General features: G+C 44.9%; 51 protein-coding genes and 1 tRNA gene (1 of these 52 running past the window's edge). 30 read left to right on the plus strand and 22 right to left on the minus strand.

The window, feature by feature from the left end:
* Positions 1-78: 78 nt before the first annotated feature.
* Positions 79-154, plus strand: a tRNA-Asn gene (locus tag VRK_RS20075).
* Between the two features lie 67 nt (positions 155-221).
* Here VRK_RS20075 and djlA read toward each other — a convergent pair.
* On the minus strand, positions 222-1,076 hold the full coding sequence (gene djlA, locus VRK_RS20080) for a co-chaperone DjlA (protein ID WP_059123277.1): 855 nt from the start codon (positions 1,074-1,076) through the stop codon (positions 222-224).
* A gap of 146 nt (positions 1,077-1,222) precedes the next feature.
* Here djlA and lptD point away from each other — a divergent pair, with 146 nt between their 5' ends.
* From lptD to apaH, 6 genes are all read left to right on the plus strand, one after another.
* Positions 1,223-3,535: an LPS assembly protein LptD gene (lptD, locus tag VRK_RS20085; protein ID WP_059123278.1), complete on the plus strand. Its 2,313-nt coding sequence runs from the start codon at positions 1,223-1,225 to the stop codon at positions 3,533-3,535.
* A gap of 133 nt (positions 3,536-3,668) precedes the next feature.
* A complete protein-coding gene (gene surA, locus VRK_RS20090) occupies positions 3,669-4,961 on the plus strand; it encodes a peptidylprolyl isomerase SurA (RefSeq protein ID WP_059123279.1) in 1,293 nt (430 codons plus the stop codon).
* Entirely contained in the window at positions 4,951-5,943 is a 993-nt protein-coding gene (gene pdxA / locus VRK_RS20095; protein ID WP_059123280.1) for a 4-hydroxythreonine-4-phosphate dehydrogenase PdxA, read from the plus strand. Before surA ends, pdxA begins: the two co-directional genes overlap by 11 nt.
* 3 nt (positions 5,944-5,946) lie before the next feature.
* Positions 5,947-6,756 (plus strand): 16S rRNA (adenine(1518)-N(6)/adenine(1519)-N(6))-dimethyltransferase RsmA, encoded by an 810-nt coding sequence (rsmA, locus tag VRK_RS20100; protein ID WP_157372069.1) that lies wholly within the window; start codon positions 5,947-5,949, stop codon positions 6,754-6,756.
* Between the two features lie 51 nt (positions 6,757-6,807).
* The gene (apaG, locus tag VRK_RS20105) at positions 6,808-7,188 is read left to right on the plus strand and encodes a Co2+/Mg2+ efflux protein ApaG (RefSeq protein WP_059123281.1); all 381 of its coding nucleotides are present in this window, start codon (positions 6,808-6,810) and stop codon (positions 7,186-7,188) included.
* A gap of 61 nt (positions 7,189-7,249) precedes the next feature.
* A complete protein-coding gene (gene apaH / locus VRK_RS20110) occupies positions 7,250-8,071 on the plus strand; it encodes a bis(5'-nucleosyl)-tetraphosphatase (symmetrical) ApaH (protein WP_059123282.1) in 822 nt (273 codons plus the stop codon).
* 22 nt (positions 8,072-8,093) lie between these two features.
* Here apaH and folA read toward each other — a convergent pair whose 3' ends face one another.
* The 6 genes from folA to rplU all read right to left on the minus strand — a co-directional run bounded on the left by folA (position 8,094) and on the right by rplU (position 12,093).
* Positions 8,094-8,585, minus strand: a complete 492-nt coding sequence (gene folA / locus VRK_RS20115) for a type 3 dihydrofolate reductase (protein ID WP_059123283.1) — start codon at positions 8,583-8,585, stop codon at positions 8,094-8,096.
* Between the two features lie 63 nt (positions 8,586-8,648).
* Positions 8,649-9,119, minus strand: coding sequence for a threonine/serine exporter family protein (locus tag VRK_RS20120; RefSeq protein WP_443083494.1), 471 nt, complete (start codon positions 9,117-9,119; stop codon positions 8,649-8,651).
* 14 nt (positions 9,120-9,133) lie between these two features.
* Complete coding sequence (locus tag VRK_RS20125; RefSeq protein WP_059123285.1) at positions 9,134-9,895, minus strand: threonine/serine exporter family protein; 762 nt, start codon at positions 9,893-9,895, stop codon at positions 9,134-9,136.
* 135 nt (positions 9,896-10,030) lie between these two features.
* Positions 10,031-11,203 (minus strand): Obg family GTPase CgtA, encoded by a 1,173-nt coding sequence (gene cgtA / locus VRK_RS20130; protein ID WP_059123286.1) that lies wholly within the window; start codon positions 11,201-11,203, stop codon positions 10,031-10,033.
* Between the two features lie 304 nt (positions 11,204-11,507).
* Positions 11,508-11,765, minus strand: coding sequence for a 50S ribosomal protein L27 (rpmA, locus tag VRK_RS20135; protein ID WP_021019784.1), 258 nt, complete (start codon positions 11,763-11,765; stop codon positions 11,508-11,510).
* 16 nt (positions 11,766-11,781) lie between these two features.
* Positions 11,782-12,093 carry a 50S ribosomal protein L21 gene (gene rplU, locus VRK_RS20140; RefSeq protein WP_021019783.1) on the minus strand — a complete coding sequence of 104 codons (312 nt, stop codon included), beginning with the start codon at positions 12,091-12,093 and terminating at the stop codon, positions 11,782-11,784.
* Positions 12,094-12,363: 270 nt separating this feature from the next.
* Between rplU and ispB the strand changes: the two genes are divergently transcribed.
* On the plus strand, positions 12,364-13,335 hold the full coding sequence (gene ispB, locus VRK_RS20145) for an octaprenyl diphosphate synthase (protein WP_059123287.1): 972 nt from the start codon (positions 12,364-12,366) through the stop codon (positions 13,333-13,335).
* A gap of 68 nt (positions 13,336-13,403) precedes the next feature.
* Here ispB and mdh read toward each other — a convergent pair whose 3' ends face one another.
* Entirely contained in the window at positions 13,404-14,339 is a 936-nt protein-coding gene (mdh, locus tag VRK_RS20150) for a malate dehydrogenase (RefSeq protein WP_059123288.1), read from the minus strand.
* Between the two features lie 387 nt (positions 14,340-14,726).
* On the opposite strand from mdh, the gene argR reads away from it, so the two are divergent.
* From argR to VRK_RS20170, 4 genes are all read left to right on the plus strand, one after another.
* Complete coding sequence (argR, locus tag VRK_RS20155; protein WP_059123289.1) at positions 14,727-15,197, plus strand: transcriptional regulator ArgR; 471 nt, start codon at positions 14,727-14,729, stop codon at positions 15,195-15,197.
* Positions 15,198-15,535: 338 nt separating this feature from the next.
* Positions 15,536-16,507 (plus strand): TAXI family TRAP transporter solute-binding subunit, encoded by a 972-nt coding sequence (locus tag VRK_RS20160; RefSeq protein ID WP_059123290.1) that lies wholly within the window; start codon positions 15,536-15,538, stop codon positions 16,505-16,507.
* A 188-nt stretch (positions 16,508-16,695) separates the two neighbouring features.
* The gene (locus VRK_RS20165; protein ID WP_059123291.1) at positions 16,696-19,248 is read left to right on the plus strand and encodes a TRAP transporter permease; all 2,553 of its coding nucleotides are present in this window, start codon (positions 16,696-16,698) and stop codon (positions 19,246-19,248) included.
* 73 nt (positions 19,249-19,321) lie between these two features.
* Positions 19,322-19,762, plus strand: coding sequence for a universal stress protein (locus VRK_RS20170; protein ID WP_059123292.1), 441 nt, complete (start codon positions 19,322-19,324; stop codon positions 19,760-19,762).
* Positions 19,763-19,857: 95 nt separating this feature from the next.
* Here the strand turns inward: VRK_RS20170 and VRK_RS20175 are convergent, their stop codons facing one another.
* The 4 genes from VRK_RS20175 to VRK_RS20190 form a co-directional block, all read right to left on the minus strand.
* Positions 19,858-20,658 carry a glycosyl hydrolase 2 galactose-binding domain-containing protein gene (locus VRK_RS20175; RefSeq protein ID WP_059123293.1) on the minus strand — a complete coding sequence of 267 codons (801 nt, stop codon included), beginning with the start codon at positions 20,656-20,658 and terminating at the stop codon, positions 19,858-19,860.
* A gap of 148 nt (positions 20,659-20,806) precedes the next feature.
* Positions 20,807-21,997, minus strand: a complete 1,191-nt coding sequence (uxuA, locus tag VRK_RS20180) for a mannonate dehydratase (RefSeq protein WP_059123294.1) — start codon at positions 21,995-21,997, stop codon at positions 20,807-20,809.
* Positions 21,998-22,078: 81 nt separating this feature from the next.
* On the minus strand, positions 22,079-22,849 hold the full coding sequence (locus tag VRK_RS20185; RefSeq protein WP_157372071.1) for an FCD domain-containing protein: 771 nt from the start codon (positions 22,847-22,849) through the stop codon (positions 22,079-22,081).
* 123 nt (positions 22,850-22,972) lie between these two features.
* Positions 22,973-23,962, minus strand: coding sequence for a TRAP transporter substrate-binding protein (locus VRK_RS20190; protein ID WP_059123295.1), 990 nt, complete (start codon positions 23,960-23,962; stop codon positions 22,973-22,975).
* Between the two features lie 316 nt (positions 23,963-24,278).
* Here VRK_RS20190 and VRK_RS20195 point away from each other — a divergent pair, with 316 nt between their 5' ends.
* From VRK_RS20195 to VRK_RS20265, 15 genes are all read left to right on the plus strand, one after another.
* Positions 24,279-24,806, plus strand: a complete 528-nt coding sequence (locus tag VRK_RS20195) for a TRAP transporter small permease (RefSeq protein WP_059123296.1) — start codon at positions 24,279-24,281, stop codon at positions 24,804-24,806.
* Positions 24,807-24,816: 10 nt separating this feature from the next.
* Positions 24,817-26,118 (plus strand): TRAP transporter large permease, encoded by a 1,302-nt coding sequence (locus tag VRK_RS20200; RefSeq protein ID WP_059123297.1) that lies wholly within the window; start codon positions 24,817-24,819, stop codon positions 26,116-26,118.
* 54 nt (positions 26,119-26,172) lie between these two features.
* Entirely contained in the window at positions 26,173-28,551 is a 2,379-nt protein-coding gene (locus tag VRK_RS20205; protein WP_231735837.1) for a glycoside hydrolase family 31 protein, read from the plus strand.
* Between the two features lie 12 nt (positions 28,552-28,563).
* On the plus strand, positions 28,564-30,042 hold the full coding sequence (locus VRK_RS20210) for a mannitol dehydrogenase family protein (protein WP_059123299.1): 1,479 nt from the start codon (positions 28,564-28,566) through the stop codon (positions 30,040-30,042).
* Positions 30,039-31,451, plus strand: a complete 1,413-nt coding sequence (gene uxaC / locus VRK_RS20215; protein ID WP_059123300.1) for a glucuronate isomerase — start codon at positions 30,039-30,041, stop codon at positions 31,449-31,451. Before VRK_RS20210 ends, uxaC begins: the two co-directional genes overlap by 4 nt.
* A 3-nt stretch (positions 31,452-31,454) precedes the next feature.
* On the plus strand, positions 31,455-32,408 hold the full coding sequence (locus tag VRK_RS20220; protein ID WP_059123301.1) for a sugar kinase: 954 nt from the start codon (positions 31,455-31,457) through the stop codon (positions 32,406-32,408).
* Between the two features lie 12 nt (positions 32,409-32,420).
* Entirely contained in the window at positions 32,421-33,050 is a 630-nt protein-coding gene (locus VRK_RS20225) for a bifunctional 4-hydroxy-2-oxoglutarate aldolase/2-dehydro-3-deoxy-phosphogluconate aldolase (RefSeq protein ID WP_059123302.1), read from the plus strand.
* 826 nt (positions 33,051-33,876) lie between these two features.
* Positions 33,877-35,388 carry an asparagine synthase C-terminal domain-containing protein gene (locus VRK_RS20230; RefSeq protein ID WP_059123303.1) on the plus strand — a complete coding sequence of 504 codons (1,512 nt, stop codon included), beginning with the start codon at positions 33,877-33,879 and terminating at the stop codon, positions 35,386-35,388.
* A gap of 4 nt (positions 35,389-35,392) precedes the next feature.
* On the plus strand, positions 35,393-36,160 hold the full coding sequence (locus VRK_RS20235; RefSeq protein WP_059123362.1) for an enoyl-CoA hydratase/isomerase family protein: 768 nt from the start codon (positions 35,393-35,395) through the stop codon (positions 36,158-36,160).
* A 5-nt stretch (positions 36,161-36,165) separates the two neighbouring features.
* The gene (locus VRK_RS20240; RefSeq protein WP_059123304.1) at positions 36,166-36,999 is read left to right on the plus strand and encodes a TauD/TfdA dioxygenase family protein; all 834 of its coding nucleotides are present in this window, start codon (positions 36,166-36,168) and stop codon (positions 36,997-36,999) included.
* Between the two features lie 76 nt (positions 37,000-37,075).
* A complete protein-coding gene (locus tag VRK_RS20245) occupies positions 37,076-38,227 on the plus strand; it encodes a proline dehydrogenase family protein (protein WP_059123305.1) in 1,152 nt (383 codons plus the stop codon).
* A 2-nt stretch (positions 38,228-38,229) separates the two neighbouring features.
* Positions 38,230-38,502 (plus strand): 2Fe-2S iron-sulfur cluster-binding protein, encoded by a 273-nt coding sequence (locus tag VRK_RS20250; RefSeq protein WP_059123306.1) that lies wholly within the window; start codon positions 38,230-38,232, stop codon positions 38,500-38,502.
* Positions 38,502-39,341 (plus strand): formylglycine-generating enzyme family protein, encoded by an 840-nt coding sequence (locus tag VRK_RS20255; protein WP_059123307.1) that lies wholly within the window; start codon positions 38,502-38,504, stop codon positions 39,339-39,341. Before VRK_RS20250 ends, VRK_RS20255 begins: the two co-directional genes overlap by 1 nt.
* Complete coding sequence (locus VRK_RS20260; protein ID WP_082671489.1) at positions 39,325-40,305, plus strand: DMT family transporter; 981 nt, start codon at positions 39,325-39,327, stop codon at positions 40,303-40,305. The genes VRK_RS20255 and VRK_RS20260 overlap by 17 nt, the downstream gene beginning before the upstream one ends.
* A complete protein-coding gene (locus VRK_RS20265; RefSeq protein WP_059123309.1) occupies positions 40,302-40,826 on the plus strand; it encodes a carbapenem self-resistance protein CarG family protein in 525 nt (174 codons plus the stop codon). The genes VRK_RS20260 and VRK_RS20265 overlap by 4 nt, the downstream gene beginning before the upstream one ends.
* Positions 40,827-41,013: 187 nt before the next feature.
* On the opposite strand, the gene VRK_RS20270 is transcribed toward VRK_RS20265, so the two are convergent.
* Together VRK_RS20270 and VRK_RS20275 are read right to left on the minus strand one after the other, a co-directional pair.
* Positions 41,014-42,144 (minus strand): ROK family transcriptional regulator, encoded by a 1,131-nt coding sequence (locus VRK_RS20270; RefSeq protein ID WP_059123310.1) that lies wholly within the window; start codon positions 42,142-42,144, stop codon positions 41,014-41,016.
* Between the two features lie 43 nt (positions 42,145-42,187).
* Positions 42,188-43,063, minus strand: a complete 876-nt coding sequence (locus tag VRK_RS20275) for a glucosamine kinase nucleotide-binding domain-containing protein (RefSeq protein ID WP_157372073.1) — start codon at positions 43,061-43,063, stop codon at positions 42,188-42,190.
* A 310-nt stretch (positions 43,064-43,373) separates the two neighbouring features.
* Here VRK_RS20275 and VRK_RS20280 point away from each other — a divergent pair, with 310 nt between their 5' ends.
* Entirely contained in the window at positions 43,374-44,522 is a 1,149-nt protein-coding gene (locus tag VRK_RS20280) for a Gfo/Idh/MocA family protein (RefSeq protein WP_059123312.1), read from the plus strand.
* A gap of 85 nt (positions 44,523-44,607) precedes the next feature.
* Here VRK_RS20280 and VRK_RS20285 read toward each other — a convergent pair whose 3' ends face one another.
* From VRK_RS20285 to VRK_RS20300, 4 genes are all read right to left on the minus strand, one after another.
* Positions 44,608-45,963 carry a glycoside hydrolase family 28 protein gene (locus VRK_RS20285; protein ID WP_059123313.1) on the minus strand — a complete coding sequence of 452 codons (1,356 nt, stop codon included), beginning with the start codon at positions 45,961-45,963 and terminating at the stop codon, positions 44,608-44,610.
* 23 nt (positions 45,964-45,986) lie between these two features.
* Complete coding sequence (locus tag VRK_RS20290) at positions 45,987-46,805, minus strand: carbohydrate ABC transporter permease (RefSeq protein WP_059123314.1); 819 nt, start codon at positions 46,803-46,805, stop codon at positions 45,987-45,989.
* Positions 46,805-47,677 carry a carbohydrate ABC transporter permease gene (locus VRK_RS20295; protein WP_059123315.1) on the minus strand — a complete coding sequence of 291 codons (873 nt, stop codon included), beginning with the start codon at positions 47,675-47,677 and terminating at the stop codon, positions 46,805-46,807. The genes VRK_RS20290 and VRK_RS20295 overlap by 1 nt, the downstream gene beginning before the upstream one ends.
* Before the next feature lie 70 nt (positions 47,678-47,747).
* Positions 47,748-49,073, minus strand: a complete 1,326-nt coding sequence (locus VRK_RS20300; RefSeq protein WP_059123316.1) for an extracellular solute-binding protein — start codon at positions 49,071-49,073, stop codon at positions 47,748-47,750.
* Positions 49,074-49,585: 512 nt separating this feature from the next.
* Between VRK_RS20300 and VRK_RS20305 the strand changes: the two genes are divergently transcribed.
* Entirely contained in the window at positions 49,586-50,185 is a 600-nt protein-coding gene (locus VRK_RS20305; RefSeq protein ID WP_059123317.1) for a GNAT family N-acetyltransferase, read from the plus strand.
* Between the two features lie 18 nt (positions 50,186-50,203).
* Positions 50,204-51,298 (plus strand): ABC transporter ATP-binding protein, encoded by a 1,095-nt coding sequence (locus VRK_RS20310; RefSeq protein WP_059123318.1) that lies wholly within the window; start codon positions 50,204-50,206, stop codon positions 51,296-51,298.
* A 74-nt stretch (positions 51,299-51,372) separates the two neighbouring features.
* Here VRK_RS20310 and rraB read toward each other — a convergent pair whose 3' ends face one another.
* The 4 genes in view from rraB to VRK_RS20330 are tightly spaced (at most 37 nt apart) and all read right to left on the minus strand, a layout consistent with a single transcriptional unit that may run on beyond the window.
* Entirely contained in the window at positions 51,373-51,792 is a 420-nt protein-coding gene (rraB, locus tag VRK_RS20315) for a ribonuclease E inhibitor RraB (RefSeq protein WP_059123319.1), read from the minus strand.
* 37 nt (positions 51,793-51,829) lie between these two features.
* Positions 51,830-53,281 carry a metalloprotease TldD gene (gene tldD, locus VRK_RS20320; RefSeq protein WP_059123320.1) on the minus strand — a complete coding sequence of 484 codons (1,452 nt, stop codon included), beginning with the start codon at positions 53,279-53,281 and terminating at the stop codon, positions 51,830-51,832.
* On the minus strand, positions 53,278-54,111 hold the full coding sequence (locus tag VRK_RS20325) for a carbon-nitrogen hydrolase family protein (RefSeq protein ID WP_059123321.1): 834 nt from the start codon (positions 54,109-54,111) through the stop codon (positions 53,278-53,280). The genes tldD and VRK_RS20325 overlap by 4 nt, the downstream gene beginning before the upstream one ends.
* Positions 54,108-57,671: the 3' portion of a YhdP family protein gene (locus VRK_RS20330; protein WP_059123322.1), read on the minus strand. It continues 384 nt past the right edge of the window; 3,564 of the gene's 3,948 nt are visible here — the last part of the coding sequence; its start codon lies off the right edge, out of view — the gene reads right to left on this strand; its stop codon occupies positions 54,108-54,110. The genes VRK_RS20325 and VRK_RS20330 overlap by 4 nt, the downstream gene beginning before the upstream one ends.

Here is a 57,671-nt window from a genome sequence, read left to right on the forward strand (position 1 = left end):
GTAATCAGTAGGTCGCCAGTTCGATTCCGGCAGCCGGCACCATCAATTTGCATAGACGAGAACGTCTTAAAAGTTTATTCCCCCTTAGTTCAGTTGGTAGAACGGCGGACTGTTAATCCGTATGTCGCAGGTTCGAGTCCCGCAGGGGGAGCCACTTTCAAAAAAATCCACAGCATTTGCTGTGGATTTTTTGTTTGGTTCTGGTCTCAACCTGAATCAGCTTAAAAGCCTTTAGTTTTCTTAATTAACTCATAAGCCTGCTGAATTTCTTGAGATTTTTCTTTCGCCATAGTCATCATCTCCGGTGGCAGACCTTTCGCCATCAGTTTATCGGGATGATGTTCATTCATCAGTTTTCGGTATGCTCTTTTTACCGTTTTCGCATCAGCGGTTTCATCTACACCCAACACATGATAGGCATCATTCAGATGGTTCGCGCTATATGCTTGGCTGAAACTACCGCCCTGCCGATTGTCTTGATAGCGTTCTTGCCCGGAATGTTCATGGCGTTGAAAGCGAAAAGCCGCTTCTTGCATTCTCAATCGTTGTTCAAGCTGTGCTGCGGAGAATTCCAGCCCTCTGGCAATTTTATGCAGAATATCACGCTCACTCGGGTGGAGATCGCCATCAGCAAAGGCTGCAGAAATCTGTAATTCCAGAAAAAATTGAATTAAGTCACGTCGTCCGCCGGTTGAACGCATTACCTGTTCAAGCACGTCTTCCAAAGGAAAACCAGACTCTTTCCCTTCACGAAACGCTTCTTGTGCGGAGCGTTGCTGCGCGTCGTTGAGATTCATCCGATCCATCATGATCGTCGCTAAACGAATCTCTTCTTTCGTCACCTTGCCTTTGGCTTTGGCAACATGGCCCATCACAGAGAAAGCGGCGCGAAAGAACTCCTCCTGACGTTCCTCCTGAGATGCACCACCATTCCCCCCTACCGAGAATGGTGAATATTGATACTGTTTTCGGGCTTTATCAAACTGATGCCCAAGGAAAAGCCCGAAAATGGCCCCGATAGGACCACCCAGCAATAAACCAAAAAAAGTACCCAAAATTTTGCCGAAAATATGCATTATTGACTCTCATTCAATGAATTTTTTACGAGTTGCGCAGTCTACTAGTGCTGTATGATTGAATTTCCATTATGATTAGAGACATTTTTAGTTCAACTGATGCTGATCATCCGAATCAACTCAATTTAACAGGATAACACAACTAGATGTCAGACTTTCCTCGTTCGTTGCTAGCTGCTTCGATCTGTGCAGCACTTTTTATCCCATATAGTTATGCAGAAACAGCTCCGCAAAGCAATACGGTCACTATCGGTCAGTGCCGTGCCGGAGACATCGAACCAACCAACCAGAATGAGCAACCCATTAATGTTGAAGCGGATAAGCTCGAAGCAGTTAATGGCGATAAAGCGACATACGTTGGTAATGTTGTCGTCGTTCAGGGGAAAAAACGGATGACAGCCGATACCGTCACCCTGCATCAGAAAGATAACATTGTGGTCGCACAAGGGAATGTCAAGTTCGATGATGGTGAAGTTCAAGCAGTCTCTGAGCGAGCAACTAATAATCTCAATACCGACCAATTGACTCTGGAAAAGACCAATTATCACTTTCTCTGCCAGCCAGGGCGAGGAGATGCCGTTTATGTCGCCAAGACGGGTCAGGCGATGTATGAGATAGAAGATGGTTCGATCACATCCTGCCCTGACGGCGATAACGCTTGGCGTTTAAAAGCGTCCAGTATTTCGATTGATCAGAATGAAGAAACTGCAATATTTTACAATCCTCGTATGGAAGTACTGGGCGTCCCTCTACTCTATTTGCCACTACTGAGTGTGCCGATCGGAGACACGCGGAAAACCGGTTTTCTGTATCCGACATTTTCTTTCGGTTCAAAAGACGGATTTCAACTGAATGTTCCAATCTACTGGAACCTTGCCCCCAACTATGATTTGCAGACTGATCTGAAATACATGGAAAACCGGGGTACACAACTGAACAGCCATTTTCGCTATTTGAATGCCTTTGGAAGTGGCGATATCAACTATGAATATCTGCCGGATGATAAAAAATATCCGGAAAAAGACGACCGCTGGGGATTCCAACTCACGCACTACGGTGTTTATGATCAATCTTGGGCGCTAGCGATCAATTATGCTGAAGTCAGTGATATTGATTATTTTTCAGATCTGGGTTCAGAAATAGGAACCCGACAAGATGGTCAGTTAACCCAAGAAGCGAGTGTCAGTTACCGTTCGACCAACTGGGATCTCTCTCTGCTTACGCGAGATTTCCAGATTCTGACGGCGACGGGTAACCAACCGTACAAATTAATGCCTCAGGTTGCATTTAACTATTACGCACCAGAGCTGATGCGTTATCTTGATTTTGACTTGGTTAGCCATGTCTCAAGATTCGATACCGATGAAAATGGTGCCCCTTCGGCAACCCGCGTTCATATTGAACCGGGCATCAAGATTCCGTTCGGAGCCACTTGGGGTACCTGGACAACAGAGGCGCGATTACTTTCAACTTATTATCAACAAGATTTAAACGGGGTGGATGAATCAAAGGGCTATAAAGAAAATGTGTCCAGAGATATTCCTGAATTTCGCTCAAATATTGGCTTGATTCTGGAACGGGATACCGTCGTTTTAGATGGTTATACACAGACGCTGGAACCTCAGATGCAATATCTTTATATTCCCAAGAGAGATCAGAGTAACATAGCCCGTTACGATACGACCCTGTTACAGACCGACTACTATGGTCTGTTCCGGAGCCGTAAATACAGTGGTGTAGACTTTATCGCCCCGGCTAACCAAATTAGCTATGGGGCGGCCTCGCGCTTTTTCGACGACCAATATAAAGAACGCTTAAATATCGCTTTTGGGCAGATATTCTATTTGGATAAAGGTCTGAAAGATAACTTCAATCGTTCAACGACAGAAAATTCAGATTATTCAGCCTGGGCTGTAGAAATGGATTTCAACTATGACGACGCATTGTTTTATCATGGTGGTATCCAATATGACGTTGACACGTCTCGTGTACAATTGTCTAACAGTACTCTTGAGTATCGGCATGATAAAGGCTTTATCCAGACCAACTACCGTTATGTCACCCAAGAGTATATTGAGGATACCGTCGGTGACACACTGGACGTCAATTCTCTGACCAAAGATGGCATTTCACAACTCGGTGTCGTGGCACAATACAACCTCAGTCCGAAATGGCAAACTAAGGCGCTCTATTATTATGATCTCACCACAGACAACCCATTAGAATGGCAGACCAACCTGACCTATATGTCTGACTGCTGGTTTATCGGCCTGACGTACAGCCGGGAATTGGATAAATGGATACCGTCATTCCAACAATATCCTGATGCTGAAGCGAGATATGAAAACAACCTGAGTGTCAATATCGGTATTATTGGTCTGGGGACGAACATGACGCATAACAATGAATTAACGTCGAATGCAATTGGTTATGGACGCCCCTTCATGCTAAATAACTAATGATATATATCAAAAGCAATCGAGCGGGAAGCTGCCGAGCTCATGCGTTGTTTTTATATCGGTGTTTGTAAATCATTTATATTTTTTGAACCACAAGCGGCATATGCAATATGCCCAATCAATAGGATTTTCGATGAAACTGTGGCAATACTTTCTAATCACAATCATCAGCCTTTATAGTCTGAGCATTAGTGCAACTCCGGTCGAACTGGATCGTATGGCCGTAATTGTCAATGACAGTTCGATTTTAACCAGTGATATAGAAACGGAGATGAAGCTGTTTAAAGCGAATGCAGCGCATCATCATCAAACACTTCCGCCGGACGATGTCATCCGAGCACAGGTTGTCGATAAACTCATTTCAGACACCCTACAAAAGCAGGAAGCCGACCGTATCGGGGTAAAAATTGATGATAGTCGCTTAAATCAGGCGATTGAAGAGATTGCCAAACAAAATGACCAAACCGTACAGGAACTGAGAAAATCAATCGAACAGGCTGGCGTCAGCTACGGGACTTTCAGAGAAAAAATCCGTGATGAGATAGCCATCTCAGAAGCGCGTAATGCGCTCGTGCGCCGTAGAATTAATATTTTACCGGCAGAAGTAGACTCGCTGGCTGAGATCCTCAATCAAGAAACAGACACTTCCGTTCAGTACAAAATCAGCCATATTCAGCTCCGTATCGATAATGATAATGATAAATCTAAAATCGAAGCACTGGCAAAATCGTTAGTTCGCCGACTCGCCAAAGGCGAAAGTTTCAGAACATTGGCACTCACCTATTCAAAAGGTCCCAAAGCGCTGGAAGGCGGAGACTGGGGCTGGATGAGAAAAGAAGAAATGCCAACCATTTTCGCGGATCAAATCAAGATGCAAAGTAAAGGGACAATTATTGGCCCGTTCCGTAGTGGTGTCGGACTCCATATTTTGAAAATTGATGATGTGAAAGGGCTACAAACCGTGTCCGTCACTGAGGTCAATGCACGTCACATTCTGCTCAAAACCTCCATTATTTTAAGTGATGAAGGGGCCCAAAAAGAGCTGAACTCTTTTATTCAGAAGATTCATAACAAAGAAGCAACGTTTGGCGAACTTGCTGAACAGTACAGTCAAGATCCGGGGTCAGCATCACAGCAAGGTGAACTCGGCTATCAGTCACCGGATATTTATGTGCCGGAATTCAAACATCAGATTGAAACCCTGCCGGTAGGCCAAATCAGTAAGCCATTTAAAACCGTTCACGGCTGGCATATTGTCGAAGTCTTGGGACGCCGTCAGGTGGATAAGACTGATGCTGCGCAGAAAAACAAAGCCTATCGAATTCTGTTTAATCGCAAGTTTAATGAAGAATCCAGTACATGGATTCAAGAGCTAAAAGCGAGTGCTTTTATTGAACGACTCAAGGACGATTCGAATGACAATTAAACGTATTGTAATCACCGCAGGAGAACCGGCGGGAATTGGTCCGGATCTTGTGCTGGCACTCTCTCAGGAAGACTGGTCACATCAAATTGTGGTCTGTGCAGATAAATCCCTATTACAACAGCGGGCAGCCTTGCTGGGTCTCAATGTTGAACTTAATGATTATGATCCGACCCTGCCTCCTATGGTTCAGAAGGCTGGCTCACTGGTGGTAGAACATATCGCGCTGGCAACCCCGGTGACCGCAGGGCAGCTCGATGAAGCCAATAGTCACTATGTACTACGAACATTGGAACGAGCAACCGAAGGATGTCTGAGCGGTGAATTCGATGCAGTGGTCACCGGCCCGGTCCATAAAGGGGTGATTAATCGTTCCGGGGTCGCTTTCAGCGGGCATACTGAATTTTTTGCCGAGAAGTCAAATACACCACTGGTGGTGATGATGCTTGCGACAGAAGGACTCCGGGTTGCTTTGGTAACCACGCATATTCCACTCGCTTATGTTTCCAAAGCCGTCACGACCGAACGTCTCCAAAGCATTGTCCGTATCCTTCATCACGATCTGAAAGAGAAGTTTGCGATTGATGACCCACATATTTATGTGTGTGGACTGAATCCTCATGCCGGTGAAGATGGGTGCTTGGGCAATGAAGAGATAGAAACGATCACACCGGCGCTGAACTCGTTAAGAGATGAGGAAAATATGCACCTCACCGGGCCACTGCCGGCCGATACGATATTTCATGACAAGTATCTCGAACAAGCTGATACAATTTTAGGCATGTACCATGACCAGGTGCTTCCTGTACTAAAATATAAGGGATTCAGCCGCTCGGTCAATATCACGCTGGGGCTACCTTTTATCCGCACTTCGGTCGATCATGGCACAGCCTTGGATCTTGCCGGTACCGGAACTGCCGATACCGGCAGTTTGAAAACGGCTTTACAGCAAGCAATCGAATTAGTAAATAAGCAAACAAAGTAATTGATGATGATAAAAAATGATGTCCACTTAGGACACAAAGCCCGAAAACGCTTCGGTCAAAACTTCCTCAATGATCCTTATATCATTGATGGTATTGTTGCTGCAATTAACCCGAAGCCCGGACAAAATCTGGTTGAAATCGGCCCAGGTTTGGGAGCGTTGACAGAGCCAGTCGGAAAAGAAGTCGATAAACTCACCGTCGTCGAACTGGATCGTGATTTGGCCGAACGGCTGAGAAATCATCCTGACTTAAAAGACAAGCTCTCGATCTACGAAGCGGATGCGTTACGTTTTGATTTTAGCCAATTGGTACAATCTCAAAACAAACTGCGTGTATTTGGTAACCTGCCATATAATATCTCCACGCCCTTGATGTTCCACCTGTTTGAATTCCAAAATCAAATTCATGATATGCATTTCATGTTGCAAAAGGAGGTTGTCAACCGACTCGCAGCAGGACCCGGAACAAAAGCTTACGGACGCCTGACGGTGATGGCGCAGTACTACTGTAAGGTTATACCGGTACTGGAAGTGCCACCGGAGTCGTTTGTACCACCACCGAAAGTGGATTCAGCAGTCGTCCGACTTGTACCACATCAGGAGTTACCTTATCCTGCAACCAGTCTCAAATGGCTCGACAGAGTCTGTCGGGAAGGATTTAATCAGCGGCGTAAAACCGTACGTAACTGTTATAAGTCACTACTCGATGTTTCTGTCTTAGAAGAGCTAGGCATCAATCCGACTAACCGTCCGGAGAACCTATCCCTCAGTCAATTTGTCGCGATGGCAAACTGGCTGGACAGCAACAGCTAGCTGCATGATTGCCGCGGTATAAACCGCGGCACCGCTGAGTAAGGAGATTATATGGATATATCCAAACCATGCATTAAAGTGCAAGTTCATACCAAATATATCCCCGAACAATCACTCCCCGAACAAGACCGATATATTTTTGCGTATGTAATTACGGTGAAGAATCTCAGTCAGGAAACCGTGCAACTGATCGGACGCAGATGGTTAATCACAGATGCCAACGGGAAACAGATGTCCGTAGAAGGTGATGGTGTCGTCGGTGAACAACCCCATATTGCAGCCAATGACGAATATACCTATACCAGCGGAACCGCTCTCGAAACACCGGTTGGAGTCATGCAAGGACAGTACATTATGCATGACAGCGAAGGAAAAGAGTTTACGGCAGAAATAGACCCTTTTCGCCTCTATGTACCGCATATTCTAAACTGATCACCTAAACAAATTGATAAACGAATTGTTTTAATGCTTGCAACGAACAGGAGCGATTGAATTGGCAAATTATATTGTTGGCGATCTACAAGGATGTCTGGACGAACTCGAACTCCTCCTTTCCCAAGTTGACTTCAGCCCTCGACATGATCAACTGTGGGTTGCCGGTGATCTGGTTGCCAGAGGTCCTAAATCACTGGAAACGCTACGCTATATTAAAGCATTAGGTACATCCGCCAAGACTGTATTAGGCAATCATGATCTCCACTTGCTATCGATTGCGCTCGGCATTCATCCGCTGAAAAAGAAAGATCGGACCGATGCTATTTTTCAAGCGCCAGATAGAGACGAATTACTCGAATGGCTACGATGCCAGCCCCTCCTGCTAGAGCATCCTGAATTTGTCGTCTGCCATGCAGGCATTTCTCCCCAATGGGATCTGCCGACAGCACGGCAAGCCGCTCAGGAAATCGAGTTACTGCTCCAAAGTGAAAAGTGGCCATGGCTCATCGAGCATATGTATTCAAATATGCCCAATCAGTGGCATGATTCCCTGTCCGGTCTGGAACGCTATCGCTATATCATTAACGCCTTTACCCGAATGCGTTTCTGTACACCCAGCGGAGCACTGGATATGGATTGTAAGTTACCACCTTCAGCAGTCGATCCCACTCAACTACGCCCATGGTTTGATCTCCCTAGGGCGACGCCAATAGAGAAACGAATTATTTTCGGTCACTGGGCAGCGTTAGAAGGCTGTGTCAGAAAAGATGTCATCGGACTGGATACCGGTTGTGTTTGGGGCGGGACACTAACGATGATCCGCTGGGAAGATCAGCAACTGTTCAGCCAACCGGCACTGGTTAATTCTCAGGTGGGCTAGTCTCTACCTGAACCGACCTCGTTCACTCAGCCTGCTTTTGCTCCAGTATCACGAATGACATGTCATAGGCATTTTTTTCATCTTGTGGATACACTTCCCGATAAGTCTCATACCATTCAGTACCGATTTCAGGGAAGCAGGTATCCCCATCAATTTCAGCCTGGATATAGGTGAGATACAACCTTGAGGCCATCGGTAAACTCGACTGATAAACACTTCCCCCACCGATGATCATGACTTCATCAGCCTGAGCAGTCAGTGACAATGCACTTTCAAGAGAATCCACAACGTCAACCCCAGTCGCACAAAACTGCGGGTTGCGAGTGATGACGATGTTTTGCCGCCCGGGAAGCGCCTTACCAATCGACTCGAAAGTTTTTCTTCCCATGATGATGGGTTTGCCCAACGTGCAGCGTTTAAACCAGGCAAAATCTGCAGGTAAATGCCAAGGCATCTGATTTTCTTTACCAATCACCCGGTTATTCGCCATCGCTGCGATCATACTGATTATCATAGAAATACCGCCATCACATCAAAAATCAGCTGCTATTCTATCGAGATTCGTACTGCAAGCAATCTAAACGACAGGCTTTCGACGATAAAATAATAAGCCGGGAACCGCCAACCCAACCGCTAAGCCAGCAATAATAAACATCGCCTTCAGAAAATTTTCCATCAACACTGAAAATAGCTCCGGTGTAAAACCGAGATGATTAATTTCAACCATGGCAATCATGGCACGATAAGTAAAGACTCCGGGGACCATCGGAATTAATGCTGCGACGGTAAATACTTTCGGATGGGCCAAAAAACGATGAGACCAGTGAACACCAATCATACCAACCAGTGTTGCGGCAAAAAATGTTCCCCACTCTATCGGCATTCCATATTTCATTAACAAAAAACGACAGCCGTGACCAATTGCACCACCCAGCGCACAATATTTCAATGCCGGCACCGGAACGTTAAAGACCAGAGCAAAACCAACAGCTGGTATTGACGCAAAAAACATGTCGTTCAATAATCCCAGCAATAACGTCATCATCATATCTATATTCATCATTACCACCCCGAAACGCCCGTCACAAACATTGCTGCAATAATCCCTAAACAAGTTGAAAGCGTCAGAAGCGATGCAATCATGAACCGAGCGATCCCCGTATTGGCATATCCCTTCAACATGTCAGCAACCGAATTAATCAGCGGGAAGCCCGGTACAAGCATTAACACAGAGCAAGCCATGACTAAAGTCGGGTTATTTCCCCATTGATAACTGACGGCTTGTGCTGAAATCAAAGAGGTCACAAATGCCGTGGCGGCAAAATTAAGCAGCGGGTTGAAATGTCGGTGAGCAATTTCCTGTCTCACGAACATACCAACAGAAGAAGCAACGAAAGTGGCAGCAAAGATACTCCAGTCTCCACCAGCGAGACGACTAAATGCCGCACAAGATAATCCAATCATCACAAGCACCAACCAACGATTATATCGCTGTGGGGTGATCCGGTTTAGTTTTTGTTGCGCAAGCTGATAATCAACAATTCCTTTTTCCATCATGATACAAATACGCTGAATATCAGTCACAACTTTCATATTGATGCCACGATCCTGACATCGGCGTGCCGTCGTTATACAATGCGCATGATAAACCGTGGTCACCACCAGTGAATTTGCCGTCAGCGCAACTTCGACTTCATCCATGTCACTGGCAATCCCCATCCGTCTCATGATATCCGCGACTAAGGTGCTCTCTGCTCCATGAGCTAACAGCATCTGCCCCGCCTGAGCAATCAGACGAGAGACTGCTCTCTGTTTCGATGTCATGATTCCCTTCCCAACCTAATCCATTCGTCAATCGTATACGAAACTCAGAGTTTGCCCGAAAAAGATACGTTGGAAAATGATTTAGACAAAAAAAACCGCAATAAAAATCGCGGTTTAAAAAATTAGATACATTGATTAGTCTCGGACATAGATCACATGACCGTCATCATCATCATCGTCGTCCCAATCATCGTCATCCCATTCTTCTGTAATCACATCAGGACTATTCATTGCCGACTGATGATAGTCATCCCACATAAATTCGACTTTTTCTTCTTCAGTCCGTTCTGACGTTTCTTTTGGCAAAGATTCCATAAAGTCAGCCAGCTTCATACAAAGCTCACGCGTCCCCTGTTTATTGATGGCAGAAATCCGGAAATATTCATCTTCCCATTCAAGCTCATCCAATACAGACTGAATAATCTTGTCAGCTTCATCTTCAGGGAGCAGATCAACTTTGTTAAATACCAGCCAACGGGGCTTTTGTGACAACTTGTCATTGTATTGGCTCAATTCATCAACAATGATTCTGGCGTTTTCAGCCGGATCACTTTGATCAACCGGCAACAAATCGATCATATGTAACAATACACGACAGCGCTCAAGATGTTTCAGGAATCGAATCCCCAGCCCGGCACCATCGGCAGCGCCTTCGATCAACCCCGGAATATCAGCGACCACAAAGCTCTTTTCAGGAACAACACTGACGACGCCCAGACTTGGAATCAGCGTGGTAAACGGATAATCTGCCACTTTCGGTTTTGCCGCCGAAACAGCGCGAATAAATGTCGATTTTCCTGCGTTGGGTAAGCCCAACATGCCAACATCAGCCAACAATAGCAGTTCTAAACGAATTTCCCGGACTTCGCCTTTGGTTCCCATGGTCTTCTGTCTCGGTGCTCGATTGACTGAAGACTTGAAACGGGTATTGCCTAAACCATGCCAGCCGCCTTTGGCAACCATGAGCTTCTTGCCATCCTCAGCAACTTCCCCAATCACTTCATTGGTGTGGATATCGACTGCCCGAGTTCCCACAGGAACACGAAGAACTTTGTCTTTTCCACGTTTTCCCGTACAGTTGCCACCACGTCCATTCTCGCCACGTTCAGCGTCATAGAAGCGCTGAAAGCGGTAATCAATCAGTGTATTCAAGTTTTCATCCGCGAGAATATAAATATCCCCACCGTCACCACCGTCGCCACCATCAGGGCCGCCTTTCGTGACGAATTTTTCACGCCAGAAGCTGACAATACCGTTGCCACCATCACCCGCCTGAACCTTTACGACAGCTTCATCAACGAATTTCATCTTTCACTCCGCATTATTTGCGTTGCAACATTACCCGAATACCCTTGCTATAAACTTTAGCAGAACTCTAGGCAAATCATTCATAACATTCTTTAAGCGGATCGTCTCCGGATCAAAACAGACATAATATCCCTTCACCGAAGATCAGAACCGAAGTCGATCATTTTAAACTCTGATTTCACAATAGAATTCGGCATCTCATCAGTGCTGAAAACTAAACACGTGAAAACTAAACCGACAGACTTGAAATAAACAAAAAACCCCACCAAATGGCAGGGCTTTTAAATTCATCAGGAAACTAAAATTATTCAGCTTCGATACTAACGAACTTACGGTTTTTAGAACCTTTTACTTCAAATTTCACTTTACCGTCAGATAGAGCGAAAAGAGTATGGTCTTTACCGATACCTACGTTAGTCCCAGCATGGAACTTTGTTCCACGTTGGCGAACGATGATGTTACCTGCCAATACAGACTCACCACCAAAACGTTTTACACCCAGACGTTTACTTTCTGAATCGCGGCCGTTACGAGTAGAACCACCAGCTTTTTTGTGTGCCATTGTTAAACTCTCCTACTTAAGCGTTGATAGCAGTGATTTTCACTTCAGTGAACCACTGGCGATGACCTTGTTGCTTGCGAGAATGCTTACGACGACGGAACTTAACGATTTTTACTTTATCGCCACGACCGTGTTGTACAACTTCTGCAGTTACTTTTCCGCCATCAACAAGAGGCGCACCAACAGTGATTTCTTCACCGTTAGCAACCAGAAGAACTTTATCAAATTCAACAGTTGCGCCAGTTTCAACGTCTAATTTCTCTAAACGAAGTGTTTGACCTTCGCTTACTCGGTGTTGTTTACCACCAGACTGGAAAACAGCGTACATATTTTACTCCGCTCTTTCCGCACAGCCATCCTACTATTTGAGTAATTTTGGGTGTGCGCTAAACTAATCATCAATAGGGCGCAGATTCTACGCGAATGCCGTTTCTAAAACAAGCTCTATTTTTAAAAAATTGGCGAAAAGCAACTCATAGGGCAAAAGTCTCTCGAGCCTAGCATTATAGCATGTATTCATCCCTGTTTTTTAGTGTATTATGAACGGGTTCAAAGAACATTACTTCCTTACAAATATAGAACTTCAGCCGGATTTACAATGGATTTTAAAGCTATCCAAGCACTCACTGCCGATGACATGGCAAAAGTTAATGAGACAATTCTTGCCCAGCTCAATTCTGACGTTTCATTGATCAATCAGCTTGGTTTTTACCTCATCAATAGTGGCGGTAAACGTCTTCGTCCTCTGCTAGCCGTACTCTCTGCCCGTACTCTGGGATACACCGGTGACGCTCATACCAAAGCGGCTGCGTTTATTGAGTTTATACACACCGCAACATTACTTCACGACGATGTGGTCGATGAATCGGACATGCGACGGGGTAAAGCCACCGCCAATGCAACTTTTGGCAATGCTGCCAGTGTATTGGTCGGAGACTACATTTATACGCGTTCATTCCAAATGATGACGCAACTTGGCTCACTCCGGGTGCTGGAACTCATGAGTCACGCAGTGAATGTTATCGCTGAAGGCGAAGTCCAACAGTTGATCAACTGCAATGATCCGGATATCACCGAAGAAAACTACATGCAGGTGATCTACTCCAAAACCGCCCGTTTATTTGAAGCAGCGACTCAGATCGGTGCGATCCTCAGCGAGTCTGACGCTGATATAGAAAAAGCATTGCAAGATTATGGACGTTATCTGGGAACGGCATTTCAACTCATTGATGATTTGATGGACTACACATCAGATGGTGACGAAATGGGTAAAAATGTTGGTGATGATCTTGCAGAGGGCAAGCCCACGATCCCTCTCCTCCATGCGATGCGTATAGGAAATCCCAATCAGGTTCAGATCATTCGGGATGCGATCGAAAAATCAAACGGTATGGAACACCTTGAAACAATCCTTGAGATTCTGGAACAAACCGGCTCTCTCACTTACACCCAGCAGAAAGCTCAGGAAGAAGCAGACAAAGCAATTCAGGCGCTCAGTATTATTCCTGACAATGAATATAAAGAAGCGCTGATTTCATTGGCTCATCTCGCCGTTCACCGCACCAAATAGAGCTGTTCAACCATTGTAAAAAAAGCTGGCTAAGCCAGCTTTTTCATTCTGAACAATATGTCGAATCATTATGATGCGAAATCAACACCAAGCTGAATGTCGCCATTCAATGTATCCAACATTCCTTCCAGTGCTTTTTGTTCAAATGAATTCAATTCACCATAACTCAGCACTTCTTCAATGCCGTCTTTGCCTAATCTGACAGGTTGAGCGAAGAAAGGTGCAAGACCGCCATCGCTTTCAATATAAGCGCACTCGATAACATTGGCTTCACCCTGAAGCGCTTTCACAAGCGACAAACCAAAACGGCAAGCAGCCTGCCCCATCGATAATGTTGCACTACCACCACCGGCTTTTGCTTCAACCACTTCAGTCCCTGCGTTTTGAATACGATGCGTTAAAGCAGCAACTTCTTCATCAGAGAAAGTGACATCTTTGACCTGAGAAAGTAAAGGAAGAATAGTCACACCAGAATGCCCACCGATCACAGGCACGTTTACATCCAGCGGATTTTTTCCTTTTAATTCACTGACGAATGTTTCTGAACGGATCACATCCAGCGTCGTGATGCCGAACAATTTACGCTTATTATAAACACCCGCTTTTTTCAGCACTTCAGCAGCAATAGGAACTGTCGTATTAACAGGGTTAGTGATAATTCCGATACATGCTTCAGGGCAAACCACCGCAATTTTTTCAGCCAGCGATTTAACGATCCCGGCATTGACGTTAAACAGATCCGAACGATCCATCCCCGGCTTACGGGCAACCCCCGCAGAAATCAACACAACATCAGCACCTTCAAGGGCTGGGGTTGGATCTTCTCCTGAATAGCCATTGATTGAAACAGGGGTCGGGATGTGACTGAGATCTTTTGCCACACCTGGTGTCACAGGTGCGATATCGTAAAGGGCAAGATCAGAACCGGCAGGTAGATGATTCTTCAATAACAGAGCAAGGGCTTGACCGATACCGCCAGCGGCACCAATAACAGCGACTTTCATTTGTAATTCTCCTTGAGCGTTCTCTCGATATTTCTTTTGTAGGGTAGTTATGCAACTGGAAAAGCTATAGCAATTACAACTTGATTACAATTGACTCGCGCTAGCTTTGCGAAGTGACGCAAGAACCAGTATGAAGCATTCGCCTGAGCAAGCGTTCCCTACAATATTTTTACCAATTATACAATACGTTATGCTTTATATATCCATTTATACCAAATAACTTATAACTGATTCTCTACACTGAATTTTAAATCAGTTGGAGCATTGTGCATAACTATGCGAAAATATTCAAAGGATACATGAGGTCTCTATTCGCCTTGTGTAGTGATTTTGATAACCATAAGGCCAATGCCACCCGTCGGCGAAAAGGCCTTTGCTAAGTAAATTATGAAAAACGTAGATAAACAAGATCTGTTAGTCCGCTCATTTAAAGCGTTGCTCAAAGAAGAACGTTTCGGCTCTCAAAGCGATATTGTCGAAGCGCTGCGCAGCGAAGGATTTGAGAACATCAACCAATCCAAAGTCTCTAGGATGTTAACCAAGTTCGGTGCAGTCCGGACTCGCAATGCCAAAATGGAAATGGTGTACTGTCTTCCGGCTGAATTGGGAGTTCCTACCGTTTCAAGTTCTCTGCGGGAGCTGGTTCTTGATATCGATTATAACCCGGCGTTAGTGGTGATTCACACCGGTCCCGGAGCCGCACAACTCATTGCTCGCTTATTGGACTCGCTCGGTAAGTCAGAAGGAATTCTGGGGGTTGTCGCCGGAGACGATACCATTTTCATTACCCCGACCCGTCAAATTTCCGTTGAAGAGTTACACCGCTCTGTGTGCGAACTTTTTGAATATTTCGGATAATTTTTGCAGCATAAAACACTAGTGATAAAAAGAATAATATTCTGTTTATTGAAGTAGTTAACGTGACTTACATCACATCTTCAGCATCTCTAGTGTTTGATTTTACTCATATTTAACTTATTGATTCCACTCACCAATTCGATTCTCTTTTGCCAAATATTTCTCTGATATTTTTGTCATATGTGTAATTTTCATTAACAATATTTCAATTTTGTGCCAATTTTTTGATATTATCGGCCCACTTTTCGAGTCATTGTGAAAAGTTGCTGTTTCTTCAATAGGAACTCTCTTCAGTCTATATTCACTGAGAGACAACAAGCAAAAAGGAAGGAATATTCATGGTATTGAATAAAATTATGAAACTTAGCGCAATTGCAGCTGCTGCCATCGGTGCAAGCACTGCCGTCAATGCGCAAGAATTCATTACGATAGGAACAGGATCTGTCACTGGTGTATATTACCCAACTGGTGGTGCAATCTGTAAACTCGTGAATAAAGATCGCAAGGAACACGATATTCGTTGCTCCGTTGAATCAACTGGTGGATCCATTTATAACGTCAATACAATTCGCTCCGGCGAACTTGATTTTGGTATCGTCCAGTCTGATTGGCAGTATCACGGCTACAACGGGACCAGCAAATTCGCTGAGCAAGGCCCTTACAAAAAACTACGTGCAATGTTCTCTCTTCATACAGAACCATTTAACGTCATTGCCCGTACCGACGCCCATATCGATAATATCAAAGATTTAAAAGGCAAACGTGTCAACATCGGTAACCCCGGTTCCGGTGACCGGGCAACAATGCAAGTTGTCATGGATAGCATGGGGTGGACGAAAGATAGCTTTAAACTCACTTCTGAGTTGAAAGGTTCGGAACGTTCTCAAGCGTTGTGTGATAATAAAATCGATGCGTTTATCTATGTTGTCGGTCATCCGAATGGTTCCATCAAAGAAGCAACCACATCATGTGATGCGAAACTTGTGCCTGTAACCGGTCCGGAAATTGATAAGATCGTCTCAGAAAACCCTTACTATACTTATACCGATGTACCAGCCGGTATGTATCGGGGAACCGATCAGGATGTGAAAAGCTTCGGTGTTGCTGCAACACTGGTGACCAGTGCTGATGTCCCTGACAAAGTTGCTTATAACGTAGCCAAAGCTGTGTTTGAAAACTTTGATACCTTCAAGAGACTTCATCCGGCATTTGCTCACCTGAAAAAAGAAGACATGGTGAAAGCGGGAATTTCAATTCCGCTTCATCCGGGTGCAGTCAAATATTACAAAGAAGTTGGCTTGCTCAAATAAGAATCTCCTCAGGCTAACGCTCTGATAAATCATGAGGAGGCCGAACGCCTCCTCATTTTATATTTTGGTATTGCATGAATCACTCATTTTAATTTTCGCAATATCTTTTCTGACTTTCCGTTGGTGTGAAAGTCATGGTGTAACTTCATCATTAGACCATCAATAATTCAATAATAAGGATAACGTACATGACGCAGGCAAATGTGCAGGATATGGTGGCACAGGCAGATACAGGTGCCCGAAATCCTAAGGGCCTTGCAGGCCGGATTCTCTGGGTGGTTCCGGTCTGTTGGTCATTATTCCAACTTTGGTATGCTTCCCCGCTACCATTCATTTTTGATTTTGGCGTTCTCAACGACACACAGGCTCGTTCAATTCATTTGATGTTTGCAATCTTCCTTGCATTCACCGCATATCCGGCCATGAAGAACTCTTCCCGGGATCACATTCCCCTGATTGACTGGATACTGGCATTACTCGGCAGTTTCTCCGCTGCTTATATTTATCTGTTTTATGAAGCACTCGCAGGTCGTTCAGGGGCCCCGACAACCGTTGACGTTGTTGTCTCAGTAATCGGTATGGTGTTACTTCTTGAAGCCACACGCCGGGCTTTAGGTCCGCCGTTGATGATGGTGGCAATGGTATTTCTCGCATATACCTTTGCCGGACCGTATATGCCGGATGTAATTGCGCACAAAGGCGCAAGTTTAAATAAAGCGATGTCTCATCTCTGGCTCACCACCGAAGGGGTCTTCGGGGTTGCTTTGGGTGTTTCAACCTCATTTGTATTTTTGTTTGTGTTGTTCGGTGCGATGCTCGAAAGAGCCGGTGCCGGTGCTTACTTCATTAAAGTCGCTTTCTCGTTACTGGGACACATGCGGGGCGGCCCGGCCAAAGCTGCGGTTGTTGCTTCCGGATTATCCGGACTAGTCTCCGGCTCTTCGATTGCAAACGTCGTAACCACAGGAACATTTACCATCCCGTTGATGAAGCGTGTCGGTTTTCCCGGAACCAAAGCCGGAGCCGTAGAAGTTGCCGCATCAACCAATGGTCAGTTGACACCACCGATCATGGGTGCAGCCGCTTTCCTGATGGTCGAGTATGTCGGTATTTCTTATGTGGAAGTGATCAGAGCCGCTGCACTGCCTGCTATCATCTCTTATATCGCGCTGATTTATATTGTCCATCTCGAAGCCTGTAAAGCTGGCATGGAAGGACTGCCGCGGCGGAAAACCGTCACCCTGCTTCAGAGCGTGCTGTCTTTTACCGGCACAATTCTGGCGCTCGGTGCTATCAGTGCCATCGTCTATTACGGTATCGGCTGGACAAAAGCAGCCTTTGGTTCAGCAGCAACGCCTATCGTCACCTTGGTGCTACTCGCATCCTATGTCGGTTTGGTCAAAATATCCTCCCGCTATGCCGGGCAAACCATGGATATTGATGAGGACTTACGTGAAGTTCCGGATCCGGGTCCGACGCTGAAATCAGGTCTGCACTTCCTGCTGCCGATCGTGGTGCTGGTCTGGTGTTTGACCGTTGAACGTTTTTCTCCGGGGCTATCAGCATTCTGGGCAACCGTGTTTATGATCTTCATTCTGTTGACCCAACGCCCATTAATGGCGTTCATGAATCAATCCGGTGATATTGCTGCCCAAGCAAAAGTCGGCTTGAATGATTTCTTTGAAAGTCTGGCATCCGGCGCGCGTAATATGATTGGTATCGGTGTCGCGACGGCAGCCGCCGGAACAGTGGTCGGCGTGGTCACCTTGACGGGTATCGGGCTGGTGATGACCGACTTTGTCGAATTCATCTCCGGTGGCAGCGTAATCATGATGTTGATCTTTACCGCAGTGATCAGTCTGGTACTGGGGATGGGCCTGCCGACCACGGCAAACTATATTGTGGTCTCTACCCTCATGGCACCGGTCATCGTGACGCTCGGAGCACAACACGGTTTGATCATTCCTTTGATCGCGGTGCACCTGTTCGTGTTCTATTTCGGTATTCTGGCTGACGATACACCGCCGGTAGGGCTGGCTGCATTTGCCGCATCCGCGATTGCCAAGTCGGATCCGATCCGCACCGGTATTCAGGGCTTTACCTATGATATTCGGACCGCCATCTTACCGTTCATGTTTGTATTCAATACACAACTGTTACTGATTGGTATCGATACTTGGTGGCATTTAATGCTGACCATTTTCTCCGCCATTGTCGCAATGCTGCTGTTCTCTGCTGCAACTCAGGGATGGTGGTTTACCAAGAATAAGTGGTGGGAAACGGTGTTACTCCTTGCTCTGACCTTTACATTCTTCCGACCCGGGTTCTGGTGGGACATGATCTATCCTGAGCATCAACTGTATCCGGGAACTGATATCTATCAGGTCACGGAGAAGCTTCATCCCGGAGAAGCATTGGAGCTGGTTGTCTCTGGTGACAAAATGAATGGTGAACATGTGATGAAAACGGTTCGACTACCATTCGATGAGCGCGCCAAAACAGCCGAAGAGAGAGTCAGTTCGATGGGCTTGATGCTGACCCGGCAAGGACAAGATATGATGGTCGATATGGTCGAATTCGGTAGCCCGGCAGAAGCCTCCGGCATTGACTTTGACTGGAAAATTGACTCAATCATCGTCGAGTCTGAGCGACCAATGAAAGAGTGGGTATTTATTCCGGCATTATTCCTCACGTTATTATTGATCTGGAATCAAAAACGCCGCATAAGATCATCAAAATAGATGCCATATCAATATGCCTGACTCCGGTCAGGCATATAATGGCTCCGATTCTGGCTAGAGAGGTTATATACCCATGTACAAACATATTCTTGTACCTGTTGATTTAAATGAACAAGGCTTTGCCGATAAAGCGGTAGAAATCGCAGTCTGGCATGCAAAACATTCAAATGCCGAAATACATCTGCTCAATGTTTTGCCCGGTATTCACATGTCAATGGTTTCGACCTATTTTCCTAAAGATGCGGCCGCCAACATGAAAGCCGACGTCAAAGCGCAACTCAAAGCTTTTGCGGAGACGCATATTGATGAAGAAGTGGTCTATCACCTCCACATTGCCGAAGGAAAACCCTATAGCACCATTTTGGATTATGCCGAAAAACTGGGCAGTGACCTGATTATCATGCCAAGCCATAAACGTTCTAAAATTGATAAGGTGGTATTAGGCTCAGTCGCCAGTAAAGTCGTGCAGAACTCCCCGATTCATGTACTGGTTGTCAAACCTCAAGAGCTCTAATCTCAACCACGTGAAACAAGCGAATACCAAAAAGGTGCAGATTCATAAACTGCACCTTTTTTAATCGTCCGTTTGTTCAAACAGCAATGTTATCATCACAACGGAAAGTGAGTCACACATATCCCTTCACTCAGACCAATTTGACAACGTTCTTCCTGCCCGTCCAATTGAACGGTTAATATATATAAATCCTGAGGATCCGGATGCCCGGGCTCAAAATAGCGGGGCGCCTCAACCTGAAAGACAGCACTGGCCTGATCGCTTCTCATGTCGATGGGAATCTGATAACTCATCCCATCAAATTTAATCACCGCAGACACCAATCCGGGCTTTAGCATTTCAAAATAAATATGCACCAACAGTTCACAGCCACCACCGAGATGCCATACCTGTTCTGTCGTCAAATGGGTCAATCTGACATGGCGGATACACTGGAGATAAGGTTCTCGCCAGATACCGACGCGTGAATCATAATGACGAACGGGTTCTTTTCCCAGAAAGCAGAGTGGATGTTGATCGACTTCAATCAAGGGTTCATCATCAGGCTCGAGAAATAAAATCTCAAATCGGTTCCGACCGAGTTGAAGTAATGCTTTGATATCTTTGCGATAAACAGATGACAATCCGTCACAGTCAAACAAAGCAACGCCATTGAGGCGGACCTCCGCATGATGGTCGATCCCTTCTAAAACGAGATCAATCCCCGCATAACTCAGCAACTCATCATCCACTTCAATATCGTGCATGAGGTGCCATTCCTGTGCTGCAATCTCTGCTTCAGAAAGCGTGACAGGGAGAACCTCGCTCAGCGGTGCGGGAAAACAGATATCATCCTGAGGAACCGTGAGATCAGTCAGCGGAGAAAGCTGCCAATAACCTGCCAATGAGTATTTCATATGCCTCAACTTGTTCTGGATCAATTTTTACATTGTCCCAGAGTCACTGCCATTTTGAAAGAATCAAATCTCTGTCCATAAAAAAAGCCGCTCAACAGCGGCTAAATCAATCAACGGCAAAGAACGTTACGAGATACAAATCAATCATTTAGTTAATGGTGTAAAATGCCCGTTTTAAAGCAAGTTCAATCCCGCGAATCTCAGCCAACCCTTTCAAGCGGCCAATACAGGAATAGCCCGGATTGGTTTGTTTTTTCAGATCGTCAATCATCTGATGACCGTGATCCGGACGCATCGGAATGCGACGAACATCCCCTTGCATTTCACGTCGATGCTCTTCTTTCAGCAGTGCATTAATCACGTTGTACATATCCACATCGCCATCTAAATGCGCGGCTTCATGGAAACTCATCGGGTTGCTTTCTTCACGCAAGGTTGAACGCAAGTGCGTGAAGTAAATCCGGTCACCATAGGTTTCAATCATCCGCACCAGATCATTGTCTCCACGCACCCCGTAAGAGCCGGTACACATGGTGATACCATTCATCATACTTGGCACTGCGGTGGTCAGCGCTTCGATATCTTCAATGGTTGAGACGATCCGGGGGAGACCAAGAATCGGGCGAGGTGGATCATCCGGATGAACCGCCAATTTGAGACCGTACTGTTCACATGTGGGCATCAGTTCCTGAAGAAATAGCACCATATGTTCCCGCAGTTTTTCTTTGTCGATGCCCTGATAGGTATCAAGACGCGCCTGAAACTCTTCTAACGTATATCCTTCTTCTGCCCCCGGTAAGCCCGCAATGATATTGGCGGTTAATTTCTTAATTTGTGCCTGGGACATCTGTTCGAAACGGGCTTTCGCCTGAACTTGTTCTGCTTCGGTGTAATCGGCTGTCGCACCCGGCCGTTTGAGAATAAACAGTTCAAATGCTGCAAATTCAATCTGATCAAAGCGCAGTGCTTTTGAGCCGTCAGGGAGCTGATACTCCAGATCAGTACGTGTCCAGTCGAGTACCGGCATAAAGTTGTAACACACGGTATCAATGCCACATTCAGCGAGATTGATCAGTGACTGTTTGTAGTTTTCAATCCATTGAGCATACTGACCGGTGCGCGTCTTAATCTCTTCATGTACCGGCACACTTTCGACAACAGACCAATTAAACCCTTTCTGTTCCAACAGCGCTTTGCGCTTGAGGATCTCATCTTTGCGCCATACTTCACCGTTCGGAATATGATGCAATGCAGTTACAATTCCCGTGGCGCCTGCTTGTTTAATATCATCTAAAGATACAGGATCGCTTGGGCCATACCAACGCCAAGTTTGTTCCATAATTGTTTCCTAGTTATTCGTTTTCTAGTGATTTATTGTTGAGTCATGTTGTATGAATGCAACATGACTCTATCCAAAGAGTTAGCGAAACAGATAACCATCAAATAACGGGTCATCCATATCGGATAATTGAAACAGCGTCTGCTTTACATTTTCGATATGCTGCCACATCGCTTGTCTTGCACCGTCCGGATCACGCTTTTGTAATGCCAATAAGATTCGCTCATGATCCTCTAGCCATTGACAACGGTAGGTATTGCTCTTAATACGTGAATGCAGTTGTTGCCACATGGGACTGTCGTTTCGCCGCTCCCACAGGTCATGAATGATGTCACTCAGGACACTATTTTGAGAGGCTTCAGCAATCGTCAGGTGGAATAGCCGATCATATTCGTAATCATCGGTATCATTTTCCAGACTGACGCGCTCTTGATCCAAGTAGTATCGAAGACGAGAAATATCATTCTTGGTAACGTTCGATGCCGAAAAACTCGCAATCTGACTTTCCAGCACCTGTCGCGCTTGTAACAATTCAAACGGGCCGACATCGCTACTGCGATTTAACTCTGGTTCCTGCTCTTCTTGTAATGTGTCGGGCAGTTTAATGACATAAACCCCCGATCCTTTGCGGACTTCAACAAACCCTTGCAGTTCTAACATGATAATAGCTTCCCGAACGACGGAACGACTGACATCAAGTTCCTCTGCGATCTCTCGTTCAGGCGGCAGACGATCACCGAGACCAAATTCTCCGGACGCAATCCGTTTTTGTAATCCAAGGCCTATTTTTTGATAAAGACGCTGTGGATGTATCATATCAACACGAACACTCAAGTTTGTTTGAATACCCATAAGATCTCACTTAGTTCACTACCGTTAGTCTGGGGTACAGGTATTGTTGGATAAGGATGCAACGACATCGGGCTCTAAAGATTGGTTGACCAAGGTATATTGGTCAACCATTGATGACATTACTTAATTGGATGCCAACGCATCAATTTCTTTGACGTATTTTGCAATCGCTTGATTACTCAATGCTTCATCATGCATCGGTTTGACCGCATCGATAAACGGCTGCTTCTCAACTTTCACGAAAGAAACACCCATTGCTGTTTTCGCTTTTTCCTGCGCTTCGGCAATCATTTTGGTCCAGAGATCTTTGTGATACAACATCGACTCTTTCGCGGCTTTATGAATAGCAACTTGTTGATCTGGAGTGAGTTTATTCCAAGATTCTTCACTGATAACTAACACATCAGGAATCATGGTATGTTCATCCATGCTGAAGAATTTCGCCACTTCACCATGACGAGAGTTGGTTAAAGCCGTTTCATTGTTCTCGGCACCATCAACCACGCCTTGTTGCAGCGCGGTGTACAATTCACCATAAGCCAGAGGTGTCGGTGAACCGCCCATAAGTTTAATCATGTTGACTGCGGTAGGGCTGGGCTGAACACGAATTTTCATCCCTTTCAGATCAGCAGGTGATTTAATTGGTTTCTTGGCGTAGAAGCTACGCGCACCACCATCATAATAAGTTAAACCAATGAATCCCTTTCCTTTCGATGCATTTAAAATATCGTCACCGACCTGACCGGTCAGCACGCGGTAAAAGTGGTCGCGATCATGGAAAATATAAGGGATGTTAAATGCACCATAGGCCGGTTCAAAAGACTCCAGCTCACTCGCATTTGATTTGGCAATATCCAAAGCACCATTTTGCAGCAGTTCCATCGACTCACGTTGAGTTCCCAACTGGCCATTCGGATAGATGCGAATTTTCACCTCACCGTGCGTGTACTCTTTCACTTTTTCTGCCATATATTGCATCGACTTGTGAACCGGGTGATTTCTATCTTGGTTATGGCTCAGCTTTAGAATGGTGGTCGCAGATGCAGTAAAAGAAATTGAAGCAGCCGCCACACAAGCCATCAGGGTAGACAGCGTTTTTTTATTAAACCGCATAATGTTCTCCATTTTAGAGTGATGTTATTTTCATGCGTTATCTTTCAGATTATCGGATGAGTGATCCATGCCTTATTCATCTCATCTTTAGTAGGTCACCCTTAAGTTAGCTGCCAATGCAGACCAATTTCAATAAAAAATTTCACATTGGTTGACCAACTTCATAAAAAATGGCCACAACTGTTCAGACCAAATGTTAATGAGAGTTCGATCACAGGCTGTTTTTGTGTGACATGCTCTAATGCCAAGCGATTTTAAGGAAAATAATTTACCCCTACATGCTTATATAACAAAAATTGGTTTACCAGGAGTCATTATGGACAAGTTAATAGGCGTCATTAATCGAGGACTGTCGATGTTCTGCATCGGCTTATCCAGCGTCCTCGTTATTTGCGTCGTCTGGCAAGTTTTCTCTCGGTATGTGTTGAATACACCCAGTACAACGACAGACGAGCTCGCTCGCTTTCTTTTTATATGGGTCGGCCTGATGGGCGCGGCATATACATTGGGACAAAAACGCCATTTAGCCATTGAATTACTTGAACAAATTTTAGAGAAAAATCCAACTAAGCACAGCATTCTTCGGCTTGTCATTAATGCAATCAGTATCATTTTTGCCAGTGTAATCATGGTTTACGGTGGTGGAAAACTGATGCTGCATGTTCTGGAAACCGGTCAGATATCTCCGGCACTCAGTCTCGAAATGGGCTACGTTTACGCAGCAATTCCCCTCAGTGGGATCTTTATGTTGATTTATCTGTCAACTGACTTTTTGACCAACCTGAGAACCCTGATGTGCAGTAAGTCACATAAAGTGGATTCTGTGGCTAACCAATTAAAATAGGAACTGACTCATGGATTGGCAAATTATTATTGTTCTGTTTGGTACCTTCTTTATTTTCTTGGGATTAGGTGTACCAATTTCATTTGGTATTGCAATTTCATCACTGCTGACAGTCATGCTCTCGCTCCCTTTTGATGCAGCAATTGCGGTTATTTCGCAGAAACTGGCTTCCGGTCTGGATAGCTTCTCTCTGTTAGCGATTCCTTTCTTCATTCTCGCAGGGAATATCATGAATCAGGGCGGTATCGCCCTACGGCTGATTAACTTTGCCAAAGTACTGGGCGGCCAATTACCGGGCTCATTGGCGCACGTCAATGTACTGGCTAATATGATGTTCGGTTCAATTTCCGGCTCGGCCGTTGCATCCGCAGCAGCGGTCGGTGGCACCATGTCTCCGTTACAAAAGAAAGAAGGCTACGATCCGGCATATTCCGCAGCCGTCAACATTACCTCTTGTCCGACCGGATTACTGATTCCGCCCAGTAATACTTTTATCGTCTATTCATTAATTTCCGGCGGAACATCGATTGGCGCCTTGTTTCTCGCAGGTTACATCCCCGGCCTGATCATGGGCTTAGGTTTAATGGTTGTCGCGGCAATTATTGCGAAAAAACGCAACTATCCGGTCTCCGAAAAACCCAGTGGTCAAATCGTACTGCAAAGAACACTCGATGCGCTGCCAAGCCTTGGTCTGATTGTCATCATTATGGGCGGGATTATCGGTGGTATCTTTACCGCGACCGAAGCATCAGCCATTGCAGTGGTTTACACACTGATGCTGGCCGTGGTGTTCTATCGTGAAGTCACGATCAGACAAATTCCGGCGATTATTTTGGAGTCGGTGATCACCACCTCAATTGTACTGCTCTTGATCGGTGCCTCAATGGGGATGTCCTGGGCAATGGCTAATGCCGATATCCCTTACATGATCAGTGATGCACTGATGAATGTATCTGAAAATCCGATCGTCGTGCTGCTCATCATTAACCTGATTCTATTAATCGTCGGGGTCTTTATGGATATGACACCGGCCCTGTTGATTTTCACCCCGATCTTTTTGCCGATTGCGATGGATCTGGGGATGGATCCGGTTCACTTCGGAATCATGATGACATTTAACCTCTGTATCGGTATCTGTACGCCGCCGGTCGGTAGTGCACTGTTTATCGGTTGCTCGGTAGGTAAAGTGAAAATCGATAAAGTTATCAAGCCGTTACTGCCTTTCTATGCAGTCTTAGTGCTCGCGCTGATGCTGGTCACCTACATTCCGGAAATCAGCTTAGCACTGCCTCAAGCCTTCCTCGGCTATTAATCTCACTGGTATTCTTGGGGGCGTGCGATAAGGACGCCCCGGTGTAAGGACTAAATGATGAAAACATTAAAACATTGGCAATGGGATTCAGCTCAGGGTAACGAAATCATTCTTCGCTGCGATGCAAAACATACCCTGCATATCTTTGTTCTCGAACCCGATATCTTCCGCGTGCTAGTCAAGAAAAATGCAAGCTTGCGCCTCGACAGAACCTGGACCGTCTCCCCTGCCGCCGATGATATCGACTGGAACGGCCGGGCAAGAACATCGATGCAAGGCTATTCGCTGCCCGATTATCAGTTAAACCGCAGTGATGATGAAGTTGAAATCGCTACCGACCGCCTGAAACTGACCATCACACAACCCTTGCAATTCCACTGGCACTACCATGCTCAAGGGGAGTGGCAGCCCCTCGCCCATGATCGTAAAACCGGTGCGATTCAGCTCGCGACAAGCACCGAAGGGGTCGCCCACTTCATGCACCGGGGCGATAACGAGCATTACTTTGGCCTCGGAGAAAAGACCGGGAATCTCAACCGAGAAGGCCGCCGCTTTGAAATGCGTAACCTCGACGCGATGGGATACAACGCCAGCTCGACAGATCCACTTTATAAACACATCCCGTTTTACATTACCCGGACACCGCAGAATGTGAGTTACGGTTTGTTCTACGATAACCTCGCCAGCTGCTGGTTTGACTTGGGCAATGAACTCGACAACTATCACATCAAATATCGTAGCTATCGTGCTGAAGACGGCGATCTGGATTTTTACTTCATCCTTGGCCCGCAAGTCATTGATGTCACCCGCTCATTTGTCAAACTGACCGGCGGCACAATCTTCGGCCCGAAATGGAGTTTAGGCTACAGCGGTTCGACAATGCGTTATACCGACGAGCCTAATGCCCAAGAACTGCTCGAGAGCTTCGTCGATCAGTGCGCAGCCCATCAAATCCCATGCGACTCTTTCCAGCTCTCATCAGGCTATACCTCAATTGGCGATAAGCGTTACGTCTTTCACTGGAATCATGACAAAGTCCCCGACCCGACGGCCATGTCGGACTATTTCCACCAGCATGGCTTGAAGCTCGCAGCCAATATCAAGCCCTGTCTGCTGCATGATCACCCGATGTATCAGGAAGTCAAACAACAGGGGCTGTTTATTCAGGATTCAAAAAGCGATACTCCGGAAATTTCGGTCTTCTGGGATGCGGAGGGTTCTCACCTCGACTTTACCAATCCGAAAACCATCGACTGGTGGAAAAGCAACGTCACCGAACAGCTGCTTGAATACGGTATCGACGCAACATGGAACGACAACAATGAATATGAAATATGGGATCGTGAGGCGCGCTGTTACGGGTTCGGCAACGCCATCCCGGTTAGCTTAATCAGACCGTTACAACCCCTGTTGATGATGAAAGCGTCGTACCATGCCCAGCGAGAATTCGCACCGCAATTACGGCCTTACCTGATCTCCCGTTCCGGATGTCCCGGCATGAACCGATACGTCCAGACTTGGAGTGGTGACAACCGCACCAACTGGACGAGCCTGAAGTACAACATCAAAATGGGCTTGGGCATGAGCCTATCGGGTTTGTACAATATCGGCCATGATGTCGGTGGATTCTCCGGTGATAAACCCGATCCCGAACTCTTTGTCCGTTGGGTGCAAAATGGCGTGATGCACCCGCGTTTTACCATTCATTCATGGAATGACGACGGGACGGTCAATGAACCGTGGATGTACCCGGAAGTCACCCCGATTATTCGCAAAGCGATGGCACTGCGCTATCAGCTGATGCCTTATCTCTATGATGCGCTGTGGCTGGCTCACCATGAACATCAACCGATGCTTCGTCCGACCTTCCTCGATCATGAGCATGATGCCAACACTTGGGCGGAAAATGATGACTTTATGCTCGGTCAGTCGCTACTGGTGGCTTCAGTGGTTGAACCGAATCAACGTCAGCGTGAGGTTTATCTCCCGGATAACACCGTCGGATGGTATGACTTCTATACTCACCAATGGTTTAGTGCCGGTCAAACGATCACTGTACCGGCCGAGTTAGAGACGCTGCCGCTGCTGGTCAAAGCCGGCTGTGTACTGCCGCTCAACCCGGAAACCGGTGTCGCAAATACCCGGCATGACAACCAGCGGGTGCTACTGATTTTCCCGGCTCAGGGCACACATCATTTTTCGCAAACCATTTTTGACGATGACGGTGAGAGTTATGCCTATCAGAACGGTCAATATGCCGAGCTGTCTGTCGCTGTGACAACCGATGCCAAATCGGTTCAGGTCTCCGTCTCGAAAACGGGTGACTTCCAACCCGATTATGATTGCATCGAGATTCAACTCCCTATGACGGAAAACCGGCAGCTGATCGTCAACGGTCAGCCAACTGAGAACCATCATCGTATTTCAATCTGAGAAGAGAGCAACATGAAGACTATAGCGAATACACAACTCAATTCTGGCGTATCTTTACCAGAATATGATCGAAACCGTCTGGTGACGAGAATAGTTCACTTAGGATTCGGCGCATTCCACCGCGCACATCAGGCGCTCTTCACCCATGAAATGTTACAAAAAACCGCCAGTGACTGGGGAATCTGCGAAGTCAGTCTCTTCACCAGTGAAGACCTGATCACCGCACTGCGCCGTCAGGATCACTGCTACACCGTCGCAGAAAAAGGTGCAGAGGAAACGGTTGTCAAAGTGATTGGTGCCGTGACCGAGTCATGCCATCCGAAGTTGGACAGTATTGAAGCGGTACTGGAGAAAATGGCGGAACCGCAAGTGGCAATCGTCTCGATGACCATCACCGAAAAAGGGTATTGTGTCGATCCGGCGACAGGTCAGCTAGACCTGACTCACCCTCTGATTCAACAGGATTTACAAACACCGCACGCCCCCAAATCAGCGCTCGGTTATATCGTTGAGGCGCTGAAACGACGTTATGAACGAGGCTTACAGCCTTTTACGGTCATGTCATGCGATAACATCCAAGAAAACGGGCATGTGGCCAGAGCCGCGGTACTTGAATTCTCCCGCCAACTGGATCCGCAGCTTCACCGCTGGATCGAAACCCATGTTACGTTCCCTTGCACCATGGTTGATCGGATTGTACCGGCAGCAACGCTTGATACACTCGACGAAATTGCAACATTGTTGGGCTGCGACGATCCATGTGCGATTGCTTGTGAGCCCTTCAGTCAATGGGTGATTGAAGATAACTTCGCTGCCGGGCGTCCCGAATGGGATGTGGCGGGCGCAGAGTTTGTTGACGATGTCGTCCCCTATGAAGAGATGAAACTGAGAATGCTCAACGGGAGTCACTCGTTTCTCGCTTATCTCGGCTACCTCGGTGGCTATGAGCATATCTCTGACACGATGACGGATGCAGGCTATCGTCAGGCCGCTTTCGACATGATGCTCAAAGCGCAGGCTCCATCACTCAATATGCCGCAAGGAACCGACCTGACAGCCTATGCCACCCAACTGATTGAACGCTTCAGCAACCCAAGTCTCAAGCACCGCACCTGGCAAATTGCGATGGACGGCAGTCAAAAAATTCCACAACGGATGGGTCACAGCCTGAAATATCATCTGGCTCATGGCAGTGATTTTTCGTGGATTGCAACCGGGATTGCCGGCTGGATGCGTTATGTCTCAGGTGTTGATGAGCATGGCAATGAGATTGATGTGCGCGATCCGATGGCAAAGCAGCTCCGTGATATCTGTGATCAACACGGACTCAATGTATCGGTTGTGCCGGCATTACTTAGTGTGGAAGCGATTTTCTCTCGCGAACTGGGCCAGAACCCACAAGTCATTGAAGCTGTGAGTCACGCCTATCAATCGTTACTGGATCATGGTGCCCGCGCAACGGTCGCAGCACTGTCAGGAGGAACCCAATGAAGAACTTTATGGATGAAGACTTTTTGCTGAATACGGAAACTGCGCGTCGTCTCTATCACGAATACGCCTGTCATCAACCGATTTATGATTATCACTGCCATCTGAGTCCGGCAGAGGTCGCGAATAACCGTCAATTCGAAAATCTGACCCAAATCTGGCTCGCAGGAGATCACTACAAATGGCGGGCAATGCGCTCGGCAGGGGTGCCTGAACACCAGATCACCGGGAATGCCAGCGACTATGACAAATATCTCGCTTGGGCAAATACGGTGCCGCAAACATTAGGGAATCCTCTGTATCACTGGACGCATCTGGAACTGCGTCGTCCATTCGGCATCACCAATACCCTGTTGGGGCCGCAAACCGCGAATGCGGTCTGGGAACAGTGCAACGAACGATTGGCCATGCCAGACTATTCTGCCCGGGGGATCATGCAACAGATGAACGTTGCCATGGTCGGCACCACCGATGATCCGATCGATTCACTCGAACACCATCGAACCATTGCTCAGGATAATGATTTCGATATCGCGGTTCTGCCAAGCTGGCGTCCGGACAAAGTCTTCAAAATAGAACTCGATGGTTTCGCTGACTACATCCACAAGCTGGGGGAAGTCGCTGACATCAATATCGAATGCTTCAGTGATTTACTCAGCGCACTCGATCAGCGTCTGGCTCACTTCGATGCCCACGGCTGCCGTGCCGCAGACCACGGGATTGAGATTGTACGCTATGCGCCGATCCCGGATGAAAAAGCACTTGATACCCTGCTGAGACGTCGCTGCAATGGTGAAACGCTCTCTGAATTGGAATGCGCCCAGTTTTCAACCGCGGTGCAAGTCTGGCTCGGTCAGCGTTACGCCAAGCTTGGTTGGGTTATGCAACTCCATATTGGTGCACAACGGAACAATAACAGCCGTATGTTCGCCCAACTCGGTCCGGATTCGGGTTTCGATTCAATTGGTGATCGGCCGTTTGCTTTTGAACTGGCTCATCTCTTAGATGAAATGGATAAGACCGACGCCCTGCCCCGAACCATTTTGTATTGCCTCAATCCGAGAGACAACGAAATGATGGCGACCATGATTGGTAACTTCCAAGGTGGCGGGATTGCCGGAAAAATTCAGTTTGGATCAGGATGGTGGTTTAACGATCAAAAAGACGGAATGCAGCGTCAGATAGAGCAACTGTCACAGCTTGGCCTGCTCAGCCAGTTTGTCGGGATGCTGACCGACTCACGTAGCTTCCTCTCTTATACCCGTCACGAGTATTTCCGGCGGATTCTGTGCAATATGTTAGGAGGCTGGGTCGAAAATGGCGAAGTCCCCAATGACTTCTCGTTACTCGGTCCGATGGTTGAGAATATCTGTTTTGGTAATGCGCAACGCTATTTTGAAGTGAGGGATTAACGAATGAAACATATCGCCATTATCGGTGAGTGTATGATTGAGTTGAATGGCAAACCATTCGGTCCGATGCAACAAACATTTGGCGGTGATACCCTCAACGCAGCCGTTTATCTGTGCCGGGGTCGTACTGCCAATCAGGATCCGGCGAATATTCAGGTCTCCTATGTTACCGCGTTGGGAAGCGATCCACTCAGCCAGGGTATGATCTCACGTTGGCAACAGGAAGGGCTCGATACTGAATTGGTATTGCGTGATGAACACCGCTCTCCGGGGCTATATTTAATTCAACTCGACGATCAGGGAGAGCGGACATTTTTATACTGGCGTCATCAATCGGCAGCGCGTTATTTAATGCAACATCCCGATATTGACGGAATCAAAGCCGCTCTGAGCCATGTCGATATGGTTTTCCTCAGCGGCATTACCCTCGCAATTCTGCCGGAACAAGATCGAATGGATCTGCTCAACCTGCTGGCAAAACTGCGCCAACAAGGGGTTGAAATTGCATTTGACAGTAACTTCCGTCCGGCACTGTGGCCCGACGATCATCATGTCACCGTGAAAACGATCTACGAAGCCATGTATCGGCTTACCGACTTAGCCTTGGTCACATTTGATGACGAGCAACAATTGTGGGGAGATAATACACCGACACACACGCTCAACCGTTTGAAAACGCTGGGAGTAAAGCATTGTGTAGTCAAAACGGGGGCTGATGGATGTCTCGTTGAGGCTCACGGTTTGCCAGCTCAAACCGTCGCCACCACCCCGGTTGAACAGGTGGTCGATACGACCTCCGCCGGTGATTCATTCAATGGCGGATTTCTATCGGCCTACTTAGCCGGATACGATCTGGTTGAGGCGTGCCAGCGAGGCAACAAACTCGCGGGAACAGTGATTCAACATCGCGGCGCCATTATCGACAACATCTACACTCAAGCCGCTCTGATTTCTTAATAAGGAACAACCATGTCAGACATTAAACAGCAAATCAAAGCTATTAAAATTATTCCTGTGATTGCAATCGACAAAGCCGAGGACATCATTCCTCTGGGCAAAGTGCTGGCTGAAAACGGCCTGCCCGCAGCCGAAATCACCTTCCGATCAGATGCAGCTGCCGAAGCCATTCGTCTGCTGCGTGAATCACAGCCAGACATGCTAATCGGTGCTGGTACCGTACTCAACCGGGAGCAGGTTATCGCCGCCAAAGAAGCGGGAGCGACATTTATTGTCTCTCCCGGTTTTAATCCCAATACAGTCCTGGCCTGTCAGGAACTCGGCATTGAAATCATTCCGGGAATCAATAACCCGAGCGTGGTTGAAGCCGCACTGGAAATGGGAATCACCACCATGAAATTCTTCCCTGCGGAGCCATCGGGTGGGATCAACATGGTTAAGTCTTTGCTTGCACCGTATACCAATCTGGAGCTGATGCCGACCGGTGGTATCAAACCATCAAACATCAAAGATTACCTCGATATCCCTCGCGTGATAGCCTGTGGGGGAACATGGATGGTCGAAAAATCACTGATTGAAGCCGGAAACTGGGAAGAAGTCGCCCGCCTCACCCGCGAAGCGGTCGCCTTGATTCAGGCATAACACCTTACCGGATATCAACAAAAATATAAAAAGCCTTGCGACAACAAGGCTTTCCATGCCATTACCAACCACAACGAGTATGCTTCTTATTCATTGTCTGCTTTATCGCAGCATGAAGAGCCACTTCCCCCTTCGTCGTCATTTTCCCAACCGCCATCAATGATGCCGGACTTCTCAGTCAAATATCTTAATTTCTCAGCCTGAGTATCAGTTACTTCTGTATTCAGTGAGCACATTGTTGTGACGCTAAAAAACAGTGTCTACCCACCTTTAGAACCAAATTCTATTGCTATATACAATGATTCAACCATGAAACAACTGAGTAATAAAACGATTAAATAAATGAGCGATTAAATGATTACATAACTGACAAAATCAACAACTTAAATATTATTAAAAACACTTTCACACCATTACTTAATTAATAAATATGATTCATAACCATATAATGACCAAACAGAAAATTACATATAATGTAACAAAATAAATAATATCTTAACATTTAATTAGTGATTATTAATCATATATATACAATGATTAAAATATTAATTACATGCTATATAATTAAGAAAATCATCTGTCACTGAACAATTAATGCCATATTATTCATAGATATATATTAATCAAATGATAAATTGAAAAAAATATAGTAAAAATTCAATTTAGGTTGAAAAAATTAATTTATTTAAATTGTGTTAATAATTCATTAATAATGTGATCCAAATAGCGTTTATAAATTTACCAACATTGACAAAAAATTAAGGTTGTCTAGATTATCCAACTCAAAGGATTTATTTATGATTAATTCAACTCAACAGAGGTTTCCATGGAGACAGGATTTTCTTTAATAAAAAAAGCCAATAAAAATATAGAGAAAAAAATAGAAAACTCATTTAACTGTAATGTAATTTCCATCTCGGATGGAATATTATGTGTTGGAAAAAAAGAGAAATATAGTCAGTACAACGCGGGGGAAACCATCCATTTAATTGGTGATATACATAACTTAGATTTTATTCATGAACTTGTGTCAAACTTATGCTCAAATGCGAATAATGTAGAACCGGCACACATCATAATGATCATGATAAAGCAACTAGGCTTTCAATCACTGTCTTTATTGGAAGGCGATTTTTGTATTATTATGGAGAATGGTGATTCGACATACCAAGTCATAACCAACCCATTTGGAATGAATCCTGTCAGTATTATTTCATCTTACGATAAGCATTCATTATGGATTACAAATAACTTGAAAGTATTTGCCAGTGTTGAAGGTGATAAAGCTATTCATTTCAAAAGCCCGAGCCTGGTGTGTGTCGATGGTCCAAGAGAAAATAATTACTCTCCGATCCATAATGCAATTAAACTAAGACCTGCCAGTATTAATGAAATATCTTTTGACCGTAAAGGGTACTTTTATAATCAAACGTCAGACCTACTCTTTTGTAGCAACGGTTGCGAGACCAATTTTGATGAAGATCCTCTTCTTCAAATCATTGATAAATACATCAAAGCACCGATCAGTGATTCGTACAAAAAGTATGACAAAGTCGGCATCCCTCTCTCTGGTGGGCTTGATTCCAGTCTCATTACGCTATTGGCAAGTGAGCAGTTTGATAATATTTACACCTATTCAATAGGCACTGAGTCTTTCAATGAATTTCCATATGCAGAGATCGTTTCAGAGTGCCTGCATACCACTCACGAAAATAAAATATTAGATGAGAAAGATATTATCAATGGTGTCATTGAATCGATTTATTACAATGAAATTTTTGATGGGCTCTCTGCAGAAATTCAATCTGGTTTATTTAATGTCTACAAAATGGCAAATAAAAACTCAGAACTGCTACTGACTGGTTATGGTTCAGATTTATTGTTTGGTGGCGTCATCAACCCGAGTAGTCAGCATGACCCAAACCACGAATTGAGCCAATTAGTTTATCGAACTCAATGGACTTCAGAGTTTTCAACGCTTGGACCTCGCGAACTTGGATTTGATATCAGACACCCGTTCTGGACAAGAAGACTCATTTCATTATGTGAAAATATGAATCACAAATTAAAAATCAGAGACAATGAAAATAAATACATTCTTAGAAAATATGTTGATTCATTCAAAAAACTACCTGATGAAATTGTCTGGCGTAAAAAAATCGGTATCCATGAAGGCTCAGCCGTTGATCAATCATTTGCCAATACACTTGGTGTGAAAGTTGATAATTATTACGAGAAGAATTTATTTACATACAAGATGTATCAATCATTGATATTAGGTCGCATTAATATTCATGATTACAACTTAAATGAAATTAAAAAAATTATTACGGAGTAATATCATGACAATTAAAATTTCTGATATTAATACTATCAGAATTATTACACTCAATCATAAAAGTATTCATAATCCATTTAGTGAAGAACTTGAAGATGCCGTGAAAGCGGCTTTGATTGAAGCGGATCACGATACCAATATCAGTGCCATCGTCGTTCATGGTGGTGAGAATCGCTCTTTTAGTGCCGGGGGCGATTTTAATGAAGTCCGCAACCTCAAAGGCGGGATAGAAGTTGATCGATGGATCGATAGAGTCATTGACTTATATCAGACTGTACTCAACGTCAGAAAGCCAACCGTTGCGGCAATCGACGGTTATGCGATTGGGATGGGTTTTCAATTCGCCATGATGTTTGATGTCCGGATCATATCATCCACCGGAAAATTCATTATGCCTGAATTAAAACACGGGATTGGATGTTCTTTAGGCGCTCAAATACTATCGCATTGCATTGGCTATAACGCAATGAAGTCAATTGTTTACGGTTGTGATGAACTGGATGCACCGCAAGCGATTCAACTTTATCTCACCGATGCAATGACACAACCCGATCAACTTTTGGCAACTGCGATTAACGAAGCACAGAAATTGGCGGCCTACCCGACACCGTCTTTCCAATCGACGAAAAAAGTGATGAATCATAAGTATTTTGAGCTTTTAGAAACCGCAAGAAAAGAATCTAAAGAAGTTCACCGGCTTTCGTTTAGTGCCGGAGATGCCCAAAAACATTTTAACCGAGTATTAAAAACAACGTCAGAAATAGGAGTATAAAACCAATGGATTACGAACCAATCATGAGTACCAGCTTTGGTGCCAGAATGACTGAGGAAAACTTCAGACAATCAACACCTGAAGAAATTAAACAGCTCTTAAGAGAGAAAGGGTTCTTGGTTGTTCAAGACATTAAACTTGATGCAAATGACTTCCGAGATTTTTATACCACTTATGGTGAAATAGTTGAGTATTCTGAAGAGCGAATCGGTGTCGGATTTGGTTATGTCGATACACTCAAGCTCGATGGTGAAAAAGGAAAAATTGTTACCGGCCGTGGGCAATTACCACTCCATGCGGATGGTGGATTATTACTCACTGCTGTGGACCATGTTTTTCTTTATTCCAACACCATCGAAAACATGAAATTCAGAGGTGCGACAACCGTTGTCGATCATGTCCTTGCAAACCAAGAAATGCCGGGGCACCTGAAAGATATCCTGGAAAATGAGACATTCCAAGCGCGTGTTTTAGAAAAAGGTTATTACTCTGATGTTTCTCCGGAAGGTTGGTTCGATGTACCGGTCTTTACCGACTTAGGCTGGATTAAAAAAATGCTGATCTATTTTCCATTCCATGAGGGTCAGCCAGCTAGTTGGGAATCCAGAATCGTTGGTTTTTCACAGGAAGAGAATGACAAATTCTTCAAAGAACTTGAATCGTTCTACAAGCAAGACCGATATTATTATAAGCATTATTGGAAAAGTAATGAACTTCTCATTATGGATAACCGCAGAGTTATTCACGAAAGAGAAGAATTCCAGGATGACAATATAGTTAGACGTCTATATCGTGGCCAAACATCTGAAGTTAAAGAGTTAGCTGAATTATCCGCTTAATATAATAGAGGCAAGTAATGTGTCATGATTACTTGCCTTACTTTTATCATAATGGATATCCTATGGAGAGGAATCAATGTATTCTCGGCACTCGAATTTAGAGTTGATTTTTAAATATTTATCATCTGTTATTTTATCTAATAAATATATTGGCATGTTATTTGTGAAATTATTCAAATGGTTAATCACTAAAGGTGTACGATCAAAGTTTCACAACATTATATATAAAATATATTTTGGTGGAGAGAATATCAATGAAGCCATTCACACATCAGATAAACTCAGCCGAGATGGAACCGCTAGTTTGCTTGACTATGCTGTCGAAGGTGTTAATCACTCATCGGGATTTCAGGCCGCACTCGATAATACTATCAGCTTGATCAAACTATCGAGTCACAAAAAGCATATTCCATTTGTGGTTATTAAGCCCTCTTCCATTGGTTCAAGCCTGATTTATCAGAAGATATCTCATCGTCAATGCCTTTCGCCAAATGAAATAAATGACTGGAACCAAATTAAGCAACGTTATGAGGATATATTTCAAATTGCGTCTCAGCATCATGTAAAAGTGATGGTCGATGCGGAGCAGTCTTGGATTCAACCCGCGGTTGATGAGCTTGTCATCCAATGTATGAAGAAATATAACACCAACCAAACCGTGATTTACTTAACTATCCAATGCTATCTCAAAGATAAACTGGCATTTCTCAAGCATTGCTATCAAGAATCGATTCAACATCATTTCACAGCGGGCATTAAACTGGTTCGGGGTGCCTACTTGGAAGATGAGCGAAAACATTGTTCAGACATGTCTGAATTTCCTATTTTCTCGACGAAGGAAGAAACTGACAATAATTATTCATCTGCTATTGAATTTATTGCAACCAACATTAATTATTTCTCTCCTTTCTTTGCGACGCATAATAATGAAAGTGTTGATAAAATCGTTCAATACCCTGTGCTATCCCATGCTTGGTCCGGTCAACTTTATGGACTTTCTGATCATTTAACCAATCGTCTGAAACAATATGGATTTAAAACGAGTAAATATGTTCCCTATGGACCAATGGAAAGCTCACTTCCCTATCTACTAAGACGAATTGAAGAAAACTCAATCTCTACAAAATCTTTCCTTGAAGAACAAGACACGATTAGAAAAGAGATCAAAAATAGATTATTTCATCGAAAATCACCTTCAAAACTAGATCAATTAGATAATAAGAGATAAAAATGAAAAATAATAAATGTATCATCAATGAAAAAATAATTGAGTTCCCGCTTGATAAAGAAAACCCTATATTAGACACTGCATTGAACTTTGGCATAGACTTACACTATAATTGCCGGGCCGGATTTTGTGGCCGCTGTAAAGTATTATTAAATAAAGGTCAGGTCAACATGGATCACTCCGGCGGTATTTCGCGAACAGAAATAAAAGAACGCTATATTTTAGCTTGCTGTTCAACCCCCCTGACTCCAATTGAAATTGAGGTTATTAATTGATGCGTCATTTCTTATTTTTATGTATTTTATTGATCAATTTTTCTGTTTTTTCATCCACTGATAATATACCTAAATTAAAAGAATCACTTGTGCAAGCAGGAGACTATTACGTCGGTGACGTTTTTGGTCAACAGCCGTATGAAAAACACACAAATGTGACGATAAAGTCTTTCTACATCATGCAAACAGAAGTAACCCGATCATTGTTTGATCAAGTCAAAAACTGGGCAATTCAAAATAATTTAGTTCAGGGTAATATCATTAGAAACACTAATAAAGAAGAATCAAATATAGCCGCTGCGAATATATCATGGTGGGATGCTATTATTTTTTCAAATATGATCAGCCGTTATTTCAACCTATCCCCTTACTATTTAGATAAGTCAAACAATCCTATTTTTGAACGTCCCGAAGATGGGATTGTTACAGTGGATGACTCGGCTTCCGGTTATCGCCTTCCCAGTATTTTTGAATGGCAAATTGCAGCTCGCGGAGGGCAAGAAGCATTAAAAAACCAGACATATGGCACACTGTTTGCCGGCTCAGATCAACAAGATACGGTAGGGTGGTTTCCAACGGATGATTTATCACAACAAGAAATTCCTTATGTTGTCGGACAGAAACAACCCAATGAACTCAATCTGTTTGATATGTCCGGTAATGTTGCAGAATGGACAGGTGAAGTCTTTAATCTGGATGGCAACAATGTCCTTTACTATTACTGTGGGGGGAGCTTTATTATCAGCGACAACTCACTGGCAAATTGCGATATCCATTCCCGTCATCATAAAAGACCAGACTTAGGGTTTCGGTTAGTAAGATATGCCTCCCAGCCTTAAATATTCCCACAACAAACACGATGAGAAATCTATTTTGAATCATGCCTACAAATATTATATTGGCGTACTGATTGCTGTCATCCTATGGGGAAGCAATTTTGTGGTGATAAAAATCGCACTACAACAGGTGGACACATTAGCGCTACTCTCGATTCGTTTTGTGTTGAGTACGATGATTCTCGGCGGGATCTGCCTTTTTAGACAGCCCCGAATGACCACCCCGCTGTCAGTGAGGAACTACATTTTTCTGTTTTTCCTTGGGATACTCGGAATTGCAGGGTTTAATCTGGGACTTTTTTACGGGCTCAACGATACATCACCGATCCATGCATCACTCATTGTGTCTCTTTCACCGCTGATGACTTTATTGATTGCCAGTCGGTTTAATATCGAGCGAGTCAATTTATCTCACGTCATTGCTCTTTTACTCTGTATGATTGGCGTTTTTCTGGTGATAGGTTCACCATTGCATGATAGTCAATTTATGATTAAAGGTGATTTAATCATTTTTGTCGGCACACTTTCTTGGAGTGTCTATACCATTTTTTCAACGAAGATAAAATCTCAAATAGAACCACTTCAGTTAACATTCATTCTGATGTTCTTTGGCTCAATTTGTATTGTCTTACTGAGCTCATTTCATCTGAATTTATTCAGTGCCTTGACAGAAATAAACACTCAGGCTTGGGGGCTCATACTATATATGGCGATATTTACAACCTGCATTCCTCACCTCTTGTGGGTCCACTCCGTGAGAAAAATCGGACCGACAGAGTCCTCATTATTCTTTAATTTAATTCCGGTTTTTGCCACTATCTTCGCTATGTTTACCGGTTTCATCCCTGATCAATACCAGATCATCGGGATTATCATCTCATTTACCGGCTTGGCTATCCCTAACTTATACAGTTACATTATGAATCGTACTCATTTGGTAACCAAAAAAGAGGCAGTCAACAAATGAAGTATTTATACTTAATTGTGCTGCTCTTACACCCTTTTTATGCTTACCCTGCAGCCACCTTTTTCGAGTTAAACAGTGGATTAAATCATTTAGATTTAAACTCAGATGGCATCCTTGATGCTGTTTTTTATTCGAGGTTTGATAACAACACATCCCATCCTGACCCGACGCTCTCGGTTTATATCAAGGATAGTGATGCAACGTACTCTATTGTGCCTACACCGGCAGGTGATCGATTTACACTCTTTGGCATTAATGTTTCTGTTTCAAATATTCTGGTGCGGAGTTTTGGATTCATCAAAACATCAAAGCAGGTATATCTGGTCGTTGCAGTGAAATCTGGTGACTCGCCCCATTTAAAACAGTTCTTCAAATTCAAACTCTATCAAATTGAAAAAAATCTGGAACACCCGGGCATCCCACTATATGGCTGGACCCAAGTCGGGGAAAAAATAAGCAAAAATAAATACATGTCAGCAGATGTAGCGATCCGCGAGTGTCCCAAAACATGTTTTGAATAGCCTGACCTGACCACAAAAAAACCTTGCTGCGAAGCAAGGTTCTCATTGGAAGTTTCTGCTAAACCGAACGATGATTCATCATTTTCTGATTAAAAGGAAAAAATCGGAAAAGGTGTCCATTGCCAGCCTATAAGATTCTCACTTTTGAGTAATATGAAACCCCTAGGACAACGACAAATCAGTGCGTCTATTTTTCATTATCTATCTCACTAGCCAACATATCCAACAATCGATTCACCGCAAAACCGGCGGCACCTTGTGCCCACATCCGTGATTCAGTGAGAAAATGAAGCGGCGTCACTTGAGGCGTGACACGCAATCGGTATTTTTGAAAGCTCTGAAGAACTTGATCAAATAAAATGCGCGATACCGTTTGAGGTTCTGTGGTCAGATAAACAATATCAGGGTCAAAGGCAATGGATAAATTAGCCAAAGACACACCAAGGTGATGTCCTGCATTCGTCAGAGTCTCAATCGCCATCGGGCTCGGGTTAAGCTCTAACTCCTGTAAAGTACGTGGCGGATTTTGCTTATCAATATCCGGGTCATGATGCAACAAATACTGCAAAATTGCCCGCGACGATGCCACGCTTTCTAATTCTCGTTCGGAACCATCGCCCAACAACCCATTCCCGATTTCACCGGCATTTCCATGACGACCGCGATATAACTGGCGATTAATAATAATCCCCGCACCGATCCCTTGACCAAAAGTAGCAATAATTGCTGATGAGGACTGCCCAATTTGGCCAAATACGACCGAAGCCAGTGCTAATGCATTGGCATCATTTTCAATAAATACCGGAATCGAAAAACGCTCAGCCAACTGAGAAGCAATATCGACATTATTCCAGTCAAGCAAAAATGAACGTAAACAGCGGCCAGAATCAGGATCAACAACCCCTGATATTGCAAGGCCAATGGCACCGATATTTCTATGTGACGCAGTAGATTTCATAAACTTAGCTAACGCGTCACCAAGCTGCTTTGGTGTTAACTTACCGGTTGAAATCTGTTGCTCACCAATCAAAGTACCGGCCAAGTCAGTCATCACAATAAGATTACGCTCTGTATTAAGCTGAACGCCAATCACACATGTGAAATCAGGGTTAATCCCCAACAGCGTTTTCGGTCTTCCCATTGAGACCTTACGTAATCCTAACTCACGAATAATACCTTTGTTCAACAGCTTATTCGTCGCTTGGGAAACAGCTGACATACTCAGTGTACTCCGCACCTTTAAGTCAGATTGGCTAATGGAAGCATGTTCAACAATCAAACGGAGTAAACGGGTCGTGATGGACGGTGGTGTCGGCATAATTCAACTCAAAATTATCGATTAGTTACGGAGCGTTCGTGCATTATATGGATTCACAGGACAAACGCGACAATATCAATGCGCCATCAAGCGCATCACCTTTGGCATCGATTAGAACAGCCTGATTACGAGCTGATAGCCATGGCACAATCGGCTTAGCCAGCCCACCCATCAAAGTCGCTCCGTTCTCACCTTGATGTGTTAAATAGTCCAGCATTTGATCTATTTCACTTGCGGTTTGCCGCACCAGTTGTGTTGCGACCGCATCGCCAAGTTCAGCGTAGTGAAAAATTACAGGCGCAAACTGGCCCCAATCGGCAGGCGTCGCGTTGGTTGACCAAGTCAGCATCTGTTCTGGCGAGTTGTCAAATTGACTCATGATTTCTCGGGTTAGGGCTGTCGGCTCAATTAAATGCTCATGAGCTTGTAGTGCATACCGAACCGCCCGGCGTCCTAAAATCGCACCGGAGCCTTGGTCTGCAAGGCTAAACCCCCACCCTCCGACTCGACTAAATTGCCTGCCATCCCATCTCACACCTTGGCTGCCTGTGCCTGTGATTAGCACGGCACCGCTCTCACCTAAGTGACCGCCGATACAAGCAATTTCCGCATCAGACACGACCTTCACATGTGCAAAACCTTGAAGTGCCTTATGAGCACACTGACGGTAGGACTCGACGTTGGCTCCCGCTAAGCCGAGCACCACACTAGTACAAGCAGAAGATTCAAAAGGCAAATTGGCCTGTAAGTAAACATCAGCGATCAGACGGCTTACGGTTTCGAGTGCTTTATCAAATGCAGAATAAATATTGGCTGCCCCCGCTGCACATTCAGCGAGAATCTCACCATCGACATTCATTAAACGAGCTCGACATTTAGTGCCGCCACCATCCACACCAATAAAATATTGACAATCCAAATTGTGTTTCCCCTTGATACATGGTTGAAATGGGTCACCTGCCATTTGTAACCTTTAGCCAAAATAGAGAAAAATAACACCAATATCAACAAAAAAGATTTCATATAAAAAAACTAAAAAAATAAATAAATAAATAATATATTGATTTATATAAATATATTAAAAATCACAGCAAAAACATTTTATTAAAAATCTTTATTTACTTTTTTTTGTGAAGTAAATAGGATAGATTAAATAACGCTCATCTATTGAACAATTTGTCTTGCCAGAACCGAGCTTGGCTCATCACGTAACTGGTCAGGGAGGAAAAATGAAAGTAGGGATAATTGGATTGGGGCATCGCCTTTCTCACGTTCTTAGAGACATGAGCAAAGCAGACCCAGACTTTTCAATCGCAGGTTATGTTGACCCCGTGCCAGCCGGACTACCAAATTTACACCAATTTGGCATAGAACCCGGCCAGTCTTATGAAAACCTTGAAGCAATGCTCAGTGCCGGAGGCTTTGATTTGCTGATGGTAGGTACACCCAATTTTATGCATCTTGAGCATATTCGTGCTGGTTTACATGCTGGTTATACGGTATTTACGGAAAAGCCGGTCGTCATCGATCAGAAACAAAGTATTGAGCTAGCCAAACTGGTAAAGGAGTACGGTGAAGATAAAATCATCGTGGGGCTGGTACTACGCTATTCACCGCTATATCAGGATTTAATCAGCGCTAAGAAACAAGGTACACTGGGCGAAATCACTTCGATTGAAGCGACCGAACATATTCCTCCCCACCATGGTGCCTTTTTCATGCGAGACTGGCGCAGAATGGAGAAATACGCCGGACCTTATATTTTAGAAAAATGCTGCCATGACATCGACCTTTACCAAGGGCTCGTTGGTGAGCGCCCGGTACGCGTTGCCAGCTTCGGCGGTAGAAAATCATTTACGCCCGAACATGCGCCGACAGGAGCCGTGACCACCGATTCCGAGATGTATCACACCAAGCCCAGCGGCTGGAATAGCACTAACGCCGTGTTTGATAGCGATGCTGATATCATTGACTACCAAAATGCCATCATTGAATATCAAGGCGGTGCCACACTATCGTTTCATGCGAACTTAAATGTCCCTGATGAGTTCCGTCGTTTTTGCGTAATCGGTACCGACGGGATGGCGGAAGGTGATTTTGTCCGTAACTTTTTTAAAGTCCACGATGCCCGAACCACCAACTGTTTAACCGACAAGCAGTACGAAGGCACCGCTTATGATGGTCACTACGGCTCAGATGAATTAATGGCACAAGAAGTCGTTAATCACATGCTTCATGGTACACCGCTCAAAGTTTCTGTTGTGGATGCTCTGGAAGCGGGCTTAACGGCTATCATGATCGACCAGGCAAGAAAAAACAAAACCGTCATCGATATGACGGAATGTTGGGCTGAATTCGATAAAGCACTTGGACGCTAACGACTTACAGTTGGCATTAGCAAAAACCATGTTCAAAATGAAGCCGCAGCATTGAGCTGCGGCTTTTGTTTTATCTACACTGACCTTATATTTGGACGTCCCCCTCCAAATCATGAACAAAGACGATTTTTTCCGGATTCCAACTTGCACCTTCTTGCTGAGTAAAACAGCAAGACTCTAACCTGATCTCCGTCTTACTGATGTTATGAGCAAACACGGCTGGTAATCCATTTGGGTAGTGCCAAACTCCCCAAGGACGAGTCTGTCCTTCTAATATGGTATAGGCATTGTCCATCCCTGAATTGTCACTTTGATGAGGGTTACATGGCGGACGAACGTCATAAGTACCACGATCAGGGTGATGATGCCCAAGTTGCTCTTGGCAGACGTTAAACAAACGAATGTCTTTAACCAACCCTGCCTGCTCGGCATGGAAGTTAATCGCACCTTCTGAACGAATTGTAATATTAGACATAGCAACATGTTCAATGACACCACAAGGGCGATCAGCCTGCCGTCTTTTGGCGGTGATATAGATAGAGTCAGCTTTCCCCCAATGACATGGCGCTGTAAACTTGGTTTCAATTGAAATATTGTCAAAGCTAATATTGCGAATCGCCCCGCCATCACGAGAAACCAACGCTAAGCCTCGATTTGAGTCACTGATAATGCAGTTGCTAAATTTGATATTGTTGAAATCATTGAAACTTTCGGTGCCTATTTTCAACGCAGAACTATGCGAGTGAATCAGGCAATTTTCGACTAAAATATTTTCGCATGCCTGATCCATTCGAGCAGCTTTACGACTGGTTTTAAGGCATACGCCGTCATCGGCAGTGTGCAACTGACAACCACTGACGATAAAATGGCGGCAACCATCTAAATCAATCGCATCGGTATTGGTGTATTTAAAGCTATTTTTCACCTTCACATGACCAATCCGTCCGTACTCACATGAGACCATATGCAATGTCCACATTGGCGAATCAACAATGCTGATATCCTCGATCACTACATCGCTACACTCTTCAAAAATAACCGTACGAGGCCGTTCGGCATGTGGCTTACGATAACCAAGTTCATCCGCTATTGCAGCGTTATAAGCCGGTGCGTTACCATTGATCTTCCCTTGCCCCAAGAGCCCGACATTTTGCTTGCCTTTGGCAAAGATAAAACCGTAGTAACTCCCTTCCGCGACGACTTCACTCGCCCCCGCAGCAAAGTCGCTATAATTGGGAGAAGCAATTAACTCGGCCCCAGCACTTAAATACAGTGACACATTGTTTTCTAAGCAAATACTGCCACTTAAATAGCGACCCGGAGGCACATACAAGATACCGCCGCCTTGTGCACTCACCGTTGCAATAGCCCGGCGAAATACGTCAGTATTCAGGTTATGCCCATCGGCAATTGGGTGAAAATCTTTAAGATTGGTATACATGATAATTCTCTTTGCTTCCTAGATTATTTCACCGCACCCTCAGTGACACCACTAATGAATTTTCTCTGGAATATCAAAAATATAACAATAAGCGGAAGAATAACGATCATGGCACCGGCCATCAGAACAGGGATGTTGATGGTATTCCTGTTCTGGAAAAACATCATCCCAATCGGTAGTGTTCGTAATTCTTCCTTATTGACTAACACCAACGGGATGAGGAACTCATTCCAAGTCCAGATAAATAGCAACAGTCCTAACGTTAATAAGGTCGGACGAATAGCCGGCAACAAAATTTTCCACAAAATAGTAAATCGTGGCGTGTTATCCATAACTGAAGCTTCAATGAGCTCTTTCGGTACTTGAGTAAACGCAGTCGCTATCATCAAAGTACTAAACGGAATTGAAAGTGCGATCTGAGGCAAAATAAGTGCTAAATGGGTATTTATCAGTCCGAGCCAGTGCATTTCATGATACAGCGGAATCATAAATGCCTCAGAAGGCAAGACCATGCCAAGTGCAAGCAACAAAGCAAGAAAAGGCTTCCCGGGCAACTTCAAAAACGCGAATGCAAACCCCGATAAAGTACCAAGCGCCATACTGGCAATCACAACCGGAAATACGATCAAAAGCGAGTTCACAAAATATGTTTTAAAGTGTCCTTCCTGCCATGCAGACACATAATTGTGAAAGCTAAAATGCTCTGGAAGAGAGAAAAAACCTTGCAACATTTCCGATTGAGACTTAAACGATGCCGATAGCACCAATAAAAACGGTGCGATGGTCAAAATGGCAAAAAACCATAGTAACATGCGAGATAACATGGGGTTATTCGAGGTCATTAATGTCGCTCCCTAAGCACAAAATGCAGAAATCCATTTACCGCAAATACAATCGCCATACTGACCAAGGCAACGGCAGAAGCATAACCAAAGTGGTGCAAATCAAAACCCTGCTGGTACATATACATATTCGTAATTAAAGTTGATGTTCCCGGACCACCTTGGGTCATCACATAGATCAGATCAAACGCTTTCAAACTGGCAATAACGGTAAGAATCAAGGCAACACGGACTTCTGGCAGCAATGCCGGCAAAGTAATACGAATGAATTTTTTCCAGTGCGTTGAACCATCCAGTTCTGATGCTTCGTGAATTGACGGATCCATCCGTTGGATGCCCGACATAAAAAGAACTAAACAAAAACCAAAGAAATACCAAACCGCAACAAAGCCAGTCGCCGGAAGGGCCCAATCAAAATCCCCGAGCCAAGCTTTGGCCATTGACGGCATACCAATATATCTGAAAAATTGATCAATCGGCCCAAATGCCGGGTTATAGAGCCAGCGCCAAACCACACCCAGCACTGCCATCGGCATAATATAAGGCATGAAAAACAAAATTCTCATCATGGTGAGCTCTTTTTTATTTTTCAATTCATTGAGAAAACTACACAGTATCAGCCCTAAGCCTATCGGTATAACGGTATAAAACCCCATCAGTTTGACGTTGTTACCGATCGCTATCCAAAATTTCGGATCATTGAAAATCCCGATGAAATTTTGCAGACCGACATACACGGGATGGCTACCGCCATCCCATTCTGTCACGCTAACCCCCAGTGAGGTCATCAGTGGAAATAAAAGAAAAACGCAGTAAATAAACAATGAAGGTAATATATAGAGCGCATTTCTTGTAATAGAACGGTTGAGCATGGTCACAATCCCTGTACGACAAGAGCTGGCCCGTAAGCGCCATGCGCTTACGGCCTCACTGAGATAAAAACTATTGGCGAAGAGACTTCATATAGCTTTGGTAATTTTCATCCAGATGATTCGACAGTTGCTGCGGGGTAATTCTGTCCGCCATTAACATCTGTACATTTTCATTAAGCGTAGCCAGCATACTTGGCGTAGACCAGTCAACATAGTGACCCAGTGCATTATCCTTGTTCACTTGGACCCAAGCCGTATAAATATCACCAAGTAATTGATTATCTGCTGGTAAAACGACTTTATCCGCTTGAGCCGCTGGGAGGAAACCGTGGCTTAACCAATTCGCTGCCACTTCGCTTGAAACAAGATAATCGATAAACTTCGCAGCAGCTTGTTGCGCCTGTTCGGTGTTAGCGGTAGAGGTAATTGAAAAAGGTAAATCCGTGCCACCGACCATTAAAGGTTTATCGACGCCGTCAAATTTAGGCATGCCAATAAAATGGATATCTTTGTTCGCTTTAAATTGACCGGAGTACCAAGTACCACTGATGAAGAATGCCGCTTGACCATTTTGAAATAACGTTGCTGCGTCATCCTTACCAATCCCTTGGAAACCCGGGAAAAAGTAACCTTTTTTATGCCAGCTTTGCATCAACTCAGCGGCATGTTCAAGCGCTGCATTTTTAAAAGTACCGCCTTTGCCGTAAATAAGCTTATCCAGAGACTCACGTTTGCTGGCATCAATCTGGCTTTCCCAGATAGCACTTAACATTTGTTGCCCAGCGTTACCATCAAGTAACCCAAGCATGATTGGAGCGATACCTTTTGCTTTGAGTTTAGCCATATCCGCTTCAAATTCAGCCATCGTTTTTGGCACGGTAAGGCCGGCTTGATCAAGCAAAGCTTTGTTATAATACAAACCTATCATTTCGCCCAGACAGGCAACGCCATACAATTCGCCGTCACCAAACTGGCCGCTTTTCGACCAGCGATTACGTTTTAAAATCGATTCAGGGAAGCTGGCTGTCCAGTGGTAAGTTTTGTCAAGATCGTCCATCGGTACTAACAAATTTTGCTTGACCAGAGCGCCCATATCGCCAACCCCTTGGTTAACCTGAGCAACCTGAGGACCATCACCAGAAGTCAGTGCGAGTTTTAGCGGAATACGCATATCTGCAAAAGAGTGGATCGAACGTTCAACTGTTATGTCTGGATTCTGCTTGCTAAAGGTTTTAATCGCGTCTTGAATCACAGCCGATTGACTGGGGTAGTTATATATATCCCATGTATCCACAGTCGTTTTGGCTTGAGTCGAAAACGCCAAGCCTGACATAACAATTGGGGTGATTAGCGCACATATGTTCTTACGGTTAAAAAAGGGGAATTTACGATCCATGTGGAATCTCCAATAACACAACTCATCATTTCACTAGACGAACCAAGCCTCACTTCCTGTACAAGTTTTCGCCTAACCCACGAATAGACTTACTTCTTTTTATAAACAAAGTAAAGTTTTATTTCAAAAATGTTAACAAAATTGTTGTCACGTCAAACTATCAATCAACCAAGTGAATGTTCGATTTATAGCACCTGCTCCGCATCGCCATTCCCCCCGATACCCGACAAAAGCGCACCACCTTTAAATATACATATAACCCATTGTTAATTGAAACTTTTTGTAATATTCAAAAGAAATAAGTTCGGTTTCATATCAGAGTTCAACGCTTAAAATCATATCGCTTCCCAGAGAATTTTTCATTTGAAATACCCGTTTGAAAATGAACAAAATTTCACCACAATGCACTTTACATATCCGTAATTAAATCTTGCTTAATGCTTTTATTTATTATTTACTGAGAATTAAGTTGATTGATATTCACTCGAAAAGTACAGAAAAGGAGTTCTGTAATGTCTACCCGCTGTTTTATTCGTCAGGCTCGCGTAGAAGATGAAGAAGCCCTTTATCAAATTTGTCTTAAAACCGCTAAGGCAGGTAATGATGCCAGTGATGTCTATAGCGACCCTCACTACCCCGGTCAACTATATGTGGTGCCTTATGCCCGTTTTGAACCTGAATTAGCATTTGTCCTAATCTGTAATGAACAAGTGGTCGGCTACGCTGTTGCGACTTCAAATACTCGGCAATTTGAACAGACTCTGGAAAATAAGTGGTGGCCGGTCCTGCGTCGGGCATACGCGAATCGCGAAGAGCAAAAGCCATTTGACAATAAGGTACTGAATCAGATTCGTCATCCTCATGTTGCCGCCCAAGAGCTCGTATCAAAATGGCCTGCCCACCTGCACATTAACTTACTTCCTCAAGTACAAAGCGGCGGATGGGGAAGTAAACTCATCAGTGCTGTGGTTGATGCCCTGCAGAAAAAGCAAGCCCCCGGAGTTCATTTAGGTGTGAGCCTACAAAACGAAAAAGTGTGTGAATTTTATAAAAAACAAGGATTTACTCATATCATTCGCAGTAACGCGATCTATATGGGCCGCGAACTGTAATGCATAGGAAGGCAGAAAATGGCAAAGCTTGAACTTATCGGCATTAGAAAAAGCTGGGATAATCAGGAAGTCATACACGGCGTTGACTTAAAAATCAAAGATGGCGAATTTATTGTATTTGTCGGCCCGTCAGGATGCGGAAAATCAACCTTATTACGCATGATATCCGGACTAGAAAACATCAGCGAAGGCTCTCTAGTGATTGGTCGCAAAGAAATGACGAATACCCCGGCGGCGAATAGAGGCATTGCAATGGTATTTCAGTCATACGCACTATATCCCAATATGTCAGTCCGTAATAACCTCGCTTATCCGCTTGAAATGGCCAAAGTACCTAAAGCAGAAATTGAACAAAAAGTTGCTGAAGTGGCAAAAACGCTGCATCTTGAACCAATGCTTGACCGGCTCCCCAAAGCTCTTTCCGGAGGTCAAAGACAGCGTGTGGCGATTGGCCGAGCCATCATCCGCGAACCTGACATCTTCTTATTTGACGAGCCACTCTCTAACCTTGACGCAGAACTACGTCTCCAAATGCGGATTGAGATAGCCAAACTGCATGAATCTCTGGGGACAACCATGATCTATGTGACTCATGATCAGCTTGAAGCGATGACGTTAGCTGATCGCATTGTCGTGCTTCGTGATGGAAAAATCGAACAAGTTGGCTCACCACTTGAGATCTACCATAACCCGAACAATATATTTGTCGCCGGATTTATTGGCTCACCCAAAATAAACTTACTTCCGGCAGAAGTGGTCAACGCCTACCAAGGCCAAATACAAGTTCGCGTCCCTGCTCTTGGGCTTGATCACCTTATTTTTAGTCTGGAAACACCCGTGAACGAAGGCCAGAAAATTTCGATTGGTTTCCGACCAGAACACATTATTGACGACATCAATGATGGCGCAGATAGTCAAGTATTTAAGGTGCCTGTGGCCTATAGCGAGCATCTTGGACATACCAATTATCTTTACCTTAATGTGGGCGAAGAAGATATGTTTGTCGTTGAATCACGCCAAACCGAAGCTATCCCCAATCATAGGCTAGTCGCGTTTGCTGTAGATCCGCAAAAGGCACTGCTATTTGATGAAAACGGTTTACGGCTTCGCTAATGTCTCAGCGGGTAATCACAATACATAAAAAAACCAGCGATCACTCGCTGGCTTTCCATTCTTATTCGTCTTTCTTATTCATCATCTTCTTCATCGTCGTCAGGATAAAGGGCATCTTCCCCTTCGTAATACGTCCCCCAACCATCATAGATAATGTCAAATTTCTCCGCCAGATGGATTAATTTTTCAGCCTGCTCATCAATGGCTTCAGCATTCAGGGCTGACTGCATCGTTGCATCACAACAAAACAGCATTTGCCCGTCTTCTTCATCTTCAACTTCTTCGGCTTCCAACACCTCAAAGCCCATTTTAAACGCTTCAACAGCGGCTTTTTCAAGCTGCTCAAATGTCTCCGCAAACAGGTGATGTTCTATCTCATACAGCGCTTCGGGGTCACTGCCATCTTCGAGGAGTGCCGCAATAATTTCTCGGGTATCTTCTTTCTGTAGTTCGATCAACGACTCAACAGAAACATAATCGTCTTCATGGGACATGTTCATACTCCAGCTTGATATTGAAAAATATTGATGATTAATCCGTCCCACCAACAGTAATTGCATCGAGTTTGAGAGTTGGCTGTCCGACACCGACCGGTAAACTTTGTCCGGATTTACCACACACGCCAACCCCTTTATCAATTTGTAAATCATTGCCGACCATCGAGACTTGTTGCATCGCTTCAATCCCGGAACCGATCAATGTTGCCCCTTTGATGGGGCGTGTGATTTTGCCGTTTTCGATCAAATAGGCTTCAGATGCCGAAAACACAAACTTTCCAGAGGTAATATCCACCTGTCCCCCACCAAAGTTTGGTGCATACACGCCTTTCTCAACCGTTGAAATAATTTCTTCCGGTGTATGCTGACCGGGAAGCATATAGGTATTGGTCATCCGTGGCATCGGCAGATGAGCATAAGACTCCCGGCGACCATTGCCGGTCGGTGCCATTCCCATCAGGCGAGCATTGAGCTTATCTTGCATATAGCCTTTCAGCACGCCATTTTCGATCAGGACATTATACTGCCCCTGAACCCCTTCATCATCAATATTCAATGATCCGCGGCGATCTTTTAATGTGCCGTCATCGACGATGGTACAAAGATCCGAGGTGACCTTCTGCCCGATCTTACCGGAAAATACTGACGATCCTTTGCGGTTAAAATCGCCTTCAAGCCCATGACCGACAGCTTCATGTAATAACACGCCCGGCCAACCGGCCCCGAGAACCACCGGCATCGTTCCCGCTGGTGCAGCAATGGCTTCTAAATTGACTAATGCTTGTCGAATCGCTTCATCAGCAAATTCATAGGCGACGGCCATACCGTCACGCTCAGTCAGAAAGTAGTCATAACCGACCCGGCCACCGCCTCCGGCACTGCCTTTTTCACGCCGATCGCCTTTTTGTGCCAATACACTGATTGACAGTCTGACTAACGGGCGGGTATCGCCGGCATATGTACCATCAGTGGCAGCAATCAAAACTTGCTCATAGACGCCACTCAGGCTGATCGACACTTCCTGAATCAACGGTTCTTTGGTACGGATATACGCATCCAATGCTTTCAGCAATTCAGTCTTCTGTTGCTTTTGCCAGCTATCAAGCGGATTATCCATGCCATAATAATCCTGAGTATTTCTGCGGGAAAATGGCCGGATCCGCTGTTGACCGCTTTGGCCTTGCTGAGCGATCCCTCTCGCTGCTGTCGCACTCTGCTGTAAAGCGTCTTCAGTGAGCTGATCCGAATATGCAAACCCGGTTTTTTCACCACTGACCGCCCGGACACCAACGCCCCGATCAATATTGAAAGAGCCGTCTTTAATCAACCCATCTTCCAGAACCAGCGATTCATGCCAACTGGACTGAAAATACAGATCCGCATAATCGATCTGCCGGGCCATCATATTCGACAACGTTTGCTCAATAAATTGTTCAGAAAGCCCGGTCGGATGAAGCAGTGCTTTTTCTATATGTTCAATTGTCATAATTCGCTCTTCTGTTCCAAAAACTGATTGCTAAATCTTGTATGAGATAATACCGGCATTGAGGTTCTTACCTGAGCTAACAAATCAAGATCAATATCAGCGACGAGTGTCGCTGCGGTTTGCGCCAGACTTGCCACGATCTCTCCCCAAGGGTTGATGACCATCGAATGTCCCCAAGTCTCCCGACCTCCCTCATGAACACCACCCTGATTGACAGCAACCACCCAACACTGGGTTTCAATCGCTCGGGCTCTCAGGAGTATCTCCCAGTGAGCCCGTCCGGTCACAGCGGTAAACGCGGCCGGAACCAAGATAATCTGGGCACCTTGCTGGCGTAACATGGAGTAGAGATGAGGGAAACGTACATCATAACAAATCGAAAGCCCCAACTCACCAAACGGTGTTGACGCTAACCGAACTTCGGAGCCGGAAAGGAAGATATCCGACTCGCGGTAATGTCGGTGTCCATCCGCAACATCAACGTCAAACATATGCAGCTTATCATAAGATGTGACAAGCTGACCGTCAGAGGAATAAACCAGCAAAGTGGTTGTCACGCCCTGTGGCGTTTTCACCGGGAAACTACCGATGACAAGCCAGACTGAAAACGCTTTTGCAATTCGGCAAAAAGCATCCTGCAAAGGGCCTGTGCCCAAAACTTCGGCATGACGATGATAGTCTTGTTTGGAACCGAAAACGATGGCATTTTCCGGTGTAACAATCCACTCAGCACCCTGAGCAGATAACGCTTCAACCTGTGACTCAATCCATCGAAGATTGTGCTCCGGATCAGGCCCGGATGTCATCTGAATTAAACCGACTCGGCTCATTGGGTCGCTCCTTGTTTGTGTTGCTGTGCTTCTTCGCGTAATTTTTCCGGTAGTTTGAATTCACCTTTACTCCGGGAGATCTCTTTCACGACAGGATTATCAATCGGCCCTTTCACTTCATAATTGACTTCCGTGAATACCTCAACCACCGGGGAGATTACCGTTGTGATAGCCAACACATAGAGTCCTGTCACCGGGTTGACGGCAAAAGCACTGAGGACGGGTATTCCAGACGTCATATCCGGCACAAAATGAACTTCCGCATCAATGTTATTGGCATTCAGATCAACGATACCTTTAATGGTCATATTGCCGGCTAAGGCATCCATCTCAATATTATTGGTCACGAACACACCCTGTGATATTTCTCCGCTTCCTTTAATTGAGTTAAACGCCATTCCCTGATCAAAAACATCACTGAAATCGAGCTGCATTTTACGAATAATGGAATCTAAACTAAACAATCCCAGAAAACGTGCCGCACCACTGACATCGGAGATACTGCCTTTACCAAGTTTTGAGCTGACCGAACCTTTGAGCGTATCGACCTGAGCAGCCCATGGCGCACCATCCCATGCCATCTGCGTCTTGATCGAGAATGGTGCATTCTGAATCCCCGAAGTGATTCCGAAACGCTCCATCAGATCACTATTGTTATCACCTTTCAAATCCATGTTTAGCACAGTATGGGACTGTTTCCCATCCAGTGTCCACTGACCATTGACATGAATTTCATTACTCCCGCTGACGATATCAATATTCTTCCATGACAGCTCTTTCCCCTGTCGCTGGAAATCCATGTTCAAACGACCGACTTTATATCCCTGAAACCAAAAGTCTTGGATCACCAATGTCAGGTTTGGCATCAACTGATGAAACTGACGATCAAAATTGGTAATGCGGCGCTCATTCTGACGAGACTCATCAATAAATAACGAATCGTGCTCTTTCCGCTTTTCCAACGCGGGGATATAGAGATGAAGTTGATCCAAAGCCACACTCAAATCATAAGGGGCAATATAATTGGCTTTCCCTTGAACTTCTTGACTCTGGACATTCATCCGCCAGCCAAAACTTTTATGTCGGGCAAGAAAATCCACATCGTGCCATTCCAATGTCGCCAGCGTCAGATCTTTCACTTGCATTTCGATATGATCCGGTATCGGCAACTGTGGCATTGACATCGCTTGATTGGCACTGCTTTTCGGTGCACCGGAGGGGGCCTCTTCTTTGGTCAGCAATGCAATCCATTGATCGAGATCGAAATGATTCAGGCGGATTGTGGCTGAATGTCCGACAATCGGACTCACTTTAAAGCTCCCGTTACCAAAAATCAGGTTAGTTGCCGTGAGCACCGGTTCGGATTGTGTTACATCGATTTCCGTCTGATACTTGGCATGAGGTACCTGAATCCGGGCACTGATCGTTTCCTGATTGCCAGAAATCTGTAATACGGCTTTCCCTTGTTCCTGAACCTTTTTATTTAATGGATAAGGATATTGACTGGCAATCGCTTGCAAATCTGTGTCTAGGTTTGCCTGATAAGAGAAACCGATATCATTGAGCTGAATATCAACGCCCATTTCCCACGGTGCATGGCCGGAGAGTGGTGCAATCCATTTTTGACCGACATAAGATGCCAAAGGCGTGACTTCCCAATCGCCGACCGTATCAATATGAACATTGTATCCTTTGCTGCCGCTTTCTCCTTGAAAACTCCATGAGACCGGTTGACCTAACATTTCCCCCTGCAACGCTGACGCAGTAACGACATCATTGTCAAAACGAATCCGACCGGACACTTTACGTAAATCAAGTGAGGGGGACTGAATATCAACTCGATTGTTCTTTAGGTCTGCCCATCCCCACGCTCTCGGCTCTCGGTGGCTTTCAAAAGGAATATTAAGCTGAAACTCAGACTGGATCTTGCCGTTCACCTGTACGGTTGTTAATGCGGCACCGACCGAATTAACCAACGGGGTCGATGTCATAAAATCACGTAATGCGTTCCCTTGAGCTTCCGCTTTCGCTTCAATTTCAATATGTCCCGAATCGATCAAAACCGGAATCCGTCCGGTAATGCGTAACGCATTCACATCCATCAGATGCGCCTGTTTCGAATCCAGATACATTGATTCATTCTGAAACAGCAGATTCACTTGTAAATCAGTTAAAGGTGGCCATGCAGTATCATAACTGAACCGGGCATTTTTTAACCCGACCCAAGCCTGAAAAATACCGTCATGACGCTGATAAGGAAAATCGTTCAGACGCCCGTACCACAGTATCTTCGCAGTCTTTACTTCCCCCCCCTGAATCGCAGTTGACAAATAATCTGTCAATTCATCTCCTAATGCACGGACCGGCAAATAACGCCATGTTTCTCCGGCCTGAAAGAGATCGACTTCAGTATACAGTGACAGTAACGGACTCTGATCATGGAAAAAATCCAGTTTAAATTGACCGACGGTCTGTAAATCAGGCGTGCGTACGGCCACATGATCTGACCATAATGACCAACCGTCAGCAGTAGACTGCCAGACTAAATTGACCTGACCTTTTTGGATAATCAGCGGTGCCTGAAATACATCACCGTAAGGAAGAGTGTCATCATCCAGATTGGCCCGAATCACTGCTTTATCGGTATTGCCACGGATGCTCGCCTGAAGATGGTGAACTTCCGGCAACAAAGACCACTGCTGAATTGCCCCTTCGGACAGTTGCGCAGAATATTGTCGGATACCCTGCATGTCACCGGCTAAGCGAATATCATGTAATGTGCCTTGTGGTTTCAGTTGTACCAACATGCCTTGCAGTTGCTTGGACAAAGGCATCCGTTTGATCAGCGGCACTAATGAACCAATGTTGATCTCACCGATATTCATCAGCCAGTGATCAGGCTGCCATTTCATCAAAAAGTTGAGTTCCGGCCACTGCGTCTCATCCGTTTGTAATACCACCGACTGAGCTTGAATCACCATGCCGTCTTGCTTCGGAATCAGTCGAAAAGTCCCTTCCTGCATATGCAAACGGTGCTGTTTACCCGGAGCTGAGTCTGAATGTTTATTGGATAGATCCGACCAGAACAGATCGGAAGGACGGACCTGTACATAACCATCTTTCGGGGTATTGTGTTCGAGCGTCAACCAGCCATTGAAACTAACCTGGCCACTATGAATGCCGGTCTCTTTTTTCAGATACTGAGTCAGCCACGGACCAATGCTAATATTGTCCGAACTGACATAAAACTGGCCGGAAATATCATGGAATGAGTCAAAATCCTCAAAGTCTGCACGAACAGAAAGAGAGTTAATACCGGTATTGGTGACACTCACCACGCCTTGGGCCTGATGGCGGTGGCCGTTGTTCTGCCATTTCAGTCTGGCAATTTCCAGTTGCCGGATATCACCAGAAATCGAGCGATAACGAATGGTCGAGTTCAGAATCGAAAAATCATCGAGCTGACGCAGAAAAATATTATCCAGATGACGAATGGTTTCCAGCTGTATTTTTTCTTGCTCGTCCCGGTCACGGGAGTCATTAAGCGACTGTTGTTGAAA

This window comes from Vibrio sp. MEBiC08052 (genome assembly GCF_001506075.1).
In the GTDB taxonomy this organism is placed as follows: domain Bacteria; phylum Pseudomonadota; class Gammaproteobacteria; order Enterobacterales; family Vibrionaceae; genus Vibrio.

Coding starts and splice junctions, on each gene's coding strand:
- VRK_RS20250 (WP_059123306.1), top strand. CDS start 38,230: ATGAAAAATAATAAATGTATCATCAATGAAAAAATAATTGAGTTCCCG.
- VRK_RS20210 (WP_059123299.1), top strand. CDS start 28,564: ATGAAGACTATAGCGAATACACAACTCAATTCTGGCGTATCTTTACCA.
- rsmA (WP_157372069.1), top strand. CDS start 5,947: ATGATGATAAAAAATGATGTCCACTTAGGACACAAAGCCCGAAAACGC.
- VRK_RS20260 (WP_082671489.1), top strand. CDS start 39,325: ATGCCTCCCAGCCTTAAATATTCCCACAACAAACACGATGAGAAATCT.
- djlA (WP_059123277.1), bottom strand. CDS start 1,076: ATGCATATTTTCGGCAAAATTTTGGGTACTTTTTTTGGTTTATTGCTG.
- VRK_RS20280 (WP_059123312.1), top strand. CDS start 43,374: ATGAAAGTAGGGATAATTGGATTGGGGCATCGCCTTTCTCACGTTCTT.
- VRK_RS20265 (WP_059123309.1), top strand. CDS start 40,302: ATGAAGTATTTATACTTAATTGTGCTGCTCTTACACCCTTTTTATGCT.
- uxuA (WP_059123294.1), bottom strand. CDS start 21,997: ATGGAACAAACTTGGCGTTGGTATGGCCCAAGCGATCCTGTATCTTTA.
- VRK_RS20160 (WP_059123290.1), top strand. CDS start 15,536: ATGGTATTGAATAAAATTATGAAACTTAGCGCAATTGCAGCTGCTGCC.
- VRK_RS20310 (WP_059123318.1), top strand. CDS start 50,204: ATGGCAAAGCTTGAACTTATCGGCATTAGAAAAAGCTGGGATAATCAG.
- VRK_RS20325 (WP_059123321.1), bottom strand. CDS start 54,111: ATGAGCCGAGTCGGTTTAATTCAGATGACATCCGGGCCTGATCCGGAG.
- VRK_RS20235 (WP_059123362.1), top strand. CDS start 35,393: ATGACAATTAAAATTTCTGATATTAATACTATCAGAATTATTACACTC.
- surA (WP_059123279.1), top strand. CDS start 3,669: ATGAAACTGTGGCAATACTTTCTAATCACAATCATCAGCCTTTATAGT.
- VRK_RS20125 (WP_059123285.1), bottom strand. CDS start 9,895: ATGACATCGAAACAGAGAGCAGTCTCTCGTCTGATTGCTCAGGCGGGG.
- VRK_RS20285 (WP_059123313.1), bottom strand. CDS start 45,963: ATGTATACCAATCTTAAAGATTTTCACCCAATTGCCGATGGGCATAAC.
- mdh (WP_059123288.1), bottom strand. CDS start 14,339: ATGAAAGTCGCTGTTATTGGTGCCGCTGGCGGTATCGGTCAAGCCCTT.
- VRK_RS20225 (WP_059123302.1), top strand. CDS start 32,421: ATGTCAGACATTAAACAGCAAATCAAAGCTATTAAAATTATTCCTGTG.
- VRK_RS20200 (WP_059123297.1), top strand. CDS start 24,817: ATGGATTGGCAAATTATTATTGTTCTGTTTGGTACCTTCTTTATTTTC.
- VRK_RS20230 (WP_059123303.1), top strand. CDS start 33,877: ATGGAGACAGGATTTTCTTTAATAAAAAAAGCCAATAAAAATATAGAG.
- VRK_RS20175 (WP_059123293.1), bottom strand. CDS start 20,658: ATGAAATACTCATTGGCAGGTTATTGGCAGCTTTCTCCGCTGACTGAT.
- apaG (WP_059123281.1), top strand. CDS start 6,808: ATGGATATATCCAAACCATGCATTAAAGTGCAAGTTCATACCAAATAT.
- lptD (WP_059123278.1), top strand. CDS start 1,223: ATGTCAGACTTTCCTCGTTCGTTGCTAGCTGCTTCGATCTGTGCAGCA.
- VRK_RS20240 (WP_059123304.1), top strand. CDS start 36,166: ATGGATTACGAACCAATCATGAGTACCAGCTTTGGTGCCAGAATGACT.
- VRK_RS20295 (WP_059123315.1), bottom strand. CDS start 47,677: ATGCTCAACCGTTCTATTACAAGAAATGCGCTCTATATATTACCTTCA.
- ispB (WP_059123287.1), top strand. CDS start 12,364: ATGGATTTTAAAGCTATCCAAGCACTCACTGCCGATGACATGGCAAAA.
- VRK_RS20270 (WP_059123310.1), bottom strand. CDS start 42,144: ATGCCGACACCACCGTCCATCACGACCCGTTTACTCCGTTTGATTGTT.
- VRK_RS20300 (WP_059123316.1), bottom strand. CDS start 49,073: ATGGATCGTAAATTCCCCTTTTTTAACCGTAAGAACATATGTGCGCTA.
- VRK_RS20195 (WP_059123296.1), top strand. CDS start 24,279: ATGGACAAGTTAATAGGCGTCATTAATCGAGGACTGTCGATGTTCTGC.
- VRK_RS20185 (WP_157372071.1), bottom strand. CDS start 22,849: ATGGGTATTCAAACAAACTTGAGTGTTCGTGTTGATATGATACATCCA.
- VRK_RS20190 (WP_059123295.1), bottom strand. CDS start 23,962: ATGCGGTTTAATAAAAAAACGCTGTCTACCCTGATGGCTTGTGTGGCG.
- rpmA (WP_021019784.1), bottom strand. CDS start 11,765: ATGGCACACAAAAAAGCTGGTGGTTCTACTCGTAACGGCCGCGATTCA.
- VRK_RS20170 (WP_059123292.1), top strand. CDS start 19,322: ATGTACAAACATATTCTTGTACCTGTTGATTTAAATGAACAAGGCTTT.
- VRK_RS20290 (WP_059123314.1), bottom strand. CDS start 46,805: ATGACCTCGAATAACCCCATGTTATCTCGCATGTTACTATGGTTTTTT.
- rplU (WP_021019783.1), bottom strand. CDS start 12,093: ATGTACGCTGTTTTCCAGTCTGGTGGTAAACAACACCGAGTAAGCGAA.
- pdxA (WP_059123280.1), top strand. CDS start 4,951: ATGACAATTAAACGTATTGTAATCACCGCAGGAGAACCGGCGGGAATT.
- VRK_RS20255 (WP_059123307.1), top strand. CDS start 38,502: ATGCGTCATTTCTTATTTTTATGTATTTTATTGATCAATTTTTCTGTT.
- uxaC (WP_059123300.1), top strand. CDS start 30,039: ATGAAGAACTTTATGGATGAAGACTTTTTGCTGAATACGGAAACTGCG.
- rraB (WP_059123319.1), bottom strand. CDS start 51,792: ATGTCCCATGAAGACGATTATGTTTCTGTTGAGTCGTTGATCGAACTA.
- VRK_RS20205 (WP_231735837.1), top strand. CDS start 26,173: ATGATGAAAACATTAAAACATTGGCAATGGGATTCAGCTCAGGGTAAC.
- VRK_RS20120 (WP_443083494.1), bottom strand. CDS start 9,119: ATGATGATGACGTTATTGCTGGGATTATTGAACGACATGTTTTTTGCG.
- cgtA (WP_059123286.1), bottom strand. CDS start 11,203: ATGAAATTCGTTGATGAAGCTGTCGTAAAGGTTCAGGCGGGTGATGGT.
- tldD (WP_059123320.1), bottom strand. CDS start 53,281: ATGACAATTGAACATATAGAAAAAGCACTGCTTCATCCGACCGGGCTT.
- VRK_RS20305 (WP_059123317.1), top strand. CDS start 49,586: ATGTCTACCCGCTGTTTTATTCGTCAGGCTCGCGTAGAAGATGAAGAA.
- VRK_RS20165 (WP_059123291.1), top strand. CDS start 16,696: ATGACGCAGGCAAATGTGCAGGATATGGTGGCACAGGCAGATACAGGT.
- VRK_RS20220 (WP_059123301.1), top strand. CDS start 31,455: ATGAAACATATCGCCATTATCGGTGAGTGTATGATTGAGTTGAATGGC.
- argR (WP_059123289.1), top strand. CDS start 14,727: ATGAAAAACGTAGATAAACAAGATCTGTTAGTCCGCTCATTTAAAGCG.
- folA (WP_059123283.1), bottom strand. CDS start 8,585: ATGATAATCAGTATGATCGCAGCGATGGCGAATAACCGGGTGATTGGT.
- VRK_RS20245 (WP_059123305.1), top strand. CDS start 37,076: ATGTATTCTCGGCACTCGAATTTAGAGTTGATTTTTAAATATTTATCA.